Source organism: Vibrio sp. QJM3NY_21 (assembly GCF_057785975.1).
Window position 1 is genome coordinate 2,246,564 of record NZ_CM173513.1, and the last position, 57,671, is coordinate 2,304,234.

The 57,671-nt window shown below is 43.0% G+C and carries 47 protein-coding genes, 1 tRNA gene and 1 pseudogene (1 of these 49 cut by a window edge); 9 read left to right on the forward strand and 40 right to left on the reverse strand.

What is annotated here, in order from left to right:
• Together AC3CID_RS09925 and AC3CID_RS09930 are read right to left on the reverse strand one after the other, a co-directional pair.
• Nucleotides 1-1,008, reverse strand: the 5' portion of a protein-coding gene (locus AC3CID_RS09925) for an ArnT family glycosyltransferase (RefSeq protein WP_473575783.1). The gene continues 474 nt to the left of window position 1, outside the view; the window shows 1,008 of its 1,482 coding nt (coding positions 1-1,008); the start codon lies at nucleotides 1,006-1,008; its stop codon lies beyond the left edge, outside the window.
• On the reverse strand, nucleotides 1,005-2,024 hold the full coding sequence (locus AC3CID_RS09930; RefSeq protein ID WP_017078197.1) for a glycosyltransferase family 2 protein: 1,020 nt from the start codon (nucleotides 2,022-2,024) through the stop codon (nucleotides 1,005-1,007). The genes AC3CID_RS09925 and AC3CID_RS09930 overlap by 4 nt, the downstream gene beginning before the upstream one ends.
• 125 nt (nucleotides 2,025-2,149) lie before the next feature.
• Here AC3CID_RS09930 and AC3CID_RS09935 point away from each other — a divergent pair, with 125 nt between their 5' ends.
• The 5 genes and pseudogenes from AC3CID_RS09935 to AC3CID_RS09955 all read left to right on the forward strand — a co-directional run bounded on the left by AC3CID_RS09935 (nucleotide 2,150) and on the right by AC3CID_RS09955 (nucleotide 7,214).
• A complete protein-coding gene (locus AC3CID_RS09935) occupies nucleotides 2,150-2,827 on the forward strand; it encodes a response regulator transcription factor (protein ID WP_004736501.1) in 678 nt (225 codons plus the stop codon).
• On the forward strand, nucleotides 2,824-4,122 hold the full coding sequence (locus AC3CID_RS09940) for a sensor histidine kinase (protein ID WP_488526492.1): 1,299 nt from the start codon (nucleotides 2,824-2,826) through the stop codon (nucleotides 4,120-4,122). The genes AC3CID_RS09935 and AC3CID_RS09940 overlap by 4 nt, the downstream gene beginning before the upstream one ends.
• Before the next feature lie 127 nt (nucleotides 4,123-4,249).
• Nucleotides 4,250-5,179: a pyridoxal-phosphate dependent enzyme gene (locus AC3CID_RS09945; RefSeq protein WP_488526493.1), complete on the forward strand. Its 930-nt coding sequence runs from the start codon at nucleotides 4,250-4,252 to the stop codon at nucleotides 5,177-5,179.
• Between the two features lie 213 nt (nucleotides 5,180-5,392).
• Nucleotides 5,393-6,132, forward strand: a pseudogene (locus AC3CID_RS09950) (dienelactone hydrolase family protein).
• A gap of 176 nt (nucleotides 6,133-6,308) precedes the next feature.
• Complete coding sequence (locus AC3CID_RS09955; RefSeq protein WP_171310826.1) at nucleotides 6,309-7,214, forward strand: MalM family protein; 906 nt, start codon at nucleotides 6,309-6,311, stop codon at nucleotides 7,212-7,214.
• Nucleotides 7,215-7,303: 89 nt separating this feature from the next.
• On the opposite strand, the gene AC3CID_RS09960 is transcribed toward AC3CID_RS09955, so the two are convergent.
• On the reverse strand, nucleotides 7,304-10,117 hold the full coding sequence (locus AC3CID_RS09960; protein ID WP_488526494.1) for a glycoside hydrolase family 3 protein: 2,814 nt from the start codon (nucleotides 10,115-10,117) through the stop codon (nucleotides 7,304-7,306).
• A gap of 142 nt (nucleotides 10,118-10,259) precedes the next feature.
• Between AC3CID_RS09960 and AC3CID_RS09965 the strand changes: the two genes are divergently transcribed.
• Nucleotides 10,260-11,138, forward strand: a complete 879-nt coding sequence (locus AC3CID_RS09965) for a helix-turn-helix domain-containing protein (protein WP_488526495.1) — start codon at nucleotides 10,260-10,262, stop codon at nucleotides 11,136-11,138.
• Between the two features lie 288 nt (nucleotides 11,139-11,426).
• On the opposite strand, the gene AC3CID_RS09970 is transcribed toward AC3CID_RS09965, so the two are convergent.
• Both AC3CID_RS09970 and AC3CID_RS09975 read right to left on the reverse strand, forming a co-directional pair.
• Nucleotides 11,427-12,758 (reverse strand): carbohydrate porin, encoded by a 1,332-nt coding sequence (locus tag AC3CID_RS09970; protein WP_054547316.1) that lies wholly within the window; start codon nucleotides 12,756-12,758, stop codon nucleotides 11,427-11,429.
• 454 nt (nucleotides 12,759-13,212) lie between these two features.
• Nucleotides 13,213-14,811 carry a family 16 glycosylhydrolase gene (locus AC3CID_RS09975; protein WP_488526496.1) on the reverse strand — a complete coding sequence of 533 codons (1,599 nt, stop codon included), beginning with the start codon at nucleotides 14,809-14,811 and terminating at the stop codon, nucleotides 13,213-13,215.
• A gap of 548 nt (nucleotides 14,812-15,359) precedes the next feature.
• Between AC3CID_RS09975 and AC3CID_RS09980 the strand changes: the two genes are divergently transcribed.
• On the forward strand, nucleotides 15,360-16,355 hold the full coding sequence (locus tag AC3CID_RS09980) for a LacI family DNA-binding transcriptional regulator (RefSeq protein WP_146455857.1): 996 nt from the start codon (nucleotides 15,360-15,362) through the stop codon (nucleotides 16,353-16,355).
• Between the two features lie 89 nt (nucleotides 16,356-16,444).
• Here the strand turns inward: AC3CID_RS09980 and AC3CID_RS09985 are convergent, their stop codons facing one another.
• The 6 genes from AC3CID_RS09985 to AC3CID_RS10010 form a co-directional block, all read right to left on the reverse strand.
• Nucleotides 16,445-19,888, reverse strand: coding sequence for a hypothetical protein (locus tag AC3CID_RS09985; RefSeq protein WP_488526497.1), 3,444 nt, complete (start codon nucleotides 19,886-19,888; stop codon nucleotides 16,445-16,447).
• A gap of 77 nt (nucleotides 19,889-19,965) precedes the next feature.
• Nucleotides 19,966-20,955: an ABC transporter ATP-binding protein gene (locus tag AC3CID_RS09990; protein ID WP_054547312.1), complete on the reverse strand. Its 990-nt coding sequence runs from the start codon at nucleotides 20,953-20,955 to the stop codon at nucleotides 19,966-19,968.
• Between the two features lie 10 nt (nucleotides 20,956-20,965).
• Nucleotides 20,966-21,919, reverse strand: a complete 954-nt coding sequence (locus AC3CID_RS09995) for an ABC transporter ATP-binding protein (RefSeq protein ID WP_054547311.1) — start codon at nucleotides 21,917-21,919, stop codon at nucleotides 20,966-20,968.
• The gene (locus AC3CID_RS10000) at nucleotides 21,919-22,908 is read right to left on the reverse strand and encodes an ABC transporter permease (protein WP_054547310.1); all 990 of its coding nucleotides are present in this window, start codon (nucleotides 22,906-22,908) and stop codon (nucleotides 21,919-21,921) included. The genes AC3CID_RS09995 and AC3CID_RS10000 overlap by 1 nt, the downstream gene beginning before the upstream one ends.
• Before the next feature lie 8 nt (nucleotides 22,909-22,916).
• Entirely contained in the window at nucleotides 22,917-23,891 is a 975-nt protein-coding gene (locus tag AC3CID_RS10005; protein ID WP_048659636.1) for an ABC transporter permease, read from the reverse strand.
• 55 nt (nucleotides 23,892-23,946) lie between these two features.
• Nucleotides 23,947-25,581 carry an ABC transporter substrate-binding protein gene (locus AC3CID_RS10010; protein WP_061021763.1) on the reverse strand — a complete coding sequence of 545 codons (1,635 nt, stop codon included), beginning with the start codon at nucleotides 25,579-25,581 and terminating at the stop codon, nucleotides 23,947-23,949.
• A gap of 499 nt (nucleotides 25,582-26,080) precedes the next feature.
• Between AC3CID_RS10010 and AC3CID_RS10015 the strand changes: the two genes are divergently transcribed.
• Nucleotides 26,081-26,860: an ABC transporter substrate-binding protein gene (locus AC3CID_RS10015; protein WP_488526498.1), complete on the forward strand. Its 780-nt coding sequence runs from the start codon at nucleotides 26,081-26,083 to the stop codon at nucleotides 26,858-26,860.
• A gap of 140 nt (nucleotides 26,861-27,000) precedes the next feature.
• On the opposite strand, the gene AC3CID_RS10020 is transcribed toward AC3CID_RS10015, so the two are convergent.
• The 13 genes from AC3CID_RS10020 to AC3CID_RS10080 all read right to left on the reverse strand — a co-directional run bounded on the left by AC3CID_RS10020 (nucleotide 27,001) and on the right by AC3CID_RS10080 (nucleotide 41,546).
• Nucleotides 27,001-28,254, reverse strand: coding sequence for a D-amino acid dehydrogenase (locus AC3CID_RS10020; RefSeq protein ID WP_488526499.1), 1,254 nt, complete (start codon nucleotides 28,252-28,254; stop codon nucleotides 27,001-27,003).
• A gap of 232 nt (nucleotides 28,255-28,486) precedes the next feature.
• Nucleotides 28,487-29,413 (reverse strand): LysR family transcriptional regulator, encoded by a 927-nt coding sequence (locus AC3CID_RS10025; protein ID WP_488518081.1) that lies wholly within the window; start codon nucleotides 29,411-29,413, stop codon nucleotides 28,487-28,489.
• 223 nt (nucleotides 29,414-29,636) lie between these two features.
• Nucleotides 29,637-30,614 (reverse strand): DHH family phosphoesterase, encoded by a 978-nt coding sequence (locus tag AC3CID_RS10030; RefSeq protein ID WP_488526500.1) that lies wholly within the window; start codon nucleotides 30,612-30,614, stop codon nucleotides 29,637-29,639.
• 58 nt (nucleotides 30,615-30,672) lie between these two features.
• Nucleotides 30,673-31,479 (reverse strand): ETEC_3214 domain-containing protein, encoded by an 807-nt coding sequence (locus AC3CID_RS10035; RefSeq protein WP_065204880.1) that lies wholly within the window; start codon nucleotides 31,477-31,479, stop codon nucleotides 30,673-30,675.
• 2 nt (nucleotides 31,480-31,481) lie between these two features.
• Nucleotides 31,482-31,652, reverse strand: coding sequence for a hypothetical protein (locus tag AC3CID_RS10040; protein WP_017062056.1), 171 nt, complete (start codon nucleotides 31,650-31,652; stop codon nucleotides 31,482-31,484).
• 25 nt (nucleotides 31,653-31,677) lie between these two features.
• Nucleotides 31,678-33,183 (reverse strand): transglycosylase SLT domain-containing protein, encoded by a 1,506-nt coding sequence (locus AC3CID_RS10045; protein WP_488526501.1) that lies wholly within the window; start codon nucleotides 33,181-33,183, stop codon nucleotides 31,678-31,680.
• 99 nt (nucleotides 33,184-33,282) lie between these two features.
• Complete coding sequence (locus AC3CID_RS10050; RefSeq protein ID WP_488526502.1) at nucleotides 33,283-33,894, reverse strand: lipoprotein; 612 nt, start codon at nucleotides 33,892-33,894, stop codon at nucleotides 33,283-33,285.
• Between the two features lie 3 nt (nucleotides 33,895-33,897).
• Nucleotides 33,898-34,914 (reverse strand): hypothetical protein, encoded by a 1,017-nt coding sequence (locus tag AC3CID_RS10055; protein WP_261377556.1) that lies wholly within the window; start codon nucleotides 34,912-34,914, stop codon nucleotides 33,898-33,900.
• A gap of 54 nt (nucleotides 34,915-34,968) precedes the next feature.
• Nucleotides 34,969-35,952: an LPP20 family lipoprotein gene (locus tag AC3CID_RS10060; protein ID WP_372243986.1), complete on the reverse strand. Its 984-nt coding sequence runs from the start codon at nucleotides 35,950-35,952 to the stop codon at nucleotides 34,969-34,971.
• 669 nt (nucleotides 35,953-36,621) lie between these two features.
• Entirely contained in the window at nucleotides 36,622-37,836 is a 1,215-nt protein-coding gene (gene gltS / locus AC3CID_RS10065) for a sodium/glutamate symporter (RefSeq protein ID WP_017083923.1), read from the reverse strand.
• Nucleotides 37,837-38,090: 254 nt separating this feature from the next.
• A tRNA-Ser gene (locus tag AC3CID_RS10070) sits at nucleotides 38,091-38,181 on the reverse strand.
• A gap of 180 nt (nucleotides 38,182-38,361) precedes the next feature.
• Nucleotides 38,362-38,811 (reverse strand): L-alanine exporter AlaE, encoded by a 450-nt coding sequence (locus tag AC3CID_RS10075; protein WP_017105736.1) that lies wholly within the window; start codon nucleotides 38,809-38,811, stop codon nucleotides 38,362-38,364.
• A 248-nt stretch (nucleotides 38,812-39,059) separates the two neighbouring features.
• On the reverse strand, nucleotides 39,060-41,546 hold the full coding sequence (locus AC3CID_RS10080; RefSeq protein ID WP_488526503.1) for an ATP-binding protein: 2,487 nt from the start codon (nucleotides 41,544-41,546) through the stop codon (nucleotides 39,060-39,062).
• A gap of 138 nt (nucleotides 41,547-41,684) precedes the next feature.
• Between AC3CID_RS10080 and AC3CID_RS10085 the strand changes: the two genes are divergently transcribed.
• Nucleotides 41,685-42,254, forward strand: coding sequence for a UPF0149 family protein (locus tag AC3CID_RS10085; protein ID WP_114633763.1), 570 nt, complete (start codon nucleotides 41,685-41,687; stop codon nucleotides 42,252-42,254).
• A 78-nt stretch (nucleotides 42,255-42,332) separates the two neighbouring features.
• Here AC3CID_RS10085 and AC3CID_RS10090 read toward each other — a convergent pair whose 3' ends face one another.
• The 16 genes from AC3CID_RS10090 to AC3CID_RS10165 form a co-directional block, all read right to left on the reverse strand.
• A complete protein-coding gene (locus AC3CID_RS10090) occupies nucleotides 42,333-43,364 on the reverse strand; it encodes a potassium channel family protein (protein WP_473575815.1) in 1,032 nt (343 codons plus the stop codon).
• Nucleotides 43,365-43,577: 213 nt separating this feature from the next.
• A complete protein-coding gene (gene nadA / locus AC3CID_RS10095; RefSeq protein ID WP_017105740.1) occupies nucleotides 43,578-44,639 on the reverse strand; it encodes a quinolinate synthase NadA in 1,062 nt (353 codons plus the stop codon).
• A 210-nt stretch (nucleotides 44,640-44,849) separates the two neighbouring features.
• Nucleotides 44,850-45,638 (reverse strand): tol-pal system protein YbgF, encoded by a 789-nt coding sequence (ybgF, locus tag AC3CID_RS10100; protein ID WP_171310809.1) that lies wholly within the window; start codon nucleotides 45,636-45,638, stop codon nucleotides 44,850-44,852.
• Nucleotides 45,639-45,671: 33 nt separating this feature from the next.
• A complete protein-coding gene (gene pal, locus AC3CID_RS10105; RefSeq protein WP_004736484.1) occupies nucleotides 45,672-46,214 on the reverse strand; it encodes a peptidoglycan-associated lipoprotein Pal in 543 nt (180 codons plus the stop codon).
• Between the two features lie 111 nt (nucleotides 46,215-46,325).
• Nucleotides 46,326-47,678: a Tol-Pal system beta propeller repeat protein TolB gene (gene tolB, locus AC3CID_RS10110; protein ID WP_017083928.1), complete on the reverse strand. Its 1,353-nt coding sequence runs from the start codon at nucleotides 47,676-47,678 to the stop codon at nucleotides 46,326-46,328.
• 12 nt (nucleotides 47,679-47,690) lie between these two features.
• Nucleotides 47,691-48,758, reverse strand: coding sequence for a cell envelope integrity protein TolA (gene tolA / locus AC3CID_RS10115; RefSeq protein WP_065204890.1), 1,068 nt, complete (start codon nucleotides 48,756-48,758; stop codon nucleotides 47,691-47,693).
• 13 nt (nucleotides 48,759-48,771) lie between these two features.
• The gene (tolR, locus tag AC3CID_RS10120) at nucleotides 48,772-49,215 is read right to left on the reverse strand and encodes a protein TolR (protein WP_004736481.1); all 444 of its coding nucleotides are present in this window, start codon (nucleotides 49,213-49,215) and stop codon (nucleotides 48,772-48,774) included.
• A 3-nt stretch (nucleotides 49,216-49,218) separates the two neighbouring features.
• A complete protein-coding gene (gene tolQ / locus AC3CID_RS10125; RefSeq protein ID WP_004736480.1) occupies nucleotides 49,219-49,902 on the reverse strand; it encodes a protein TolQ in 684 nt (227 codons plus the stop codon).
• A complete protein-coding gene (gene ybgC, locus AC3CID_RS10130; RefSeq protein WP_017078182.1) occupies nucleotides 49,892-50,329 on the reverse strand; it encodes a tol-pal system-associated acyl-CoA thioesterase in 438 nt (145 codons plus the stop codon). Before ybgC ends, tolQ begins: the two co-directional genes overlap by 11 nt.
• Before the next feature lie 172 nt (nucleotides 50,330-50,501).
• Complete coding sequence (gene ybgE / locus AC3CID_RS10135; RefSeq protein ID WP_017055065.1) at nucleotides 50,502-50,804, reverse strand: cyd operon protein YbgE; 303 nt, start codon at nucleotides 50,802-50,804, stop codon at nucleotides 50,502-50,504.
• Nucleotides 50,797-50,904: a cytochrome bd-I oxidase subunit CydX gene (cydX, locus tag AC3CID_RS10140; protein ID WP_000270284.1), complete on the reverse strand. Its 108-nt coding sequence runs from the start codon at nucleotides 50,902-50,904 to the stop codon at nucleotides 50,797-50,799. The genes ybgE and cydX overlap by 8 nt, the downstream gene beginning before the upstream one ends.
• Before the next feature lie 31 nt (nucleotides 50,905-50,935).
• Entirely contained in the window at nucleotides 50,936-52,072 is a 1,137-nt protein-coding gene (cydB, locus tag AC3CID_RS10145; protein ID WP_114633768.1) for a cytochrome d ubiquinol oxidase subunit II, read from the reverse strand.
• A 13-nt stretch (nucleotides 52,073-52,085) separates the two neighbouring features.
• Nucleotides 52,086-53,672 carry a cytochrome ubiquinol oxidase subunit I gene (cydA, locus tag AC3CID_RS10150; RefSeq protein ID WP_029223557.1) on the reverse strand — a complete coding sequence of 529 codons (1,587 nt, stop codon included), beginning with the start codon at nucleotides 53,670-53,672 and terminating at the stop codon, nucleotides 52,086-52,088.
• A 552-nt stretch (nucleotides 53,673-54,224) separates the two neighbouring features.
• Nucleotides 54,225-55,241: a Holliday junction branch migration DNA helicase RuvB gene (gene ruvB, locus AC3CID_RS10155; protein WP_017083931.1), complete on the reverse strand. Its 1,017-nt coding sequence runs from the start codon at nucleotides 55,239-55,241 to the stop codon at nucleotides 54,225-54,227.
• A gap of 73 nt (nucleotides 55,242-55,314) precedes the next feature.
• Nucleotides 55,315-55,926 (reverse strand): Holliday junction branch migration protein RuvA, encoded by a 612-nt coding sequence (gene ruvA, locus AC3CID_RS10160; protein ID WP_017076435.1) that lies wholly within the window; start codon nucleotides 55,924-55,926, stop codon nucleotides 55,315-55,317.
• A 92-nt stretch (nucleotides 55,927-56,018) separates the two neighbouring features.
• Nucleotides 56,019-57,479: a methyl-accepting chemotaxis protein gene (locus tag AC3CID_RS10165; RefSeq protein WP_488526504.1), complete on the reverse strand. Its 1,461-nt coding sequence runs from the start codon at nucleotides 57,477-57,479 to the stop codon at nucleotides 56,019-56,021.
• Nucleotides 57,480-57,671 lie beyond the last annotated feature (192 nt).

Genomic DNA, 57,671 nt, shown 5'->3' on the forward strand with positions numbered 1-57,671 from the left:
AATATTGCCCGCCATAGTGAAAAGAATCAGAGGTGAAATCAACCAACAGACAAGAAATGAAAACAAACCGCGATTTTCAGTATTAATTTCTGCAATTTTCTTACGTCGAGCAAATGCCAATATAGGTAATACAATCGACCACGGCGCAGCCGCTTGAAGCCAAAACAGCCAGATCATACCTCTTGCTTGGTCATGGGCAGAGCCGTATAAATCGCCCTCCCAGCCACTCACAACAAAACGCTTAAAGTGCTCGCCAACAATAAAGTAATCAATAAAGCCCGGTGTTGCCATTTCAGCCATGATGTACCAAGGCAAAGCTATTGCTAGCATCACACCCAAGCCAGACAACAATGGAAAGCGTTGCCAAAGCACTTTGAAAGCGCCAAAGAAGCCATGTTGTAATACTAACCAAGGGAAAACTGCGATGCCCATAATGACAATCGCTACTGGCCCTTTTGCAAGCAAGCCTAACGCTAAACCAATGAAACCGACATAACCCCAAGATCGATTAGTCTTCGCACTGCCTTCGCCTTTCCAACCCTCTCCTCCTAGCCAACACAAGTAGAAGCCTAACATGGCAATGGTCATCGCTAAGGTTAATGCTATGTCTGTCATCACAGCGCCCGCGGCAATAGAGAAAATACCGCATGTCGCCAACACTACCGCGGCAACCAACGCACTTTGCCCAGTTCGCTTCGCCATGTAAGCGGTTAACAAAATTGTCGCTACTCCTGCTAACCAGTGAGGTGCACGAACAGCAAACTCACTCAAACCAAATAGCTCAATCCCCGCAGCACTCATCCATGTGAACAACGGTGGCTTGCCCCAAAAAGGAATGCCGTAATCAAACTGAGGTGTTAACCAATTGCCGGTTTCCACCATCAAGCGAGCCATTTCTCCGTAGCGCGCCTCCGTAGTATCCATTAACGGATAAGTCGCCAAAGATAGGAGTCTTAGAACCAGTGCAAAAGCCAACAAATACCATAGGTGCGTTCTGTTCAGGCTCATGCTGACTCCTCTAATTTGAAATGTGTTTTTAATGCAGGTGTATCGACCACCGACTGAATCAGATACAGAGGGCGATTCTTGGTTTCGATAAAAATACGACCTATGTACTCACCCATTAAACCAATACTCAGGAGTTGAATACCGCCAAGGGCAAGTTGCACGACCATCATTGACGGGTAACCCGTGATAGGCTCGCCAAACATAGTGGTTTTGAATACGATGAAGACGCCATACACAAAAGCAGTAAGCGCCACTAAACCACCAACGGCCGTCGCAATACGCAGAGGTCGGATAGAGAACGAGGTAATCCCATCCATCGCCAAACCGATTAACTTGAGGTAGTTCCACTTGGTCTCACCACAGAAGCGAGCATCACGCTTAAATTGGAGCGTCGCTTGTCGGAAACCCGGCCATGAAAAAATGCCTTTCATGTAGCGGTTACGTTCTGGAAGCTGATTGATATGGTCGACAACTTCTCGGCTTAACAGTCGGAAATCACCCACATTCTCAGGAACATCAATCTTCGCAGCCACATTCATTACTTTGTAAAAGCTCGCTGCTGAAAACTTCTTAAACCATGTTTCACCGTCGCGCTGGCTACGCTGCATATTGACGACGTCATAACCTTCGCGCCACTTGGCAATCATTTGCGGAATCAGCTCAGGTGGATCTTGTAAGTCAGCGTCTAGCAAAATCACCGCTTGTCCACGACAGTGCTCAAGGCCTGCGCTCATCGCTGACTCTTTGCCGAAATTACGGCTTAAACCGATAACAGAAATTGAGCTATTGATTGAAGTGAATGAACTCACCAACTCCAAGCTGCTGTCTTTACTACCGTCATCGACATAAACGATTTCACTCTTGATGGGCAAGCTATCAAGCACCTTGGTAAGGCGAGAGTGGAACTCTTCCAATACCTCTTGTTCATCGTAAAAAGGCACAATTATAGACAGAGAAACCGCAGGGTTGATCTGCGATGTAGATATCTTGGGGCGGCTTATATGAAGTTCAGACATAATACGTTCTTCTATTTTTTAATCTGAATCCAATCTACCCTCCCATAAGTGAAAGTTATGTTATTGACATATTTTTCACGCTCACTCAGGATAATGTTACCGTCTATTTCTGTATGAGAATCAAAATGAAACGAGTTCTATTAGTCGAAGATAACCGTGAAATCGCAGGTGTCTTGTTTGATTATTTTGAGTGTATTGGCATGGAACTCGATTATGCGGACAACGGCGAACTCGGCCTGCAACTCGCGTTGGAAAACTCATTTGATATCATCATATTGGATCTGATGTTGCCAAGAATGGACGGCCTCACGGTTTGTAATAAACTGCGAGACCAAGGCAACGCGACACCTATTTTGATGTTGACTGCGTTAGATAGCCGCGATGATATGTTAAAAGGGTTTGAGCATGGTGCCGATGACTATCTAACCAAACCTTTTGATTTGGATATTTTGGAAGCCAGAATGAACGCGCTTGTTCGTCGTTACCGAGGAAAAGTGGCTTCTTCTAAGCTTCAATTTGATGAACTCACCATTGATCAAAAAACCCGTAAAGCTTACCGTAAAGACAAACTGCTCGCGCTTAACCCAACGACTTACACCATCCTTGAGATGCTGTGCCAAAAAGCACCTGAAGTAGTGACTCGTGAAGATATTTCCTACAAGCTATGGCAAGAAGACGAACCCAACAACGATGTGTTACGTAGCCATATCTATCAACTGCGTAATCAACTCGACAAACCTTTTGACACCCCAATGTTGATTACCGTTCCTAAAGTTGGATTCCGTCTGGAGCCATCGAATTGATTTCAAATGTTCTGACAAGCACCAAAACCCTCACAGGCCGCCTAGCGCTTTTCTTTGGGTTGATGGCCGTGATTGTGTCTGCATTCGTCTATGTCGTTTTTGTTGCCGGGTTGTATATGTCAGAAGACCGGGTCGGTGAAAGACGCATCCTGATTGACCGAAACTATGCTGTCGAACTCTTTCAAGCTGGCGAGAGCGGTGCAATACGTATTGACGGTCTCACCATGGCGTACAATGACCTCTCATTTGTACCAAAAGAGTACACACCTTATATAGAAGGTAAGGATAACTTCCTTGGTGAAGTCGGCGACGAGCCGGAATCACGAATGATCTATGTGGGAGAATACTCTCATGAAGGTAAAACTTACCCGATCATCCTTATGTCTGAGATAGATCGCGTCGAATTTGATACCTATGAATTGGTATACGCCATCTCGTTCGTGTTGGTGCTGTTATCCATTTTGATATTTAGCTTTGGCACCTTACTCTCTCGCCTTTCCAAACGACTGATTGAGCCTTTCAATTCCCTATCTGAGCAACTCAACTCGAACAAACTCGACCTAGGGGAGGAGTTTGATGTCAGTGAAGGTGCAGCTGTTGAGTTTCGTCAGTTAACAGACCAACTCAATCAATACCGTAGAGAAATTAATTCCTTGATCAAACGTGAACAAGCGTTTGCTCGTTATTCAAGTCATGAATTAAGAACCCCACTAACGGTCGCTCGTGGTGCGAATAAATTGCTATTAAGAAGCGAAACAACGGAATTTCAATCTCGTCAGGTTGAGCGCATTGATGAAGCCATTATCCAGATGTCAGAAATGGTCGATGCCCTACTCGGTTTAGTTCGTTATGAAAGAAACAGTGACGATGCACCGCTGCGCGTGTTTAGTCAGCAAGAGTTAGAAGCTATCGTTTCCAAGAATTCATTACAGGCGGATGAGAAGCTAGTCGAGATATCCCTACACATTCAATCAGAGCCTACCATTCAAGCCACCAGCGCGATCATGAATATGTTGGTCGGCAACTTATTGAGAAATGCCATTGCAGCGACCAATAGTGGTACTGTCACTGTTACCCTGTCCGAGCAGAGTATTGTGATTGAAGACCAAGGTGAAGGCCTTCAGGAACAATACAATCCGAATGGTCATGGATTAGGTTTATTGATTGTCGACGACTTGTGCCAACGCTTCCATTGGGACTTTGATTTGGTCAATCGTAACTCTGGAGGGTGCACTGCCAGAATCGCCTTTCAGACAGATTCACCCTCGCCCATACCAGAGCAAATAAACTCGTAGTACTAAGTTCAATATCCAACGAAAACTTGATTTAGTTGGTTTACAGCGCTGACTAGCTACTAGATACTCGTTAGTCCAATTTGATTTTAAAATGCTGGCTTCTTAGTCAGCGTTTTGTCTAAGTGCGATGAAACTAAATAATAGCCCTGTAACTCAACATCAATACAACGACCACACCTTTTTCTTGAAGCGTGACGATCAACTCCACTCTCACTTTTGTGGCAACAAAGCGCGAAAGTTCATGAAGCTACTCGAAGACGAGCACCCTAATACGACAACCTTAATCAGCTACGGTTCTGCGCAAGCTAACTCTCTATTCTCGCTCGCTGCACTGGCAAAAATTAAAGGCTGGACGCTTGAGTTTTACGTCGACCACCTTCCCCAGTGGCTACTAGAACGCCCAATAGGTAATTACCGTGGTGCAGTAGACCTTGGTGCGAAGGTAATTTCAGTCAAAGAGACAGGCTCTGAGCTTCATCCACAGGAGTATATTGAGCAAATAAGACAGCCAGATTCTCAGTGTATTGTATTGCCTGAAGGTGGACGCTCTCAGCTTTCTGAATACGGCGTGAAGCAACTGGCGATGGAAATACTTAGCTGGACGCGTTTCGAAAACAAACACGATTTCGTGGTTGCACTACCAGCAGGCACCGGCAGTACGGCTCTGTATCTACATAAGCATTTAAAAGTGCACAACATCCCGGTGTTAACCTGTGCGTGTGTTGGCGGTAATAGCTACCTAACACAACAATTTAATGAGCTTGGCGAATCCGATCATCCACAAATACTGCCACTCGAAACCAAACATCACTTTGGTAAGCTGTATCAACAGGACTATCAAACCTGGTTGGATCTACAAGAACAAACGGATATTGAATTCGACCTGCTCTACGACCCATTGATGTGGCAATGTTTAGAACGATGGCAAGATAACAACCCAACCAAAACCATTATCTATATCCATCAAGGTGGCATCTTGGGCAATGAGTCGATGTTGCCGCGCTATCAGCGAAAATACCCGGAAATAAGCATTAGCAAAACCAACGCATCTTGGTAGTTTTTCTTTATTCCCCTGTTTAGCTATTCAAGTTTTGGTAAGCTGAGAACATCACAAAACAGCCATCGCACTCCCTCTCGATGGCTATTCATCAGCAATAGCCACCTGCTCTCCCTGCCATACATTTCAAGTTAGAAACAGAAATCTGGCGAGAATCATCGCGTTATCTATACTTTCGATTGGAACATCAATTGTCATCGAAAGGAATCACGCATGCGAACAATCACTACGCTCGGCCTGTTTTCAGTTTTACTGCCCTTCTCTGCGATTTCAGGAGAAAACATCACTTACCAAGTCGATGGTATGGATTACGAAGGTTATTGGAGTGAGGCCAGTGTGACCAAGCGCCTTTGGTGCTGCTAATTCACGATTGGGATGGCTTAACTGATTACGAAAAGAAACGTTCTGAGATGCTCAACGAACTCGGTTACAACGTGTTCGCCATCGACCTATTTGGTAAAGGCATCCGCCCAACCGAAGTCAAAGACAAAAAGCAACACACGGGCGAACTATATAAAGACAGAGAAAAAATGCGCGCACTACTTAATGCGGGAGCAATGGAAGCGAAAAGACTTGGCGGCAACTTAGATAACAACGTGATGATGGGATATTGTTTTGGCGGAGCTGCTGTTTTAGAAGCCGCGCGTGCGGGCATCCCATCGAAAGCTTATGTCACTTTCCATGGTGGTTTATCAACACCGAAAGGCCAAGATTACTCTCAGACTAAAGCGCCTGTCGTCGTATTCCATGGCACAGCAGATTCGATGATTTCAATGCAAGATTTTGGCAACCTCGCCGCTGAACTTGAAACGACCAAGGTTCCACATGAAATGATCACTTATAGTGGAGCGCCACATGCCTTTACCGTGTTCGGCTCAAACAACTACCAACAAGAAGCTGACCAAAAATCGTGGGAACGCTTTACTCAGTTGTTAAGTTCAGTATCTCGTTAACTTTCAATCTAAATAACAGATCAACGGCAGCCTGTTACCTAATTCGTACTAATTATTAGCGACTATTTCTTTAAATTTGGCGTTCGTCACTCAAAAAGAAAGCGCTTTCTTGTAGTGTGTCTCTATTATCAATTAGGCACTCTAAATCAGATATGCTTTTTTAACTGTGAGAAATTATGAAATATTTAGCAATACTACCAGCGGTATTCGCACTCAGCGCCTGTTCAACAGTGACAGAGTCACCGGTTAGCTACCACAAAACTTCTCCGGGGCTAGAGTCACTACAAAATAACGAAAACTGCTGCGAAAACCTGAATACCATTCAATATCAAAGCATTACGAACCCAGAAGAGACATCTGTTTCGATCACCACAGCAAGCCCTAAAATCGAGTTCAAATCTGGCCGGTCCTTTGCTGGAGGGCTAAAGCTTCCTACAACACTAGATGCTATTCGTTTTTCATTGACTTCAAATGCTAATTATTCTGCATTTGTTCCGTCACTTTTGGTCTTAGACAAAAATTACCAGCCGCTAGATGTCATTGGCAATGAAAGCATTAAGTACCAGCCACTTAGCCTGCTTGATGGTGCTCGATATGGCGCACAAATAGAACTGCAAGAACGTTACTTAAACGGCGAGGCTCCTGCTTACTTGGTCGTATTCACAACCAGCGAAGCACTCGCGGAAACAACTCCTGTCGAAAAACCAAGTGATATGGCGATACGTTCTGGCGATATCCAGGCAAACATCGCCCATAACACGGACTACGCCATCCCCCACTCTGCAATCGGGAAAGTCTCCTTTGATTTTAAATTCACAGCGGTAACCACCGTTGTTGAAGAACAAAACCGTCAAAAGCGAGTTCAACAAATTATTCCAGAATCAACCGTAGCCCAATCAGATTTATTAACGGAAAATACACTGAATAAGAAAGAGGTTTATCAAACTCTTATAGAAAACTCGGTTTCATCTGGAGATTTTAGTGCAGCACTGACTTACGTTGAAGAATCTGAGCGATTAGGAATCGAAGGGATGCGAAACTCCTTTGTTGACGCGATGAAGCAATATCAAAAAGCACAATAACTCAGCCTCAAAGTAGTCGTTTATTTTCTCTCACTTTACCTCTTTTTTGAGCAAACGAGAGTTAAATAAACGACTGTTATCCCTCAGCCCTATTCAGGCATAAACGAGAATTCTAATTGCTCTAATTCTAAGCCTAATTTGATGAATTCAATATCCAACGAATAAAAGCCTTTATCAAGCTTAACGGAAAGCCCCTCAACTGAAACTGTCTCGCCATTAGTACCATTCACTGATAGAGACATCGCATATACGTTATTGAGACTCAAACTACACGCAGATTGAGCCAAAGTGCCGCTATCGTAATTAACAATACCTGCACATCGATACACACCAGCCTGTTTAACTTCCAAAACAATGCTGCGGTTTTCTCTGATATTAAGTGGTAATTCTATTGCACGTTGCTTCGCCGTCAGAGAGCAAAAGTCCCCATCAGTTTTACTCTGTTGTTTATCAAGATTTTGGGTCGCCTCAAAGCTCTTAACTGGATCAAAAATGACTAATGGGCGATCCATTGCTGGAGAATCCATAATAAAGCGACAGATATTTATCGCGCTTCGTTGCAACTCTCCCAAACTCAACATCCCATTTTCAAGCGCCTGTAATGTATCGTCGTTTGATGCGTTACTTTCAGCGCCATCGTGCTCAACGACCATATACAAATCATTTTGAGAGCGAAGCATAAAGGATGTGTAACTTCGGCTTTCAGAACCTCCTTTGATTGGGTCATTCATTTTTGCCCACCAATCCGTCATCACTATCCCTTTATAGCCCCACTCCTTTCGAAGAATAGTAGTATTGAGGTCGTAATTAGATGCAGCCCAGTGACCATTGATGGGGTTGTAAGCGGTCATAATGCTTGAAGCTCGCCCTTGCCTTACCGCTATTTCAAAAGGCCTTAGATGAATCTCACGGAGCGCTCGCTGAGAAACCACACTATCAACATCAAATCGTCCAGTTTCTTGGTCGTTCGCAACCAAATGTTTGATAGTACCGGACACGCCTGCAGATCTAAGCCCAGAAACCTGAGACGCCGCCATAGCTCCGGTCAAAAGAGGATCCTCAGAAAAATACTCGAAGTTTCGCCCGTTCAAAGGATGACGATGAATGTTAATCCCAGGCCCAAGCAATGTATCAATATGATTGGCTTGCATCTCTTTCCCTACTAAATAAAACAGTTGTTCATTCAGTTCTGTATTCCATGTGCAGCCCAATAGCGTGCCAATCGGGACTTGTGATGCTTTGTGTCCACTATCCATTCGGATACCCGATGGGCCATCAGCAGCCGCAACAATAGGGATACCTAAATCAAACAAGCTTGGTGATACACCACCAAAAGCCGCAGCCGTGCCAGGGGTTACCTTGGGGCTGCACATGCCTTCACCACGAACAATTGTCGCCAGCTGTTGTACCGTCATTTGCGATACAAACGCCTCAATATTCGCCTGTCCCTGCTTCACATCAAGCAACTTGATTCCCTTATCTTCACTAAAAGGAATCGAAGTTGGGAGTTCAGTTAGGATACGTTTGCTCAAATCTACACTTCGTAGTGGCACAGATTCATAGTCGCAACTGTAAACCCCATTTTGCCCTATCTCTTTTGGAACGAGCCTTTTAAAAGCGGTGACGGGTGCCAGAGCTTCCGTTAGTTGCTCAACAACTATTAGTTCATCAACTTTTATGCTTTCGTCAACCAGCCTTGCTTGTCGAACGCTGCCTCCCAAATAGAACTGATATTCCCCTGCTTCAAGTACATAGCTATTAGGGTGGCCCGTCTTACCACTATCATCAAATGACGCTAACGAAGATAGAAGAAATGAAACCTTCACACGTGCTGTTTCGTTTGGATCCAAAGTGGGTGTTTTTGCAAATCCTGTAAGTGCTCTAGATGGCTTCCCCAGCTGGCCTTGAGGCGATTCAACATACAGTTGAACAACATCCTTACCACTGTATTTCTCGCCTATGTTTTTAACTTCAATATCGAAGACCAACTCTTGTTCAGAGCCGGATCCAAGAATCGTTAATGCATTTAATTTATTTGAAAATTTGGTGTAGGAAAGCCCGAAACCAAATTCAAATTGAACGGATTTTGGGTTAAAGGTTTCAAAGTATCGGTACCCAACATAGATATCTTCTTGGTACAGATTACGCTCTTTATTTCCGAAGCTAGCGCTGGAAGGGTAATCAGATAAAGAGTGCGCAATAGTGTCGGTCAAACGTCCACTCGGGCTAACATCACCTGATAAAACATCAGCTAATGCATGCCCACCTTCCATCCCTGCAGCCCAGCTATACAAAATCGCCTTGAGCGACCTTGCATCTTTGAGTGAGCTTACCCATGACATATCAATAATGTTGGTCACGTTCAGTATCACAATGACATCATCAAAATGTCCCGTCACTTTCTCCAACATTTGCATTTCGAGCGCGGTTAAATTGTAACTGCCTTGCTGCTGTGCATTGTCTTGATCCTCACCCGCCGTTCGACCGATAAAGATAATGGCTTTGTTAGATTTGGCGGCAGCATCCATCACAGCTGAAGTTGAAAGAGGCATTTCATCTTGAAACCAAGGTTCTACTGCCCAACCACCACCGCCGTCATTGAACGGGTTGTCCTTGACCCAACGTTGGTATACCTCCACCAAACTGAGATTAAGATTGATGTTTGGATTTTCATGCAAGCCATGTAATGCATTTACGGAATAAGGCACATTCACCGCTCCACCAGATCCAGTGCCACTTCGGTAGGTATCAATCTGACATCGACCAAAAAGAGACACCGTATCACTAGTCTGCAATGGCAATATTGAATCACTATTTTTTAGTAGCACAATGCCCTCAGTAGCCGCTTGTCGACTTATTGGTGCAAGCTGCTTCTGTGCTTCGAGAATTTCCACAGTATTCATTTTGAGTCCTACCATTTTTTTACTTAGAGCAAAAATTTGACCTCTCGCTCTAAAAGTTAATATTGTCTTTGTTCAAAAAATAGTAATCTTAACTACGGCGTGTAACTACCAAATAAGCGACAGTTATGGGTAAAATAGCGACATGAAAACCAAATTTAGACTCCAAAGTCATCAGAGATATCCCCAGATAAAATTTGCCTATGTCGATGGTCATCACGATTTCGACTTTGACGTACATAGCCATGACTTTTCTGAACTTTTCTTAGTTGTGAGTGGTAGCGGGAAGCATACGGTAGCTAGCCACACTTACCCTTTAAGTACAGGAGATGTATTTGTTATTAATGGGGATATTGAACATGGATTTTGTGAAGTAAATAAACTGAAGATTGTAAACTTGATGTTTGATACGGCATTGCCTTTTTTTGAGGTTCCTTCAATGCGTCAAATGCCGGGCTATCAAGCACTTTTCAAGGTAGAACCGATTGCTCGACAAGCGTCGGAATATCAAGCAAAGCTTACGTTATCAGTTTCTCAGTTGAAACGAATCAATGAACTTCTACAACAAATCAAATCGGAATACGACAATGCAGAACAGGGGTTTGAAATCATATTGACGAGCACAATGCAGCAACTTGCGATAGAACTTGCTCGGCGATATCAAGAACAGACCCATAGCTTACCAAAAACAACCCTAGCATTGAGCCGTGCTCTCGCACATATTGACCGTCATTACAAAGAAGTAGGATTAGATACAGAAGCCATTGCACAAGCGGCGTATATCAGCAAAAGGCAACTAGAAAGGTTATTCAGGCAGTTTTTAAATACATCCCCGAGCCAATACATCAAAGGCCTTCAAATTAGACACTCGGCAACCTTATTGTTAAACGACAACAAAAGCATCCAACACATTGCTGAGTCTTGCGGCTTTTCTGACAGCAATTATTTCTCCAAGTGTTTTAAGACCCAAAATGGATGCAGCCCTCGAGAATTTAGAAAGCAACATTCTTCCCATAACTCATAATCCTTTGCCCCTTAAACCTTAAAAGATTAAAAGATTAGATATGTCACACATAAAAAAACCGCTTCTTTCGAAGCGGTCAATGAGTATCTTTGGCAAGAACACATTTGAAAAGAAATTCAAATATGGAAGACTCATAGCAATAAAAATGAAACTCTTTGTGCTGCTAGGAAAGAGATCAACTATTGCAATAAATAGGGATATCGAGAACCTTACCCGCCCTAAAGGCAAGGCCGTCATACCACTCCCCCGGTATGCTCGATATCACTTAAGACCCGAAGGTAAAAAATTCTACCACCACATGTCAGCTTGAATACCTACAACAAAGTCGCCCTCTTTACCCGTGCCGTCTTGCATTTCACCATCAAGGTAAGATGCCATAAAGCGAATTTCTGGAGATGGACCGAAGCCAGAGTGCACAACTAGAGTCGGTGCTACTGTTAGCTTGTAATCATAAGAATTCTTTGACTCACCATTACGGTCTTCGTAGTTGTACATGTAACCAGCTTCGGTAGCGATAAAGAAGTTTTCTGAAATTGGGAACGTTGGTCGCACCATTGCTGATACCCAGCCGTCTGTGTCGCCATTGTCAAAATCGTTGTACTGGGTTTGAAGAGAGTGGAAAATATTCACACCATTGTCAAAAAAGTACCCACCCCATGCTAAAGCACGTAGTGATACATCGTTTTCATCAACAGCCTTCAAACAAGACGTCCCACAGCCCGTGCCTGTCGTTAACCAACTTTGATAGTCGCTACCAGGCTTGTACGTGTTGTAAGTTGTAAGAGTACCACCTAAAAGGTTACCCGAACCTAAGCCTTTACCAGCCTGCGCGATGTATTTTGTAAAGCCTTTATCTGACAACCCAAAGACAGACTCAGTGTGAACAATTGCCGTCATTTCATAGCCATTCTCAGCGAATGCTTCTGGACCATTACCAAAACCTAAATCGACCATATTGTCTGGCATATACTTAGCCATAGCGTGAAGTTCAACACTGCCAAAGTTCACGCCAGCATGAAGTGCATGCATGATATTGTTGCTGTCACCCCAGAAACTTGTATCGCCAGAATCATCGCTTGCAATGTAAGCAAAGTCCCACTTATTACCACCTAGCTCAACACCTTCAATACCAACACCAGTACCCGACATATCCGTGTAGAAAAAGTCGGTCATAAAGATGTAATTATCTTTACCATAAAAGCGCTTACCCCCCCATACAACACCGGTTTCAGATACACCTTCAAACTCGACAAAAGTTTCTGCCATACCAATTTCGCTGTTGGTTGCATCGGCATTGGCACCAAGCTGGTTGGTTGCATATTCCGCATTGTTGGCTGCAGCTCGTGTTTTGATTCGAATTTTCTGACCACCGTCATTCTCAAAATTTTTCTGCAGTGCAACTTCAAAGTGACTATCCGACTCAACACCCAATCGACCTAAACGCTCTTTAGATGCAGGGAACTTTGCACGTTTAAAATCATCATTTTCACTGAATAGAACACCAGCACGGAAATAACCGTGAAATTCAAATCCATCCGATTTTTCGGCATGTACAGCAGGTGCAGTAGACAAGCCAGCTGTAGCGACTAAACAAGCAAGGGTAAGCTTAGAAAGTTTCATAATAACTCCATGTTCTAAATTATACTTTCACAAAGAAAGCGCTTTCTTTATTTTTCTTAAAAAAACCAATCGAACAGATTTAAAGAAGATCAAATCTAAGCCCACATTTACTATGCACTCTTAATCTTATTGGCTTTAACCGCTCAGTTGGTATGGAAAGAGTATAAATCGATCCTGTGAATATAAACCGTGATCAAACCCAACAAAGAAAGCGCTTTCTTATGCGTGAGTCACAAAAACCCAAGATGTTAAGTATTTTGTTTGAACAATTATGGAACTAAGTAAAATATCACTGACCACATAATAAGAACGTATCGGTCCGTTCAATCACGCAGAATTTGCCTCGAGCACATAAACGATTTCCTCCCGCAAAAATCATCGCAAAAAAAAGGGAACATACATAGTATGCTCCCTTTCTATTCAAGCTTTGATTAAAAGTAACTAGTTAAAAGGCTTACTTTTCAAATCGAATATTGTCTAATTTAAAACTCATTTCTCCTTGAGGCTCAAACACTAAAAGATTAGTGATCACTGTAGGATCAGCTTGATTCCCACCAGCAAAACGGTTGTCTCTCTTTAAAATGTCAGCTATTGGAATACGTACCGTCTTCCATTCATTCATTACTGATAGCGGCACGGTATAGTCACTTGTTTTCGGCCAGCCACTGTCCATCTTAACCAGTAGTTCAACCCCATCAGCCATACTCTCAACTTTCAAATCAAAGACCAGTTCACCCGTTTCTTGCCAATGTGTCACATCCGTTACAGGAGAACGAAAATAGATATTTCCTGCTCCTTGACTCTTATTCACTTGTAGCACTGCTCCACGATCTGGTTCGGTCAGTTCTTGATAGTCAACAATATCCAATGGGTCATAACTTGCATAAGCCAAGCTTGCGTTAAGAGTTTCGGTAAAAATCTCCAACGTTGGTCCATCGGCATAACTATCATCGGTTGCTAAGATCTCTGGAGCTTCGTGCCCGATTACTTGTATTGCGTGTTCAGAACGACTTGCACACCCTTTTCCTTTCCAACGATCAACCTTACAACGGTAAACCTTTACTGAATCAACTAGCATTGTTTTCGGAAACAAACCTTCGTCGATTCCTTTATCATTTGCGTTTGCTGACCACGCCCCACCGACAGCCAAGTTCAATAACAAATGAAACTTTTCATCAAACGGAGCTGCTCCACTCGCATTAATGAGTTTCCCTTCTTCCGCTTCATATTGGCTGTACCAACCCTCTTGAGTTTGAGTCGCGTAATGAATATTGTCTACATACCAACGAATTTCACCTTCTTCCCACTCAATCGCGTATGTATGGAAGCCATCAGTAGGGTTCACACCATTTGGCAATATCGCGGCCTGCCCTTTATAAACATTGTCTGGCCAATTTCGTCCGTAATGTAACGTCCCATAGACTCGGCTCTCTAGATCATCATTTTTCGCTCCCGCCGCATCTGAAAGTGTGTTTAGGTTAACCGCTTCCATAATATCGATTTCGCCAGAAGCTGCCCATGAGCCATATTTATTATCGGTTGGCAGCATCCAGATTGCGGGCCATGAACCTTGTCCACCAGGTAACTTTGCTCTGATTTCATAACGGCCATATTTGTTGTCACGCTTGTCTTTGCTGCTCAATCTCGCAGAGGTATAAGGAAGAGTCTTCGTTGCTCCACCAAGCGAGCCTTCAGCATTATCAGGCCCAGTATGACTTTTCTTCAGCGCGACAATGTGTAAAAGGCCATCTTTAACAAACGCGTTATTCGGATCATCCGTATAGCACTGTTGTTCATTGTTCCCTCCTCCCCAGCAGTTCACTTCTAATGACCAATTGCGTTTATTTATTTGCTCACCGTTAAACTGGTCTTCCCACACCAATTGCCAATCAGAGCTTGAAACAACCGGTACATGGGATAGCACAATCGGCTTTTCGGTTTGAGCTAAGTCGGCACTGCCAGAAGCCGGTAGTTCTACCGTCGTACAACCGGACATCAATGCCGCGGTAGTCAAAGACGCTAATATTTTTACCTGAGTGTTGAGATGTTGCATTACAGCTCCTTGTATCACGACCTTCCAAACAGGCGACACGTAATATGGGTGCCCCATAAAGATAAAATCGATTAATGAGTGACTTACGAACATGACGCGGAGATACCATGCCCGCCTTTATGAAAATGAGTATATAAAAGTGCCTAGCGTTAAAAAGAGACCATGATCACCCAAAGAAAGCGCTTTCTTGTTTGATTTCACATTTTGTTAAAATTGATTGTAATTCGAGCAGAACCCCAATTAAATTTCATTGCGGATCGATGAATTAATTTCCTAAGAGGCCTATATTTACTGGTATCTTTTTAAAAAATATCTGTTCAATACTCAAAAAGTACGTTTTCTTTGATAATAGCACCAAAGAAAACGCTTTCTTGATATTTTATGATGTCTATGAAAATATCCGTTACCTTACTTTGTATGCTTAAGAATTAAATTAAGCGTTAAGCAGTTCAGAGTTTTCAAATATTAATCATTGGATTACTAGGCTCGTGCAAACCACAAAGGTAATATAGCTTAGTTAACTCCTAATAGAGATAAGGCCACTACCATTGATCACCATTAAAGAAGTATCTGAACTTGCTCAAGTTTCTCAATCAACCGTCTCAAGAGCATTGAATGGTCACCCTACGGTAAAAGAGGCCAATCGCGAAAAAGTATTCAAAGCGATTGAGCAGTTAGGTTACAAACCGAATGCATTTGCCCAAGCTCTAGCATCTAGCCGTTCAAATAGTATCGGCATGTTAGTCGGCTCACTTGATGGCCCTTTCTATGGCCCATTAATGCACACGGCTGAAGATACTGTTCGCCAGAGCAATATCCACTTGATCGTTACCAGTGGCCAAGAATCACGCACCAAAGAGCTAGACTCCATCCAGTTTTTGCAATCTAAACTTGTGGATGGCCTCATTGTTCACTCAGACAAGCTCAGTGATGACGAACTGATCAAAATAGCGAAAGGCAGTGAAACAATGATTGTTCTCAACCGTTTTATTCCTGAGATTTCTGATCGCTGTATTTACATTGATAATGAGCTTGGTGGCTACCTTGCAACGAAGCTCTTACTTGAAAACGGGCATAAAAAAGTCGCTTGTATCACAGGCCAGTTGAGTAAAGTTGATAGTAGAGATCGCTTTCAAGGGTATCGAAATGCATTGTTAGAGTTCGGAATCGAATACAATGCAGGGCTGTTTGTAGAGGGGCGCTTTGATCATCAAGGCAACCACGACGCTGCACGACGCTTGTTAGATCGAGACCCGGAGATCACCGCAATTTTCTGTCAAAACGATAACATTGCACTTGCGGTATATGACGTAGCAGCAGAGCGAAACCTCATTATTGGGCGAGACCTTTCGGTCGTAGGCTTCGATAACGATACTCATAGCCAGCATATTCGTCCTCGCTTATCGACGGTCGACTTTCCTGTCCATGAAATGGGAGAAGAAGCTGCAAAAGGTGTTTTATCGTTAATTAATAAACGCGACTACCCATTGAAGCACAAATTAACCCCGACATTGATTGTAAGAGAGTCCGTGGCCAAGCTTTGATTTTCGTAAATCAAACACCCTATTTTTACAATTATAAGAAAGGCTCTAAGTATTCACTTAGAGCCTTTTTATTTCACTTTAAACTAGAATTAGCGTAACTGGTGCTTTGACAATACGACAACAACTTTCTCAATGAGACCACTACGAGAAAAGAGCTGTGAAGCCATTTCACGATTTAGCGTTAACGATGCAAATACCTCACTTGATCCGTCTTTAAACTGAACTTCAATACCCTGTGTTGGCTCATCATTGAGTTGGTAAATAAATGGTACCTGACAGTAAGTAAACGCCAGTTGCCCAGCCTGAACAATAAAGCTCTGCATTTGTCCTTCAATATTTTGGCAGTCAAAAGTCGCCGCTTTTTGCAAGAACTCTTTAGGACTAAGAAGTGATGGGTTGATTACAATTGTGCCATCAACGACCTCTAGACCTAGCTCTCCAAAACGGGTAATCACTTCCTCCTTAACTTGCCCTGTCATCCCTGGCTGCTGTGCTCCAGAGTGCTTTGGCGTATGAGAATACGGATCCGTCGGAAACGCACCGTAGTTTTCCGGCGTTTTGTTGAAGCCAATACCAGCTCTCACTTTGTAATAGTAATCCGCTAATTTCAGAGTTTCCTTACTATTAGAATCCATACTCCAAGCATGCTGATAATTTTCTTGCACAGCTAGCAGCAACTTAGAAACCATATGCCAATAGATACAACCTAAACCTTCATAACCAAACATGGTGCCCGAACGCCCAGTAAAAGCTTTATGGTTGAATACACGCTCATACAAACTAGATACATGACAAAATTCATCATCACTAATTGACGGGTAATCGGCTTTAATTTCATCAATCGCAGTCTGAAGGAAACCTTTGTTTTCAAAACTTGAATTGAAATGGTAAGAACCTTTGCTGTCTTGGTTTACTAATCTGTTATCTTTGGCAACAACCATCATGCTTAACAATTTGCTCTGATCAATGTCTTTAGCGTCTAAACAGTTTTTGTCCATAAAAGAAGCCAGCTCGCGGTCAGGGTAAAGCATGAAGCTATTTTGATCAGCACGATACATATCACTGGCAAACAATTTATCCAACAACTCAACCGCTTGTTTAGGTGATAATAGACCCGAACTTAATACTGCAACCTGTCCTTCTAGCATCGGGTAAAGCTCTTCAACCATTAAGCTCTCACCAGAACAACTCAAGATGTTATACGCATTATACAAACCGTCTTCACGCAAGTTGTTTGTAATCGTAGAATCCAGGATTTTTAAGCTCGCGCCCATCAATTGAACAATCGCTTCTTTCTCAACTTTCGTTTTCCCTGAAAATCCATTTACTCGGTAAACACGCTCACGATAGTTAGCAGCAGATTTAGCCAGCTTAGTCAGCATTGCTTTGCGAGTTTGACGAGTTACCGTATCTTGACGAATCTCTGTATTTGCCTCTGAAACAATCTGTGTAACAGAAGACATCCACTCAAACACTTCTTTGGAAATACTGTATGAAGATGGTGACTTCTCTAACAAGCGCTGCATAAAGGCAACATAGCGACGCATGTAGTATAAGGTTACCATTGACAGACCGTTGCCAACGATAGCGTTGTTTGCATCATTCCATTCTGGACGTTGTGTATTGAGCCAAATACCACCATCAAGCACTAAGTTACTCAATTTCGCCAACAAAGGGACGAGTATCTTCTCCATTAAGTTGACCATATAAACTTCTTGGTCACCCGTCATCAACAAGCGACCGTCACTGCCTAAACTCTTGACACGTTGCTCTGTCAGTTCCTGCAGGTCTTGGTTGAACTCAACGGTATCTTTAGGGTTATCAAAGAGACCTTGCACTCCACAAAGCTCGTAAGGCACATTGGCATAACTAAAAATGTCACTTTCTAGTAATTCGATAAGATCGCTTTGCTCAAATTTGTCTGCCAGCTCAAGGAATTTTAATAGATAGATGATTTGATGATCGCCCCAGTAACCAATGTTACTCCAAGGATCATCCGCCTCTAACAGCTCCCAATCTACACCATCTTTAGTGATTCGATACGGATTGTAGCCGTCCACCGTTGAAGCATTAACAAACTTAGAGATGAATGATTTGATGAACCCAGGATAACTAAGAGCCATCGCTTCCCAGTTTTGGAAAATGTCACGCCAGTTGCCTTGATAAGAAAGTAAGCGTTCGCCATTTTCATCTTTGAGCTTAATCTCATAGTGGTTCCAAGGGCGACTAGGGTCACCATGACGACGTCCAAAAGTAAGCGGTAGATACTCGTAGCTCAATCGAACTAATTGAGAATCTCCTGTCGCTTTAGCGCGCGAAACTAATTCGGAATGGCTGAAAACATCCCCTAACTGTTCAAAAAAGTCTTGATGGCGGCCAACTACCTGAGAGTTGGCCTTTTCCATAGTTTTAACTACGTCAGCCTTTTCTAACATATAGCCGTTTTCAAACACGCCACCACGCATGTTATTGAACAACACATTGGCATAATGGTGAACGCTTGTATTTTCTTCAGCTGTTATTTGCCACGCATCCGCGCCAGACATCAATGTGATCAATTCATTTTGATTATCTGCAATGCTCTTTTCTAAAGCTAATACTAGGTTAGCAGGAACAGAGAGCTCAGATTGAAGCTGACAGATATCGGAATGAGTCTTGTCTATATCAGCGACAATCGACCAAACTTTGGTTTGATGTGCTCGCAGTGTCAGAGACTTATGAACTAAATAGCTTCCTCTAATCCCTTTAGTCAAAGGCTCACTTTCAATCGGTCGCCCTTTTCTAAATGCATTCACCTGAGTGCTAGTCAGTAAAATTTGGCTAGTTTCTGTTTCTAAACTAAAGACTGTCGTCGCCAGCAAAGATTCAGCAGGGTCCGCTCTATCGCTCAATTTGGCATACATGCTGAATAGTGCTAATGAACTACCATCAACTTGCTCATTCCACTTGTACGCATCAACTAATGCGCTTCTTGTTTGGAGTGCTGATAGTGGAGCGCCTGAAGGTAGTATATTTTGTAAGCCATCTAGCGCTTCAACTTTACGCTCGAAGCTCGCTAAATTGGTCAGCTTTGAACGACGAATAAAGCCGTATTTCTCGCTCGTATTCCAGCTGTATTGGAATTTCAGTTGCAAAGTATGGTTTGTTTCTTCAAATACGATCTTGTCTCCAATCGTATTTTTGTAAAGGTTACGTTCAACCTGGAAAATCCCATCATGAAACGTGTTGAACGGTTCCCAAAGTACAACCTTGTCACCGTGTTCAATGCGAAAAATGGATTTCGACCCGGTATTTTCAGCGTTTTCATGAATATGGTCGACAGACTTATAAGGGAAAAGCGCATTTTCCGGACGAATGCGTCCTGCTGAAAGGCTGCCTGTCGATGAAATAAATAACCAGTGATCGCTCGACGATACAACGCTAATAAAAAACGGCGTCATTTGGTCAACATTAGAGATTTGGTAGTAACGCTCACCATCTAAATCAACGAACTTACCATCGACTTCAGATGTGAAATTATTGTCTTTTTTCATATCAAAATTCCAAAAAAATTCTTACTCTTAAATTTTTGAAAGCGCTTTCTTTTGCGTTTCAAAAAAGGATTAAAGGTTTATAGGTGATGACAGCGAGCAAAATGCTCTTCTGCAATTTGAGTCGGTTCTGGGATCGATTGCGTGCAAAGCTTATCGGCTTTCATACAACGGCTTGCGAACGGGCAACCGACACTACTTGGCTTCCAAGAAGGGATATCGCCCTTTTTCACATTCATATCGCGCTTACCTGATTTACCGACTTCAGGTACCGCTGAAAGCAACAGCTGAGAATATGGGTGTTGTGGATTCTGCGTTACATTGTCGCTATTGCCCCACTCCACCATATGTCCAACGTACATAACTGCCGTTTTCTCAGCAAAATAACGCGCCGTCGCGATGTCATGAGTAATGTACATAAACGAAATACCATGCTTATCTTTCAAGTCAGCCATTAGGTTTAAGATGCCTAATCGAACGGACACATCAAGCATTGAGATAGGCTCGTCCGCCAATATAACTTCAGGACTCACTGCAATTGCACGTGCGATAGCCACACGTTGTCGTTGTCCACCACTCAATTCATGGGGGTACTTCTCTGCTGTCTCTTTTACTGGCGTCAACCCAACCATTTCAAGAAGTTCATAAACAAGGCTAGGAACCGCATCTTTTTCTGCTCGCTTATGAATAAGTAATGGCCGCGCAATATGGTGGTAAATCGTATGTACAGGATTCAACGAGCCAAACGGGTCTTGAAAAATCATTTGCACTTGGCGTGCATATTCAAGCTCACCATGTTTTTCAATATAGTCAGATAATGGCTCGCCCTTAAATTCAATATCCCCAGCAGTTTTATCGTAAATGCGAGTAAGAATTCGAGCACCTGTACTTTTTCCAGAACCAGATTCGCCAACAATCGCTAATGCTTCTCCTTTTCGAAGATCAAATGAAACATCATTAACCGCTCGCATCATGTTGCTTTTCACTGACTGGCCAAGTGGAAAATCTTTTACCAAGTTCTTAACTGATAAGATAACTTCGCTTTTATCAACGTTATTTAAAGTATTCATAATCTTTCGCTCAAACTAGATGACAAGATACGTGATGCCCAGTCGCAACTGTGCCTAAACGAGGTTCACTTTTGATGCACATTGAAATGCATTCGCCACATCGCTCTTGGAAGTTACACCCCTGAGGAGTGTCGAGTAGGTTGACGGGATTTCCAGGGATCCCATACAAGCGTTCTTTTGGCCCGTGAATAGTCGGGAATGAAGAGATAAGCCCTTTGGTATAAGGATGCTTGGGGTCACTAAATACCGTTTTAGCATCGCCTAACTCAATAAGGTTACCCGCGTACATCACGCCAATTCGATCAGCAATCTCACCCATCAAACTTAAGTCATGGCTAATAAATAGAATGGAGAAACCAAACTTACTCTTAAGCTCATAAAGTTCATTCAATATTTCACGTTCAACAACCACATCGAGTGCCGTCGTTGGCTCGTCCATGATGATCAGTTTAGGCTCCAACGCCAATGCAATTGCGATAACAACACGCTGGCGCATTCCCCCACTCAGTTGATGGGGAAAGCTCGACATTCTATCGCCGTGCATCCCGACCGTTTCTAATAAATCAACCGCACGCTCATGAGCTTGCTTATAAGGTGTCTTTTTATGCGCGAGAATAACGTCCGTTAACTGCTCACCAATAGTAATGACAGGGTTAAGTGAGTTCATTGCGCTTTGAAAAACAATAGAAACGTCATTCCAGCGGAAGTCACGTAACTGCTTGTTATTCATTTTTAAAACATCTTGCCCTTTGTAAAGTATCTCGCCTTCAGAGATAAGGGCCGGTGCTTTATGGAGCCTTGATATTGCAAAAGCCAATGTACTTTTACCGCAACCAGACTCACCAGCAATACCGAGCGTTTCTCCGGGCGCAATGGAAATACTTACGTCGTTTACGGCTCTCGCTACACCATTAGGAGAAACGTAATCAACACACAGATTATTAATTTCTAGTAGCTTGCTCATTATAAACCTCGGCGTTTGTCTGCTTCTTTTTTAAGTTTGTGCCACAATTTGATGTGTGGGCCCGTACGTAATTTAGGGTTGCTCACTTGGTCGATGGACATGTTAATCAGTGCTAATCCACCACCAGTAATCGCTAACGCTAATGCAGGAACCATCATTTCCCACCATGCTCCGGTATATAGCGACGAAGATGTCTGTGCCCAATACAACATTGAACCCCAACTCACTTCCGTTGCATCACCTAAACCTAAAATACCAAGACCAGCTTCAGACCCCATTGCGTAGATAACCGTGCCAAGGAAGCCACCAAAAACAATCGAAACTAAGTTAGGTAAAATCTCGACTAAAATAATACGAATTTTTGATTCACCCATAACCTCTGCAGAAATGATAAATTCTTTGCTTCTAATTGCCATGGTCTGTGCACGAATTACCCTCGCCCCCCAAGGCCAGGAGGTTATTCCTAACAACATAGTGATAACCAACGAACCGACTTGCCCTAAGAATGCAGCGAGAACAATCAGCAAGGGTAGCTGCGGAAACACGAGAAATACGTTAGTAATAAAGTTCAAGCGCTCATCAATTTTTCCGCCAAAGTAGCCAGAAGAAACGCCGACTAAAACTGCGATAGTCATTGCAATTACGCCCGCAGAAATCGCGACAGTCAGTGACTTTCTCGCCCCAAAAAGAACTTGGCTATACACGTCTCGTCCACTACGAGTTGTGCCCATAATATGTTCAGCACTTGGTGCTTCATGCGGGCGCGCAACACGCTTTTCGGGATTATGCGTTGATAAAACAGGGGCAAATAGTGCACCAGCTAAAACTATCGTAAGTAAAAAAGTACCGATGATTGCTGGTGGGTTACCGTAGAAAAAAGCATAGGCTTTACCTAATGTTTTCTTTACATTTTTCCACGACCATTTCGGCTCACGTGCCGGTATATTTGTTCGCTTCGAAATTTTTTGAGTGTCAATTAAATTATCCATGATGTGCCTCAATTCGAAATTCGTGGATCAAGCCAGACATACAGTAAGTCGGCGATAAAGTTAGCAACAAGCACTGCGGTCACTAAAATAAGAAGAATGGCTTGAATCAAAGGATAATCTCGCGCCACAATTCCCTTAAGAAGAATGTTGCCCAAGCCTTGGTAGTTAAAGACCACTTCGGTCATGATTGAGCCAGCGAATGAGAAGCCGATTGCCATAGCAATAGCGGTCGCGACAGGAAGAATGGCATTTCGACCAGCGTATCGAGACATCACACGATAGCTGCTCAAGCCTTTGGCCTCAGCCATCGTCACGTAATCCTCTCCCAAGACATTGATCATCGCATTACGCATATTGAAGACCCATGTTGCGATTCCAACCAAGACCATAGAGCCCATTGGAAGCACAGCGTGTTTAGCCACACTAGAAACAAATTCCCACGTAAAACCGGGCTCAAGTGACGGGTCATAAGTGTAAGCCAAAGGTAGTAAATCTAACTTTAGACCGAAGAAATAGAACAACAGTAACGCGGTTACGATATACGGAAAGTTGCTAATAAAAGCCAAGACTGGAGGAACAATTTGCCCAAACAGCCCTTCACGTCGATATGACGCATAAGTTCCAATACTGACACCGATGATGAGAGCGACAATGAGCGAACCAAGCGCCAGAAACATAGTCCACGGCAGTGCCATAGCAAGCACATCAGAAACACTAATAGGAAACATCAAAATAGACGGCCCCAAATCAAGCGTAAATACACTCTTCATATATGCAAAGTATTGTTCGAAAACATTACCATCAACAAAACCATACATCTCACGAACCGCATCCATCTGAGCTGGATCCATACGACCTTGAGCAGCAGCAAACAGAGCATCTACTGGGTCACCAGGCATTAAGCGAGGCAACATAAAGTTAAACGAGATAGCAATCAGAAAGGCTGTGAAATAAAAACCGAATCGACGAAACAGAAATGACATAAATATCTTTTAACCTAAGAGCCGCAACTTACGTTACGGCCAAATTAGAAATAACTTACTTAAGGTGTAGGTTGTTGAGAATGATTACTCGCTTACCACCGTCGTACCATACTGGTTGTACGTATGGGTTTTCAGCGCTAGGCCAACCGACAATGTTCTTAGTGCTGTACTGGAACCAAGTCGGGTTAGAGAACAGAGGAATAAACGGAAGATTTGTAGCCGTAAATTCTTGAAGCTCGCTCAACACTTCTTCTTGCTGTTCAGCATCACCAATTTTGCCGAAGCTATCGATCAATGCATCGATCTCTGGTGAATTAACGCCATGACCAGCATGCCAAGTTTTCCCGATACGTGATGTCGAGAAGTACTCTTGATAAGCCAAGATTGGGTTAGTCGCAACCATTGACCAGTTGATAGACATTGTGTATTTACTGTCTTTCAAGTTGCTATCATAGACAGACCAGTCAACCGTTTTGATATTCGCTTTTACACCAACCTCTTCGTAGTACTCAGATACCATCTGAACAACTTGAATCCAGTCAGTCCAACCCGCAACGACTTCAATGTCGAACTCAAATGCTTCGCCATTTTTCTTTTCACGGAATCCATCCCCGTCTTTATCGACTAGACCAACTTCGTCAAGTAAAGCTTTCGCCTTTTCAGCGTCGTACTGTGTCAGATCCGCGTATTTAGCAGATACAGCTTTGTCGATATGCGTTTCGTAAAGCTCAGCAATACCACCAGCATTGTAGTTAGGCGTTGGGTAGCCGTAAGCTGCAATATCGACGATAGTTTCACGGTCAAGTGCCATAGATAATGCTTGGCGAACGCGAAGATCATCAAAAGGCGCTTCTTTAGTATTTACGTAAAGATGAATCGCATCGTTAGCGGGGTACCAGAAATGATGGTTTTCTTTATCAACACCAACAAACGTTGACTCAACGTCAGCGATAAAGTTTGAACCCCAATCAATTTCACCTTTAATTAAGGCCGGTTGGATTTGAGAGTTATCATTGTAAGAACGGAAGTTCACACAATCTAGGTACGGGCGGTTCTCTAGGTAGTAATTAGGGTTTCGGCATAGCTCCATCTGTTGCGGCTTGATGTATTTAACCGTGGTCATTGGGCCACTACCTACTGGGTTCAAGTTGGTGAACGTTGTCAGCTCTTCAACTTTCGACCAAATATGCTTCGGTACAACGTGGTAACGCTCTAGGTTCCAAGCGAAAGTAGAATCCGCTTCCGCCAGTGAGAAGACAACCGTTCTCTCATCAGAAGCAGTAACTTCTTGCAGGTTACCCGCTGACCAAATACCTTTTTGGTCAAATGCTGGAGCGTCTTTAGTTAGCATAAAGCTAAACACAACGTCTTCTGCTGTTAGTTTAGTACCATCAGACCACTTCAGGTTTTCACGAAGCTTAAGAGTTAGTGTCTTAAGATCTTCTGAAAATTCAACTGATTCAGCTAATCGGTAATCAACATCACCCGTCATATTGTTAAATACAACTAGAGGTTCAAACATCACACCGTGAAGTAGGTCTTTAGTTGTGTACGGGTTGAAGTTTTCAACAAAGCCAGTATTGATAATTGGCACCGTTAGCGTACCGCCCTGCTTTACTTCATCTGCTTGTACAGATGCTCCAAATAAAGCTCCAATAGCGAGCGAAGCAATCAATGTCTTTTTGTGCATCACGTTGTCCTTTTTAATGATAATAACCAGAAAGAAAGCGCTTTCTTTTAACTTTAAAAAAAGGGGGTGCTTTAGTATTTACTATCGGTTACTCATTCCAAGAAACCGCTTTCTTTAGGTGGATAATAAGCTGATTCTATGATTCTTCAACTTACAATTGAATGAAACGAACCATAGATCACAAATTTAAAACAGACAGAGAGCGGATATATATAACAGTGCCATTCATCACATTAATTACCAATATGACAATAAAAACCTTATAAAACAGTAAATTAAAGAAAAACCAAAGTGACCTCATCATGAATACTGATCATCTATTTTCTTTGTCATTTATCAGCTTGTACGCTTTCTCAAATAGTCTTTTCATCACCGTTCTCCATTTTCATAATCTCCAACTATCTATGCTCCTCTCAAAAATTCAAGAAAGCGCTTTCTTGAATTTTAAACCTATGACAGCATATCAAGATTCAAATATGAGTTAGCCCTTAGGACAGATATGTTTAACTTTTGGAATGGCAATAAATCAAATAAAAGACAGCACTACGAATTCGAACTGATCCGTAGCTTATTGAATTGGAATTCAAATGAATCTGTTGTCGTTCACGGCGACAAGACCGATTTTCCGAGAGCAGAGGATGAGGGGAATATATTCAATAAGGATTATGACGTACTCGTTACAGTCGCCGGGAACAGAAAATTTGCAAACAAACCTGTAATCAAGCTCAACTCTCCAATTTGTAAAGGATTACTTGGGCACCGTATTTTAATCGTTCGGGAACAAGATCAACCTACATTTCAGCATATCCATAGTGATCAATTGAAATCACTGACGGCTGGAGTTCCGGCGACATGGGCTGACGCTGAGCTGTTTAGAGCAAATGGATATCGAGTACTAGAGCAAGGAACGTTACCAGAGGTTCTTAAACTTCTCTCAAATAAAAAATGTGATTATGTGTCACTCGGCGCCAATGAAGTAGAAAGTATATACCAAGAACACGCAAGCTTGCTGGAAGGGCTAATGATAGAAGAAAGCACCTTGCTTTATTACCCTCTTCCTTTGGTCTTTTATGTACACCCAGACAAAGTGCAATTTGCGCAATTATTGGATGATAAGCTTCAAGATTTCATATTCAGTGGTGAGTTTGATTCACTGTTTAACCAGCATTTTGGAAATGTGGTGAGCTCAACTAGACTAGAAAGCCGTAAGATCATTAACCTCACCAATCCAGAGTTGCCTGACGAGTTTGGAGCATTTCAATCTCAATTCGCCTCATAAACATAAATGGTAATGACAATAGAGCCCTAACTTGCCCTAAATCTATCGAAAAGTTACGAAAACAACACAATGACCCTCGAAACGATCTTAATCTAGGGTCATTGAGCCAGAGTAGAGGCTACATTATTAACTACGTACATTTATAGATAACGATGAATACTCAAGTCATCTGTTTTGATATCACTTGAGGAACCACTGACTACGCTTGCCAAGATCTTTCCTGAGCCACATGCCATTGTCCAACCTAGTGTTCCATGGCCCGTATTGGTAAATAGGTTCTTGATAGGCGTCTTTCCTATAATAGGCGTGCCATCTGGCGTCATTGGTCTTAGCCCAGTCCAATACTCTGCCTTTGAAAAATCACCCGCTTGTGGAAAGAGATCTTTGATCACCATATCAATCGTGGCTTTGCGTTTTTCTGGGATTAGATAGTCAAAACCAGCGAGCTCTGCCGTACCCGCAATACGAATTCGGTCATCAAAACGCGTCATCGCTACTTTGTAGGTTTCATCCATTACAGTCGAGGCCGGTGACTTATCTGCATTCACGATCGGTAGTGTTAGCGAGTACCCTTTCACTGGATAAACAGGAATAGACAGGTCAACTTGCTTCAACAAGTCTCGAGAATAGCTTCCTGAAGCGACCACGTAAGCGTCCGCTTTGAATTCACCTTGAGTCGTAGTAATACTCTCAATGTTTTGATTCTGATGATTCAAACTTACCACTTCAGTATCAAACACGAACCTAACACCGAGTTGCTTGGCTTTCTCAGTCAAGGTTAAACAGAACTGATGGCAATCACCGGTTTCATCATGTGGTAAATACAGGCCGCCAACCAGCTTATCTTTCACATCTGATAAACCTGGTTCAATGGATAGGCATTGCTCAACATCAAACAACGAGTGCTCAATTCCACTTTCTTTAAGCAGATTCATGTCTTGCTGAATGAAATCCAATTGCTTCTCGCTTCGAAACACTTGCAACGTCCCTTTCTGCCTACCTTCATAAGCCAATTGCTCACTGGTTCTTAGCTCAGTCAGACAATCACGGCTGTAGTTTGCGACTCTCAACATCCGTGATTTGTTCTGTGCGTACTTGGCTTCATTGCAGTTGGCGAGCATCTTAGACGCCCAAGAAACCAATTCAGGAGAAAGTGACGGTTTCACTTTTAATGGCGCATGTTCTTGGGTGAGCCACTTCATCGCTTTTAAAGGGATACCGGGGGCGGCCCATGGGGAGGAGTAGCCGTAAGAGATTTGGCCAGCATTCGCAAAACTGGTTTCCTTACCACTGCTATCTTGACGATCGATAACCGTCACCGAGTGACCTTCTTTCGCCAGGTACCAAGCACTGGTCAACCCAATAACACCGCTGCCAATTACAATAACTTCCATTCTCTTCCCCTAATACCTGACAAAGCTAAACCTGTCGAACACAGCTGTCAGTCTAAAACTCGTTTCGTTAATGCTTTGTAACTTATTCCGCATATGTTGACTTAACAATAGAGATAGCGTTGACAAAAACTCAATTCTACTTAAAAACGAATTCGGCAGTTTGGAACTGTGACATTTGCGGTATTTGGGAGCTTGGGAGCTTGGGAGGGATCGTTACATAAATCTACTATGCCTAGATATTGTAAGCGTCATGACTCAAGAAAGTGGCGTTTTCAAGTAAGAAATCTAACAAGGTTTCGGCCTGTAGCGTGAGTGCGCGGCCTTTCAAAGATTGAACCTTAACGGTTGCCTTCGATAAGATATCCAACTCGGTCGCAACCACTTCAATCTGTCCGGACTTTATCTCATCGATCACGGTGAGTTTGGGCATAAAGGTTACACCCAAACCTGCTGAAACAAAGTTAGTCAGTGCGGTCACCGAGTTAGTTTGAAGCTTTGGCTGCAAGGTAAGATGGGAAATTTGTTCGGCCTGCTTTACCAGCCTCCCCATGCCGGTCGAATTATCAATCAAGGCGAGAGAGGCGTCTTGAATATCTTGCATTACCACAGGCGATTCTTTCATCGTAAGGAAGTGTCCTTTCGGAGCAATCAATTCCAGCGGATGGCTACGTTCAACGTGGGAGTGCAGTTTAGGATGTGGAGCAGAAGCATAGGTTATCGCAAAATCTATCTGTTGATCTTCCAACATCTTGACCGCGTCCAATGCCCCAGCAATCTCAATAGAAAGGTTGATATCAGGATAACGAGTCATGAAGGTTTGCATCGGCTTTGACACCAAGTTGGTAATGAACCCTTCACCGATGGCAATGCTGACATTGCCTCCTTTGAGGTTTTTAAGCTTGGTTAGTCGAGCAAGTACTGCGGCCTCTCCACGAACAATGGAACGGTAGTAATTCAGCAGTTCATTACCCGCTTCGGTTAACAGTGATTGGCGGTTATTGCGCTCCCATACTTTCATTTCCGCTTGCGCTTCTAACTGTGTCAGCATTCTACTCATCGCGGCAGGGTCAACGTTCATCATCTTAGATGCCTTACGTAACGACCCGTATTTCGATAAAGCATTAAGGTATTCCAGCGCGCGGATATTAAAGTGGTGCATTCAACTTCCTTGTGATTCAACTGACACTGATTCAAGCGTCTCATAAAGTTGCTACGAACATGTATCCCAATTTATCAAGATCGCGTTTGCACTTACTAACTTGTGCACCGAGTCACTTCAAGCCTGCACATCAACCGTTGATACACGTTGTACCGTTTGTTCTAGACACAACACTAATTCTATCAAACTGATTTCAAGGTACCCGGTATTGTCAGCAAACCGTTTAAACGCTGAGTACTAGACTCGGTCGAATCAAATCATAGATGTAATCTAGTTCATTACTTTTCTGAAACTTGCTGTTGATGATGCCACCAGCCATGTGAGAATGCCCACCTCCAAAGCCAATCCCTTTATCGTTCAGTGCTCTTTTAACTATATTGGCGACATTGTTATTGGAGCACTCTGAACGAAGAGAAATAAAGGTTTTCTCATGACTCCTAGCAGTGAGGACGACGATATCAAGCTCATCAACACTTAATAGAAAATCTCCTAATACACCGAGCATATTTTTAGGACAATCTTCAGGAAGCACCGCAAATGCTGCATTTTTTTCACGGCGTAAGTTAGTCAACATTGAATTGAAAAGTTGCAATTCGTGGAACTCGACCTGATTACGACAAATCTTGTTGACCATAGCATTGTCTGCCCTCTCTTGAAGGTACAGCAGTGCTTTCAGATCAGCCGCTCCTACAGCCCGAGTAAAGTTAGCGGTATCAAAGCTCAAACCGACCAATAGTGCTGTTGCAATTTTTTGTGGCATCGGCAAAGAAAAATAGCGGTAATACTCAACCATCATGGTTGCTGTTGCGCCATAATTTGCTCGCACATCTGAGTACCATACAAAATCAGGTACTTTGACTTGGTGATGATCAATCACTGCGACTTCTAAACCTGGAACATCGGTAACGTTCTTTTCACCAATACAGCCATCAACAACAATGATCTTGTCGTCAGGCTGTAGCTTCAAGTCTTTTGGTTCATAGATTGGAATCTCCAACCAATCAATTAGGTTCCTAAGGGACACTCTATCGATGTAGCCATGGAAGGTAATAAATGTTTGAAATCCTTCCTTTTTTAATAGGTAAGCTAGAGCGTACGCCGAAGACAATGCATCATGGTCAGGGAAGTCATGAGCTTGGACAATGATTCGTTTATTGCCTTTGAGTCTTTCTAGAAACGTATCGAATTTTGAATTTGCCATAATCCAACTGCTGATAAAGCTCTAGCTTTGTAAGAAGCCAGAGCTAATGTGTTAATGGTTAACTCTTATGAATCAAACGGTACTCTGCACTCGATAAAATCGCTTCTTCAAGCGCATCGACACCTAACGTACTGTAACCATAAAAGTTTGGTTTGGCGCTCAATCGCAAAGACTGTACGCTCGTTACTACATCTTCATCCATCGTTAATGAGTCAACGACGGCGGCAAGCAAATTTCTATTACCTTTGGTCATTGGCGCAATAAATTCACTAACGCCACTAATTGAAGAATAGAGATAGCCGAATTCCCCACCGTTATTTTCTTCAATGTAATAATTACCAGTTCTAGCGAACGACGCTCGAATTTCATTAACACTTTCAATGGTATTAAAAGGCTGATTGAAAAACTCTACACCACCTGCATGTTCTCGTGTTTCAGGTACAAAACCTTGATCAGGAAAGACGAGGTAAGCGACAATAGCGTTATCTCGGGTAATTGCAGAAAGAATGAAGTTATCGTCTTGGTAATACTTAATGACGTCATTCGTTGAAGCGCGTTTGATATAGACAGGCGCACCAAAAGTTTGATCTAAAGCTTCAGCGGATGAACGAATATATATTCTCTCTAGCTTTCTATGAGATGGAATATCTGTCATTTGAGAAAGACCAAAGTCGAACATCTTTTCCAATGCATCAAAGCTGTCATTAAAGCCACCCAAAGCAATAGAAATAACCGATACCAAACCAATGGTACGAGCTAGACCGCCTTTCTTTTGCTCTTCTAACAGAGACTCTTGTGTCTCTTGCAGTTCTTGTAATTCGTCTTGAATATCTTTAGAAATATCAGCACTCTGTTCTTCAGACATTTTTAACCTTTAATCTCATCAATTGTATCCATCAATGCATCTTTGCCATCTTCAGCACGTTCCTGCACTCGCTCAAAAGCATCGGTGTCCATGATATCTTCAATTTCGTCACTGTAATTAAGGCCTAGGTAAATACCAATAGCGATGAAAAATAAAGCAAAAATCTTAAACATATTTAATCTCACCTCTTCAAAAGTTTTACTTATATAATGCGATCCGACTGTTCACTTTCTTCAAATAGTTTTTGGTTTCATCGTATGGCAACTTCGCAACTAGGTGGTTGTACACCTCTTCTGGAGTCATTTTGTTGATCACTTTGGATGCTTTGCCGATGCTCGTTGAGCGATCTTTGTTGAATGCCCGGGCAACGTTACCAGCGCCAGTGTTATAAGCCGCAATCACACAATACAAACGACTTTCATCATTCTCAATCTTACGCAGATACTTACTATTTAGGATATCCAAATAAGCGGTACCGGTTTCAACATTGATGACAGGCTGATACAAGTCCGAAACCTTCATTGGCGCATCGATATTGCGAACTTGTTTGTTCACGTCATGCCCCGCACTGGTTGGTACCACTTGCATCAAACCAAACGCCGGTACGTGTGATTTAGCATCAGGGCGAAAAGCGGATTCAGAATGCATAATTGCCATAATCAGTGCTGCATCTATTTCCCAGTTTTTACTTTCTTTCTCAGCTAAAGCACTGTATTTGCTTGCGCGCGCTTTTAAGCTGTTTTCAGGGAGTTTAACTTTGTAGGTGACCACCTTTTTAGGTTTCACTGGCGTAGCAGCCACTTCCACTACAGGCTGAGGTTTCACAGCGTGAGTTTCAGGTGCTTTTTCAGCTGCGCCCTCTACGTTCATTTGAACCACTTTCGAAGGTTTCTTTGGTTCTGCAACTGGCTCTGATTTCACGACTTCCTTAGGGGATTCTACTTTTTCAACCAGTTCAACGATTTCAACCTGAGGTTCTAGTCGTGTTACTTCAATTCCGTGTTTAGCACGCATTTCATCGTACAGCTTAGTCTGTGCTGCAATACGCTGTTGCGCTTTGCTCAGGAGTGCCAGTTTTTTGTTGTGAGCACGCTGATAAATGAATGAATCCGGAATGCCCGTGTTTGATTGAATAAGACGCTCAGCTTGAACATCAAGCTCATTCATTTGACTTTGCGTCTGTTCGATTACAAAGTCCTTTTCTTGTTGCTCTTTTTCCCAAGAGTACAAAACCTCGTGGTCTTGAGCTTTCAAGTCTGATAGCTCTACCACTTGCCCTGCAACTTCCACCGGGATTCCCTTTACAAGATCATCAATCTCTTCTGCACTGCTGTCTTTATCAACTAAAACAGAAACGGTCGCCGTATTATTTTCATAATCCACAGCGGTTTTAACTTGATCACCTTGGGAGTATTCAACTTGTGTGGTTTGAGAAGAAACCTCCCCTTCACCCCACGTTTTAATAAGGTCTGTACGACGTTCATCAAGCTGATTGGTGTATTCGTCGCGCCATTGTTCATACTCATCCAAATACGCATTTACATAAGCATGGAACTCTTTGAGCCTTTCTTCTTGGGATTGACTGGCATTAACCACTGCATTGTTTAACTGCTGTTTCTGGTTATCTGACACCGCAAGCGTAGGGAAACTAATTGCCATAGAGATTGCTATCGCTAACCCTGTTTTGGTGATCGTTTTATACATAACTAACTCCGAGATTGCATTGTCTCGTCCTAAAATACATAGAAACAAAAGGCCACTCAATCGGCGGCCTTGTCACTTTAACTAATCGTCATACCACGATTATTTTTTCAAAGCATCGAATGCCGCTGCAAGATCTGTAGCTGCTTTCTCGTTGTTGAATTGATCCCAAAGTGCAGAATCTTCACCACCGACTTCGTCGATAACCTTATTCATGTTCGCATCATAAGCCGCTTGGTCCATGCCAACTAGAACGTACAAGCCACCAGTAGGGCTAGCTTGACTTACAATGACACGGCTGTTTGTGAGCGTTTTGTTCACTACGGACTTAGTGATATTTTCAAACGTCTCTTTAACTTCTTCTGTTACTAACGTTAAACCTTCAGCAGAAGAGGTTGATGTTACGCCCTCTGTCGCAGCCTGGAATAAGTTACTTACGTCAGTTTCGAATTCAGCTGCAAGGTTCACACGCGCATCATTCACGGCGATCTTGCGCATAACGCTCATACCCGCAGCGCTTTTCTTCGCGTATCCCTTAGCCGCAGTAGCGATGTCAGTAGGAGTCACATCACAGATCCAGCCAGGAGCCGATACGGTAGGTGCATCAGGGAAGGTACAAGGCGCAAAGTTTTGCGTTTCCTTAACAGTCGCGTTGTTGCTCTGACAGCCAGCTAGAACCGTCACTAACGATGTAGTAATAAGTAGTTTTTTCATAGGTTATATTACTTCCTTAGCAGCCATTTCAGCTTTTTTCAGTTGGCATGGAATATCAGAAAAATCGCACTCAAGACTTGATGCGTCTACTTTACCCATCGTGCCTTTTTTCATTTTTAGTGATACTTCTTCGTCAATCACAACCCAAGAGTACTTGTCGGTCACTGCATTAACTTCGTTGTTTACAACGTAGCCTTCACCGATTGGGAAAATTTCAGTTTCGCCTTCCATCGATTTTATTGCATTTGAAAACAGAATATCTGTACCCGGTTTAATTTTCTTTTGTTTGCCCATTGCAACACGTACTTGAGTCCCAGCTGCACACTGGCGCATCTCTAAAACCGGAGCACTTGCCGCCAACATTTTGCCCAAGTCAGTAGAATACTCTACGGCTTCTGCAGCCGCTTTCGCAGCCATTGCGCCGTAACCTGATTCACTGACCGGGCAACGAGAATTGCTGGTCTCTGAGGACGAGTAAAAATCGCCTTCAAGTTTAATACGCTTCATCACTTCCATGCTTGGTAACGCCACTACTTTCGCAATCGCTTCTACATCAAAATCATAACTGCATGACGCTGGAACAACCTTAGTTTCACCGTCATCATTCTCGTAAGTGCGACGCTCACTGAATGACGTGCTTAGGTCGGCACTGGTAATTTCCGTGATGATTGCATAATCAGCAATTGGAACGCCTTTGCTGCTTAGGCGACCACTCTGCTCTGCTAGTTTAATTTCGCTTTTTGCTTTGTTGGCAATTTTACGGTCAACAAGGTTTGCACCGGTTTCATCGATTTGAGTTTCTAATGCATTTCGCATTGCTGCCTGCATCTTTTTCGATGCCGAATTTTTGAACTCAAGGTCAACTGGAAGAACAACCACCTTAGTATCGTCAGAAGAGGGAAGCTGAACATCAGCAGCTTCAATTTCTACACGTGTATCAGGGGTACATACTTCACTCACTGACGCACAACCAGACAAAGTTGCCAGTACAGCGCTAGCCATTAACGTTTTCTTTAACATTTATTCGCTCCGAACATGTTCGTTTTACTTTATTTTTCTAGAATCTGGAGTTTGCTATTTGATTAAACCTAGCGCAGCCCAAATCCCTTTTTCTTTTACTTGCTCATCGAAATGGCGAGCAGCCCCTTCGTCGGCATATGTGTAGTTAGTGACAGAATTACCCGTAGAAATAATTTCACTGCGAGAGATTGTTTTTGCTTTCATATTGATCACTTTAACGTCTGAAATCAGTGTTGAAATAAATGCATCTCCCACTTTATTTCGTCGGCGTTCTGAATCAACGTGCAGTACGTGAGTTTGATTTCTTCTCTTGGAAGTTGAGGTAGCAATATTAAATTCCGATAATTGCTCACCTAATAACTGAGTCGCTTTCTGTGAGTTTCTGTCATAAGAAAGACGGATATTAATCTGGCTGCTTATATTTTTATGTGTCGCTATAAGTTGATCGATAGAACGAGCATCGACTTGATATCCTGGTTCTAAAGGCGCAAGCATTGCTGTTCTTACCGAAACCTTATGCTGCAACTGGGAGGCACTTCGGTTGTCTAGCCACCATAACAATTTATCTTGATGCTCAAGCGCGACAAGTTTTGCTTCAGAGCTGCGGTTCATCTCTTTTATTTCACGAATCAATTGCTGCGTTACTAAGTTTTTTTTAACCCTAACCTCGACAAAAGCACCAAGTTCACTCTCTTCCATTTGCAGATATTCAATACCATTGAGGGTTAGTGATTCGGTTTTTGTATTTACTTTGTTATCTACTAGGCTATTTGAAAACCCAGCACCATTCGTTTCACGCGCGGTTTCTCGCATGTAAAAAGAAGATTCAACTTGAGTCCAAAGCTTTTCATTGATGTTATTGACCGCAATCTTTTTTGCGTGAGACAAGGTCCTTGCCTGTGCCACTGCATAAATATACTCATTAGTGTCTACTTGAGGTTTTAAATACCAAGCTGGTTTAGTTGATTGGCAACCAGTAGTAAATAAAAGTCCGACAACCACGGAGAATACTAGAAGTTTTTTTATATTTGAAAACATATGGCACTAAGGTCTAATAAATTTTCCGGCATGTTATAGCGTCACTAAATAACATTCAAATCGCCCTACTGAGAGAGTGGCTTATTTTCAACCACAAAATGTACATTATTTAAGTAATCATGAATCGACCATTAGCCGTCAGGCAAGATAAATGACACAATCAACAACATAAATATCTGATATAAAAGAATTTACATTTCAAACAAAAACACAGAAAAACCGTAAAAATTAATTTTATTTATTATCTTTAAAATAGGTAGAGAATAAAAAACAAACCAAAAAATGCTCAATAAATAGACTAACTTAGTTTTTATTCAAGATGAAAAATTAAAAGATAGGTTTAGTAAGTGCGACAAAAAATTATTATTAAATTTGGATTGCGACGATTATTTGTATAATTAAAAATCGAATAACACTAATATCAAAACAAACGATTTTGGAAGAATAAGTAACTCCCAAATAAATTATAAAAACACCCAGCCCACGGTGACATGAAATATAACCAAGTGATATATCTACAATATTATAAAATCAAGAAAGGGGGATGAATTAGTTAAAGGTATGGTCATGTACGAGGAGGGGTTATAACAAGACAATAAGTAGCTCACTCAATCGAGTAAGCTACTGAGAGTTGTCTGTCGTCAATGACAAGAAAGTACTAGGAAGTCACTACATACCAACAAAGAAACTGATCACTAGCGCGTTGATCAAATCAACAAAAAAACCACACACTAATGGCACCACAATGAATGCTTGTGGGCTTGCGCCATAGCGGTGAGTTACCGCTGTCATGTTCACAATGGCTGTTGCGGTCGAGCCTAGAGTGATACCACCGAAGCCTGAACATATCACCACAGAATCGTAGTTTCTTCCCATCAAGTAATAAACGACAAATATCGTAAACAGAAGCGAAAGCAGGATCTGGATACTCATGACAACAGAAATATAGCCAAACAGTCCATCGAGATCCCAGATACGCAGCCCCATCAAGGCCATGGTCAAGAACATACCCAAACAGATGTCAGAGATCATCGCTAAGCCTTTGCGGCCTTGGGCAATTTTCTCTTGTGTACGGCGCTTCTTGAACAATGCTCGACCAATATTTCCAATGAGGATACCGGCAATTAGGCAGCTTACGAATAACGGGAGTTTTAAGCCCATCGAATCGATAACTTCGCTCAGGCTGTAACCGAGCATCAATGTTAAGTTGAGAATCAACCACGCCCACAAGACACCGTAATGGCTCAATTCAGTGCGAGTTTCACTTTCTTGGTACGCACCAACTGTCACTTCTTCTTCATTGGATGGACTCACTTTGTGCTTGTTTAGTAGGTAGTTGGCAATGGGACCACCAATCACACACGCCGCTATCAAACCAACCGTATTTGACGCAACACCTAGCTCTAGCGCGTTAGCAATACCAAACTCTTCCACAAACATTGGCGCCCACGCTAACGTTGTACCTACGCCACCGATTAAGCTAACAGAGCCCGATAACAAACCAGCTTTAGGATCCATTCCAAAGCCAGAAGCTACAGCCATCCCGACCACGTTTTGCAGAACGATAAAGACGGCAGCAAGAAACAATAGAATGAACAACGGTCGCCCACCCTTAATCAATGTCTTAATATCCGCTTGGAGTCCGATACCAGCAAAAAAGTAGAGAAGCAAAAAGTCTCTGACATCTAGGCTAAAGGTGATTTGGATTTCAAAAATATAGTAAAGCGCCGCTACGGTCGCAGCACAAACAAAGCCACCAATCACAGGCTCTGGTAATGAATACTTTCTTAATACTTCAGATCGTTCAATCAAACCTTTACCGATAAACAGTAATGAAATCGCGATGGTAAAAGAGAGCATTGGTGAAACTAGGGTTTCTGTCATGGGGGAATGAATTCCTAATAGTTAGATTATTAATAATATTTCGTACTATTAATAATCTAGATTCATGCCGAAAGATCAAGCGTTTATCGATGATAAAAACACCAAATATGGTTCAATCTGCGACGGCATTAATAGAGGAAATAACTATAAAGGAATGATTAAAGGAACTGATACTAGGGATGGATGTAGATGAAGTGAAATATAGGGGCTCTAAAACGAGAAAACCCCAGCATTTCTGCTAGGGTTTTGAATAGTGGTGGAAGGATGGGGATTTGAACCCCAGATACGCTATAAACGTATACTCGCTTTCCAGGCGAGCGCCTTAAGCCACTCAGCCATCCTTCCACAAATTGTGTGTTGAGCTTGTGACTCAACGAGGCGCTACTTTATTGATTCTGCTTGCTTTGGTCAAGGGGCATTGTCAAAAAAAGTGCCTTTTTCAGTTTGTTCGATTACAAATTAACTCATTAGATCAAAAACAAACCAAATTTCATTCTTTCGCTGCACTTACGCTTGTTGCTTTTCTTAAGCTTGCTGATAGTAGCCCGGAACTCGAAACCATTTACGGCACATATCTAAGAAGTAACCGTACAGCACGCCCATACCGCATGAGATCACAGCGTTACTGGTTACAGCCGTAACGATCTGGTCGCTTGAAGCACCAACCGCCAATAAAATACCAGCATACACAGGTGACTGGAACAACACGTAAGCTAAAAGGTCAGAAATATTCTTCATCAACGAACTTTGTGAAAGCTTTGCACCATTACGCAAGAACCAATCACGAAAAACACCATAAGGCCAAGCAATAGCAATGTTTACTGGGATAGATAACGTTCGAGAAGCGAGAGACTGCTCAAATGTCATACCAGAAATAAACACTTCTACGATCATGCCTGAAATAAAACAGAAAACGACCATAGCAAATGTATCCGCAGCTGCGTTTCGAATACAAAATGGACCACGAGACTTCATTGACGTTAAACCTAAAATATATCACTGCCTATTGAGTGAATTAGCAACATATAAACAAGGTGTATTTACACCCTGCCAGATAATGTCGCTATTAAACCATAAGATTAGCAGTCATACATTTCAAATTGTAAATTAAGTTGTAAATTAACAACCAAAAACCACTTAAAAAGCAGTCACTTTCACCAAAAAATTACACTAAGGTCAAATAATATACAATTCGTTATTTGCTTTCTGTAATTAAACAACATCTAGGCCATAGGTAAATTTACAGTAATGATATTGATGACATCTTGTGTAGGTGGTGCTCCTAAAGAAACCTGCTCTAGCGCATTATCGACTTGTTCAGTAAGTTCAGCGTTGTTCATAGGTTCAACGTGGACACGCAGGCTCTCTAGTGCAAATTGAATCAGTTCTAGGTTGTTGTCTTCTAGCGCCACATACAGCGTCACTAACAGCTCTTCGGTGTTATCTTTATTTCGCAGATCAGGTTTAGGCAGTGACTCACTTTTACTTTTCGAGTCGTGTTTTTTTACATCTTGGCTTTCGAGAGCATCCGCTTTTACTTCATGGTATTGGTAAAGCTTATTTGAATAGCGGAACAACGCGTCATCCAGTTCACGCTCATCAATCGGCTTAGCTATAATGTAGTCCACACCCGCCCCGAGCATACGTTCGCGAGTCTCTTTAAAGACATCAGCAGTACAACCAAATACCAGTACCGATGACACATCACCTATCAAAGCTCGAATCGCAGTGGTTGATTCAACGCCATCCATCACAGGCATATGGTTATCCATGAGTACCAAATCAAAGCGCTCGGCAACCACTGCTTGTATTGCAAGTTCACCATTTTCGACGCTCTTACAAGTGAAACCTTTGCTGCTCATGAAGGTTTCAATGATCACCGTATTCGTTCGGTTATCCTCGACAATCAATACTTTTAAGCCTGAGTAGTCCAACTTCTTATGTGGCAAACTCTCTATCTCACCAGGCTGACATGGTTGAATCTTCAATCGAACATCAAAGCTCGTGCCTATCCCTTCTTCACTGGTAACGGTAATACTGCCATCCATCAATTGGGCAATTTTCTTCACTATCGCTAAGCCAAGGCCTGTACCGCCAAAACGTCTTGTGGTCGAAGACTCCGCTTGTTCAAATGGTTTAAAAATACGCTTTTGAGCTTCTTTAGAGATACCAATTCCGGTGTCGCGAACTCGAATACTAAGATAGGTGTCACTCCCCTCTACGACTTCTTTCAGGTACACCTCGACAAAGCCTCTGGAAGTAAACTTCACCGCGTTGTTCAATAGATTAAACAAGATTTGTCGTAGACGTGCTTTATCTGAGAAGTACCAACGACCAGAAGGCACCTCAGAGTACACTTTGAATTGCAGCCCTTTCTCGGAAGAGAGTGTGTAGTAGACACTGTTGATACTGCCGATGATCGAATCGAGTGGGAAGCGAGTCTCATCAAGATCCAGCCTTCCCTGCTCGATCTTCGAAAAGTCTAAGATCTCGTTGAGTAAGGTCATCATGTGATCACCGGACTCATACAAACTCTTGAGATGCTTCTCTTGTTCAGAATTTAGAGGCGTTTTTAATAGGATCTGAGCAGTACCCAATACCCCATTCATAGGGGTACGAATTTCATGTGACAGGGTCGCAAGGAAAGCGGTTTTTGCATTGGTGGATGCCTGAGCTTTAACCTTTTCCGCTTCAAGATAAATGGTCTTTTCGTTGAAGGTTTTAATCAAATGACCGATTTCGTCATCACTTGAGTAGTCAACATCTATGATTTCGCCTGCTTTCGAGCTATCTACCTGTGCGGCAATCGTTGTAATTGGGCTAATCAAATAACGGTTCAATAAGTAGTAACCCGCCATCACACAAAGTAGTAATAGCGGAACAATACCGCCCTCAATACTCATCACCTGACGAAATACTTCGTCTGCTACACGTGACTTAGAATTAACCACATCCACTTGCCAACCGAAATCACCAAATTGATTGCTACTGATGTAGATCCCTTCAACGAGATTGAAGTTATGCGAAACCAACACTTGATTGAGTTTATCTCTGAGCATAATGCCAAGATTGTATTCTTCGGCGTGGTTCTTGATAAAGCCTAGCAACTCTTCAAGCGAGAGATCCACCGTCGCAACGCCAGCAAAAATGCCGTCGTAATAATAAGGCGATGAAGCAGTAATCATTCGAACGTGTGTGTATGGGTCGATATACACATCGCTCCAAGAGATGGTTCCTTGTTTTTTGTTGACTACAGAGGTGTACCAATACTCTTCTTGATAAGGAGCATTTTTAGGATTGTTGTAAGAAAACAGCTGATCAATTTTTCCATCGTCGGCTTTATTGAAAAAGTGGCTGTTAAGACGCTTTTTAGAGTCAAGCGTATAAGGTTCAGGCCAAATTCCGGCACTGACGATCGTATCGTCGCTCGCCGCCAACATCGACTTAAAGAGCGGAATAACATCATCAGCGTTGTGATGTGCTTGAGCAAAGCCAACTAGGCTATCTACAAAGCCTTGAGAGCTGCTGAGTGGCTCTGTAATCAATGCGGATAAAAGTTGTGTACGCAAGTCGAGGTTTTGTTGTAATTTGGCGCGCACAGGGGATTCTACGACGTAATACGTCACACTACCGACAATGGCAATAAACATCGCAAGGTATAACCCAAGCGCTACCATACTTTTTTTCTTTAAAGACGACCGTATCTGCATAATTCTTTTATTGTTTTCTTTTCTGTTAAACCTAGTGTTTATCATCCATGACATCAAGCCTTTTTAGATTGAAGCTTGATTGGCACAAGTTCATTGGTACTATAAGCGCAAATATGTTCCCTTTTACGGTACCTCACTTTGACTTTACAAGATATTCTTGCGCTTCCAGAGTTGGAAGGAAAGCTAATCACAGAACACAAAACAATGGGCTTTGTCACTGCAATGGCAGCGGCACCTAATGTGTTAACCCCTCATGAGTGGCTGCCGTTCTTATGGGGTGGTGAAGAAGTCGCACCTTTTACGGATGGTGAGCAACTAGAGAGCTACATTGAAGTTATCATCACTCTTTGGAATAAAACACGTCCTGAGCTAATTGAAGGAACGTGGAGTTGGCCTGAAGCTTGCCAATTGGATGATGCAGAAGTGGTGAATACCGCTGCTCGCGATTTCTGTGAAGGCTTGCTTCAAGGATGGCAGATCGCCCGTGATGACTGGGAAACATTGATGCCTGAAGAGAGCGAAGACAACGCACTCGTGGGCGGCGTGTTACTTTCACTGAGTATGCTTTACGATCCAGAAACGTCAATTGCGACACTTGCAGAGCAAGGCATCGAAGGCCTAGAGCAATTTGAAGAGATCTTTAACGCTGTTCCTGTAATGCTTTGCGGATTAACGCAGCGTGGTATTGCACTGGCTGAAGCTCAATAAAAGTTAGCTTTATACTGACCCAAAAGGCCTCACAATGAGGCCTTTTTTTCGTTTTTGGACGAGATTAAAATAGTAGCTCTAGAAGCCTTTCCAATCGAAGTCATCAATTCGCTCGTCGGCGATATAAAATAGTTTAGTACCGCTGCTGACAACTTGGTCTAGTTCTGGGTTAAGTTCAATACCACTCCCCGCATCAATCGCGATCAGCGTTGCTTTGTACTTCTCTTTAAACACAGAGAAAATAGGCGCGACGGTGACAGGCTCAGCATCTTCAGGGAAATACGTTGAATATTGTGTCATACCTCTTGTGGAGCTCAATAGCTCTTGATGAAGCGCACTTGAACCTGGGTCTACCGCAGCCTTTGCTAGCATCTCTGCACCCACAGCCGGAATACATTCAGAGTTTGGACAATGTTTGTGTAGCAGGTCGCTCAACGCTTCATCTTTAAAATAAACCAGTAAGTGAGCTTTCGGATTTCGGTTAGCACAGTAAAGTGCTGCAGACAGGGTAATGTCGTCTTCCGGGTTATCAATCAGGATGCAACTCGCAGACTCAATACCCGTTTTCTCCATCTCTTTGCCATCTGTGTAGCTGTTTACTTTGACGAAATTGATTTCGCCGGGTAACGGGTTTTCGATATCTGAACGAGTACATAATACGATTGGTCGCTTACCCGTTTCTTCGTGTTGCAGCATGCGGATGAGGTGAATAGTTCTTTGTTCATTCCATCCCAGCATCAAAATGTGGTTGTCCACTCTAACTCTCCTTTTCCCTAGCAAGCCCGCTCGCCAATATTCAACACCTTCTGTTGCCACTTTACCAAGTAATGCGGCAAAAAGGCTGAGTCCACCCGGAATCACAAATAGAATGACTATCCACTGCCCCGCAGCCGTGGTCGGTGACAAATCACCATAACCTACTGTAGAAGCCGTCACCACCAAGTAGTAAGCAAATACGGTAACCGAACTGGTTAAATCTGTTTCACCCGCCAAATACAGCATCGACCACGATAGAACTATGTAGCCAAGAAAAGTGAACAGTAAGTTTTTGCCATTCAAAACAAAGATGTTTGCTTTGATCCAGCGTTTGAGTTGTAACCAGATGATCATTCGAGCCTCAAATCCTTTTCTGTTACTTACATGCTAGAAAAAATACGCGATATCAACAAGATATATCATCAGAAAAAGATACATAAGAACAACATTGATATCGATAGCCAATATTCAGATACAAAAAAACCAGCACTCGGCTGGTTTTTCTCTTGATGAGAAAAGCAAAACAGTGATTAAGCTGGACTGCTATATATCATCACGGCAACGAAATTAAGCGTTGCCTTTAACCTGTAGGTTAAGCTGTTCGGCAAAATCTAGCATGCGGTTCAATGGGATAAGAGACTTCACACGTAGTTCGTCAGAAACGAAAATTTCGTGTTGCTTACCACCATGCTCAAGTGCGTTTTCAATCGCTTCAAGGCCATTCATAGCCATCCAAGGACAGTGTGCGCAGCTGCGACAAGTTGCACCAGCACCCGCAGTCGGCGCTTCAATCAGCTCTTTTTCAGGAACCAATTGCTGCATCTTAAAGAAGATACCTTTGTCTGTCGCGACAATCATCTGTGGATGAGGTAGCTCTTTCGCCTTCTTGATCAGTTGGCTTGTTGAGCCTACAGCATCAGCCAGTTCAACCACGCTTGCTGGTGATTCAGGGTGAACCAAAATAGCCGCTTCTGGGTAGACCGATTTCATTTTCTTCAAAGCATCAGCTGAGAATTCATCATGAACGATACACTCACCTTGCCAAAGCAACATGTCAGCGCCAGTTTGATTTGCAATGTAAGAACCTAGGTGGCGGTCTGGCCCCCAAATAATGGGTTTGCCTTCAGCGTCTAGGCTTTCAACGATTTCTAAAGCAATGCTCGACGTAACCACCCAATCTGCGCGAGCTTTAACCGCTGCAGAGGTGTTCGCGTATACAACCACGGTGTGGTCAGGGTGAGCATCACAAAATTCTGTAAATTTGTCAGCAGGACAACCCAGATCAAGTGAACATTCAGCTTCAAGCGTTGGCATTAAAATGCGTTTTTCAGGGGTAAGGATCTTTGCAGATTCACCCATAAAACGAACACCAGCGATAATCAAAGTGCTTGCTGAATGACGGTTACCAAACTTAGCCATTTCTAATGAATCGCCAACGAAACCACCAGTTTCTTCTGCCAGAGCCTGAATTTCAGGATCGGTGTAGTAGTGTGCAATTAGAACTGCATCTTTTTCTTGAAGTAGTTTTTTGATGTTTGCGATGTGGGCCTGTTTCTGAGCGTCGCTCAATGGAACTGGCTTAGGCGGAAACGGGTAAACTGTATCGATTTTATCTAGTATATGACTCATTGCTCTTGCTCTACGCAACTTCTTCCGAGGATTAGAGTATTCTACACAGGAGAGCGATGAGGATCAAAAAGGATTGGTTGCAAGTAGTGACTAGCTAATACTTAAAACGCATAAACAAGGCGATGTGTTGGCAGCATAAAGAAGATAAGTAGACACTAAACGGGAGTGATCAGGTATAAAAAAGAGGTACCTGAGCACCCCTATTTTGTTTTACAAGTGGGTTTTAGCCACTTTAGCCGAAGCACTGTTTGGGTACTCGGTAACGACTTGTTGATAATATTTCTTAGCTTGCGCCGCGTTGTTGTTGCGTGCAGCTATGTCACCAAGCTTAACCAGCGCATCTGCTCGCTTATTTGAGTCTTTGTATGACACAACAGCGGCAAAGCTCTTCACGGCTTCTTTATCTTGCTTCTTAGCAAAATAAAGCTGACCTAACCAGTAGTGTGAGTTAGGTGTGAAGGTTGAATCTGGGAAGTCTTTTTGAAACTTTTGAAATGCTGCGATAGCACCCGTATAGTCTCGTTGCTTTAGAATCATATCTACAGCATTTTGATAAGCGGTTTGCTCATCCACATCAGTACTGAACGTACCAGAAGCGTCTTTAGAGCCTTCGCTCACCGCTACTGCTACCGTTGCCGTTCCTGCTGCTTTCACCTCGCCTCTCACACGATCCAGTTCAATGAACAGTTCGCGTTGGCGCTCTAGCATTTGCTTCATATCGTAGCTGTTTCGTTCCAGCTCACCACGAAGTTCACTGATCTCCAGTGCCATGTCGTCGATTTGCTGTTGCATTTGAAGCTGAACGAGATTGCGATTTTGAAGCAGGCGCTCTAAACGCTCAATATCTGATTCGTTAGATGCAGACGCTGCTTGAGAGGAAGATGATGAATTGGTTGCGGTGCTATTGAGATCGGATACTGGAGCTGGTGCAGCGAACGTAGTGTTCGCTGCACTTGCCAGTAACGAAAGCAAAATGACTCGCTTTGTGTTACTGAACATGAGGCAATTCCTCAATTATATAGTCTACTAAAATTAGTAAACTAGTACTGCGCGACGGTTTTTAGCGTACACATCTTCAGATTGACCTAGAAGAAGTGGCTTCTCTTCACCGTAGCTTACGATAGAGATTTGGTCTGCTTGAACACCTAGAGCTTGTAGGTATTTCGCTACAGCTTGTGCACGACGCTCGCCAAGTGCGATGTTGTACTCAGGAGTACCGCGTTCGTCAGCGTGACCTTCGATAGTAACGTTCATGTCAACGTTGTTGCTTAGGTAAGCTGCGTGAGCTGCTAGAATTTCTTCGTAGTCGCCAGCGATAGTAGAGTTATCGAATGCAAAGTAGATTGTTTGAGTTTCGCGTAGCGCTTGCTCTTTAAGCTCTTGCTCAGACAGTTGAGCGTTAGCATCAATTGGCGTTACAACAGTTGTGTCTACGTTGCCTTCTGAACCTGAAGTTGTTTGGTTGCTTTCAGTACCTGAAGTTGCAGATGTTGCTTCATCAGTTGAGCTACATGCCGTTACTGCCATCACTGGTAGTGCAATCATCAAGCCTTTAAGAACTTTGTTAAGTTGCATCTTTTTTTCCTTACGTTATCAAACTTAGTTTCTACAGCGACTAAGTGCTATAGATAGTTAATTGCCACAATAGTTAACACTATCAATAGCTAAAAGAATATATCACTTTAACTAGAGGAACGGTGACCATGCAGGCGCTCTTACACGTCCGTTGGTTGCCGGTAATCTAGCTTTGAAACGGCCATCGATAGAAACCATCGATAATACGTTTGTTTTGTTGTAAATAGAGCTATAGATAACCATACCTCCATTTGGCGCAATACTTGGAGATTCATCTAACAATGTTTTTGTTAGCACCTGAACCGCACCGGTTTCCAAATCTTGCTTAGCCAAGTTGAAGCCTGAATTACTGCGATTGACCATGATTAGGAATCGACCATCAGGGGTGATCTGGCCACCTAAGTTTTGGCTACCTTGCCAAGTAATACGAGAAGTCGAATTATTGGACAAATTTACATTATAAATCTGTGGTTTACCACCACGATCCGATGTGAAAATAAGAGACTTGCCATCTGGGTGCCAGAATGGTTCCGTGTTATTAGAACGGCCACGAGTAATTTGAGTCAGCTTACGGCTAGCAAGGTCAAGTGTGTACACCTGAAGGCTGCCTGTTTTAGACAATACCAATGCCAATGTTTTACCATCTGGCGAGAATCTTGGCGCACCATTATGACGAGGGTATGACGTTACTTTCTCACGCTCACCCGTGTAAATGTTCATGATGAATATTTCAGCTTGGCCATTTTGGAAACTCACATAAGCAAGCTTTTTGCCGTCTGGTGACCATGCCGGTGACATTAGAGGTTGCTTAGAACGAAGTACCAAGCGCTCGTTAAAACCATCGTAGTCAGCAACACGAAGTTGGTATGGGTATTTATCTTTGTCGTTCACTACCACATAAGAAATACGAGTTAAGAACGCACCTTTCTCGCCAGTCAGTTCTTCATAAACTAAATCAGAAATACGGTGTGCATACTCTCTCAAGCGTTTGCCCGGAACCGTCGCTTTCTTATTGAACAACACGTGGTCTTTAGAAAGTACCAGTTGGCCCTCATCACTTAACGCACGGCTTTGTCCTTTGGTCAGTTGACCACGAACAATGTCAATCAACTGGTAGTTGACTACATATTGCCCTTCAGCATTTTTAGTGATGCTACCTGTTAGCAGTGAATCAACGCCTAAGTTAGTCCAAGCATCAAAATCCACCTCACTTTCGCTGTAAGGCGTCTGTGGCATTTTGCTTGTTGCAACTGGGCTAAATTTACCACTGCGTTGTAAGTCAGAAGCAATAACCGCTGATACATCGTGTGGCAATGGCTCTGCGCCTTCCCAACGGAAAGGGACAATAGCGATAGGTCTTGCGGAGTTAATACCGTCTGTAATAACCAGCTCCAGTGCCGCGTGTGCAAACTGGCTGCTTGTAGCTATTAAGAAAACAAAACTCAGTAATAGTTTCTTTAACACAAGTTCGTCCTTTTACTCTGGTGATACAGTTAAGTTAATGTCTTTCAGTGATTTCACAATGTCTGGGTCTTTCGGCAACGGGTAAGATTGCACTTGCGCCACAGCACGCTTGGTTGCTGCACATAAACGGCTATCGCCATCTAAGATACTTAAGCTACCCAATATCGCGTTAGAGCCCGTTGGAATCAGCTTAAGGTTCACTCGACATGAGCGTCCTCTATAGCTGTCTTCTAACAACAGGTTCTGCTGAATCAGTTGGGTATAAATAGCACCGTAACGCTGTGCTTCATCACTAATAAACTGTTGTCTTGCTGAAGAGTTTTGAGTCGATTCAGTCTCCAGTCCAGCAAAGATGTCGTTCAATGCTGCTTCTTGCTGTTTACGCTCTTTTTCAGCTCTTGCTGCAGCTTCTTTTGCTTTGCGCGCTTTCTCCGCTGCGGCTGCCGCTTCTTTCTCTTTCGCTATACGTTGCTTTTCAGCACGTTCAGCGGCTTCTTTTTCTTTACGAGCTTTATCTGCAGCTTCTTTCGCGGCTTTCTCTTTTGCCACGCGTTCTTGTTCAGCTTTAGCAATCGCCACTTCTTTGGCTTTGCGCTCTTTTTCTGCTTTCACAACCGCTGCTTCTTTCAATTTACGATCAGCTTCTGCTTTAGCGGCTTTCTTTTGTTCTTGCTTTAAACGAGCCTCTTCAACTTTACGTTGTTTTTCATTCTCAACTCGACGCTTTTCAGCTTCGCGAGCGGCTTTCGCTTCTTTAGCCTGCTTTTCTTTCAGCTTTCGAATGTTCTCTTCTTCAGCTTTACGATTTTTTTCAAGTCGTTCGCTTTCACGTCTTAGTTTGTCTAGACGCTCTTGCTCTTTCTTACTCGCTGCTTCTCTTTGCTGGCGAATCTGTTGAGCTTGTTGGCGAACCAACTGAGGATCAATCACCACGGCTTGAACCATCTGCCCAGTAGGCTTTGGTTCCGACATCGTGAAATCCGCCCCCCAAATAAGCGCAACGAATAAGATGACGTGCAGCCCAAGAGAGATAAGAAGCGGTGATCTAAAATTATTGGATTTCTTATTATTCGCTTTCATGAATGCTACGGAGCTATTCCCTTATATCCGTTAATAGGCCAACCTTTGGCACACCTGCACGGCTTAATTCATCAAGTAATAAAACTACTTCAGCGTAAGGCGTTGCGGCATCACCACCAACCGCCACTGGAGAGTTTGGCTTAAGAGACAGCTCGGCTTTCACTCGGACGATAATGTCTTCCATTGATAAACCACGCTGTACTTCTTCGTTGTTCACACTCAAGCCAAGCTCACCGTCTTTGTTCACTTCAACGATAATAAAGCTCGCATTGTCGTCACCCAATAGATCTTGTGCAGACTGAGCCGTTGAAGCCTTAGGCAATTCAACGTCTACGCCTTGAGTAACGAATGGCGAAGTCACCATAAAAATAATCAGCAAAACAAGCATAACGTCGATGTAAGGTACAACGTTAATCTCTGCTGTCATTTTGCGTTTTTTAGGTTGGTATCCGGCCATCTATTATTCCCTGCCAGCCATCGCTTGACGGTGAAGAATACTGTGGAACTCTTCAGAGAAAGTCGCATAGTTGTGCTCTAGCTTACCGACTCGACTGCTAAAGCGGTTGTAAGCCATTACAGCTGGAATCGCCGCGAATAGGCCCATTGCTGTCGCGATCAGTGCCTCTGCAATACCAGGAGCAACCATTGCTAACGTCGCTTGCTTCACTTCACCTAATGCGATGAATGAGTGCATGATGCCCCAAACCGTACCAAATAGGCCGATGTACGGACTGATAGAACCAACGGTTGCTAAGAAAGGTAAGTTGGTTTCTAGCTCGTCTACTTCACGGGCAACCGCTACGCGCATTGCACGGCCAGTACCTTCCATAATGAAGTCAGGAGATGTTGCATTCGATTTACGAAGGCGAGCAAACTCAGTAAAGCCTGCGTAGAAAATTTCTTCAGTACCAGAAAGCTCGTCTTTGCGCTTATTGCTCTCTTGGTACAGTTTTGCGAGATCAACGCCTGACCAGAACTTATCTTCAAATACGTCAGTTTGTTTAGAAGCTTGAGATAATACTTTACTTCTTTTTATGATCATTGCCCAAGAAACAACAGACATGCCCATAAGAATCAGCATGACCATCTTAACTAGTAAGCTAGCTTCTAAAATTAGGCCTAAGATTGAGATTTCAGCAGTCACTATTCGTTAGCTCCGTGAGAATAAATGTTGGCATTGCTTTGGGTTTCATTTTTTGATTATCGATACATGCTACCTTAACCATTGCTTTACACAATGCCTTGCCATCAGGATTTACGATCTCTTGACAGAAGACCAAGGTAGCTCGCTTCAACTCGTAAATATTTGTAATGACTTGTAAAGAATCATCAAGTCGCGCACCTTGAATAAAATCAATGTCCATATGTCGGACTACAAAACCTATATTTTGTTCTAACAAGACTTGCTGAGAGACGCCAATTGAGCGCAACATCTCAGTTCGAGCGCGTTCGAAAAACTTAAGATAGTTTGAATGGTATACAACACCACCTGCATCGGTGTCTTCGTAATACACTGTCACTGGCCACGTAAATGGCTTAGATATTCCCTGCAATTTGATACCACAATCCAAAACGATAAAGATCTCACTATAACCTAACTCCTTATCATTAATAGTATATCGCTGTGAATTTTTTGATTTAATAGACGAAAAAAAAGGCCATCTGTATAAGATGACCTCTTTTTGGCTAAAAACCCAACAAGTATAAAGGTTCACGTCGTTATAAACCTAAATCTTCTGCCTTTTATAAAAGGCGCAACACCGTTAGGTAGAGCAAAATTGTGAGTGAAACGTATGGGCTAAACAGTAGCTGCCACATCCAAGCTCTAGGCTTAAACCCGATACCGTAAACCATGCTTGAGCACACTGCCCAAATAAACATTGGCCCGATGATCGCGTTAAAGCCACCGATGCTTGTCGCATACGCTTCAGGATCCCACATCACTAAACCAACATGCATGAAACCCAATACGAGGGATAAAGCTCTTAACAGAGTCTTATCCATTGGTTGATGCAGTTTAGCGATTTGCTCCGCGAGATTACTCACTGTCTTTATCCATCATTTCTGAATGCTCTAACCAAAGAGCATTGATGATGCCGAATGCACATGCTAGAAGTACACCCAAAATCCATGCGAAATACCACATAAAATTTCTCCTAAGTTATTTAACTTCTAGCTTAGTAAGCTGAAACGTCGTTATCTTCGATGTGTTTCTTATCTAGACGACCGAACATTTTGTAGTATGTCCAAGTTGTGTAGCCAAGAATCACAGGAACCATTACCGCCGCAACTCCGGTCATAAGACCAAGCGTTAGCTCACTCGCTGTTGAATCCCACATAGTCAAACTATGGCTAGGGTTCAGGCTTGATGGCATTACGAATGGGAACATTGCAAAACCAGCCGTTAAAATAACACCAGCGTTAGATAGGCTTGAGAACAAGAATGCGAAACCACCACGCTCAAAGCGAGATGCAATCACAGCAAGCAGTGGCATTGCGACACCAAGGATCGGCGCAGCCCACATTGCTGGATACGTTTCGAAGTTTGTCATCCAAGCACCAACTTGAAGTGATACTTCTTTGTTTAGTGGGTTTGAATCAGCAAACGTGTCCATCGTGCTAGTGATTACGTAGCCTTCAATAGACTGAACCCAGAAGCCACCAATAATGAACAGAGCAATAGCAATTAGGCCAGTGATCTGAGCAACGTTACGAGCGCGGCTGTGCAGTTCTTCTGTTGTCTTCATTTGAAGCCATGTTGCACCTTGCATCACGAACAACATCAAAGCCAACACACCACAAAGCAATGCAAATGGGTTAAGCAGGGCAAAGAACGTACCATGGTACTTAGACATCATAAATTCGTTCAGATCAAATGGTACACCTTGTAGTAGGTTACCAAATGCCACACCGAAAATGATTGGTGGTACTGTGCCACTAAAGCAAAGTGCGTAGTCCCAAGTTTTACGCCATTTTGGATCTTCAATCTTAGAGCGGTAATCAAGAGCAAGTGGACGTAACCAAAGCGCTGCTAACGTCGCATACATCGCGAAGTAGAAACCAGAGAAAGACGTCGCGTAAACCAAAGGCCATGCAGCAAACAATGCACCACCCGCCGTAATTAGCCAAACTTGGTTGCCATCCCAGTGAGGGGCAATAGTATTGAGCATAATACGACGTTCAGTGTCGCTCTTACCGATAACAGGAGAAAGGGCTGCAACACCCATATCGAAGCCATCAGTTACGGCGAAACCAACCAGTAGAACACCGATCAATACCCACCAAATAAGTCGTAAGCTTTCGTAATCAAACATAATATTCCCTCACTTATACTTCGACTGAACGGCTAACTTTGTCTTCAACAGAGTTATCGTTTTGTTCGAAGTGGTAACGGCCTGTCTTTAAGCTACTTGGACCTTTACGTGCGAATTTCAGCATTAGGTAAACTTCAGCAATTAAGAACACTGTGTACAGTGCCAGAATCGCGAATAGAGAAGTCCAAAGCTGTTCAATAGTTAGTGCTGATGCTGCCACATTAACCGGTAGGATTTCACCAACCGCCCATGGTTGACGACCAAACTCAGCAACAAACCAACCCGCTTCAATCGCAATCCAAGGTAGTGGGATTGAGAATAGCGCAGCTTTAAGTATCCATGGTTTCTGTTCGATCTTCTGACGACACGTTTGAACAAACGCCGCACCGAATACAAACAACATGATGAAGCCACAAGCAACCATCAGACGGAATGACCAGAATAGAGGCCAAACTGTTGGGATAGAATCATCCGCAGCCATTTGGATTTGGTCTTCTGTTGCATCAACAACGTCGTCTGTGTAGCGCTTAAGAAGCAGACCGTAACCTAGGTCACCTTTCACTTCGTCGAACGCTGCGATGTTTTCTTCAGACTTATCGCCTGAACGTAGCTTTTCAAGCAGCTCGTATGCGTACATACCAGTGCGGATACGATCAACGTGATCATCACGTAAGTCACGTAGGCCCGTTACTTCAGTATCAAGCGAACGCGTTGCGATGATGCCCATTACGTATGGGATTTTAATTGCGTAGTCAGTATTCATTGTTTCTTGGTTTGGAATACCAAAAACAGTAAATGCTGCTGGTGCTTCTTCAGTGTGCCACTCGGCTTCTACCGCAGCGAGCTTCACTTTTTGAACTTCACCAAGCTCGTAGCCAGATTCATCACCTAGTACGATTACTGACAGGATCGCCGCCATACCGAAAGATGCTGCAATCGCAAAAGAGCGACGAGCAAAGGCAAGGTCACGACCTTTAAGAATGTAGTATGAACTGATACCAAGGATGAACATTGCACCCGTTGTGTAACCAGACGCCACTGTGTGTACAAATTTAACTTGTGCTACTGGGTTTAGTACAACTTCAGCGAAGCTCACCATTTCCATACGCATGGTTTCAAAGTTAAATTCCGCACCCACTGGGTTTTGCATCCAGCCGTTTGCTACCAAGATCCATAGCGCTGAGAAGTTAGAGCCAAGTGCTACTAACCACGTTACCGCTAAGTGCTGACGCTTTGACAATCTGTCCCAACCGAAGAAGAAAAGACCAACAAAAGTAGACTCTAGGAAGAATGCAACAAGCGCTTCAATAGCTAGCGGAGCACCGAAGATGTCTCCAACGTAGTGAGAATAGTAAGACCAGTTTGTACCAAACTGAAACTCCATGGTTAAGCCTGTCGCTACACCAAGAGCAAAGTTAATACCAAACAATTTACCCCAGAACTTGGTCATGTCCTTGTAAATTTGTTTGCCCGTCATTACATATACTGACTCCATAATGGCAAGAAGAAATGCCATACCTAAGGTCAGTGGAACAAATAGGAAGTGATACATCGCTGTAAATGCAAACTGCAATCGCGACAGATCAACAACATCAATCATGGTAACTCCTTTGTGTCGGCTGAATGACACTTGTGTGATTATTCACCGCAAAAATCCATGTTAAAACAATTTATGTAATTGTTATTACAAATTGAAATTTGTAGCAAAAACGTACCGTTATAGTTAGATTATTGTTAAGCATGAGCTAATATAGCTGGCGCTAATATTACTGGTAAAATCAGTATGTTTCAAAAGGTTTATAGGAGAAGTCTGCGTTGATTTGTATCAATTTTATTCAAGCAAATTAGAGTTATTTTTAAACAATCATGATTAAAATCACACCAATTTTAGCCTTGTTAATAACCGCGCATGATATCTGTGACAAAAGCTCAGCACCACCTCAACATACCAATTACAACTACCTATAAAGTATTAACAAAAGATATGACAGTTTATTTCATTTTTTGTTATCCAAATCAAACTTGGAATCAAAGTTTCCATTTTTGAATTTCGATAATTCGCCTTTTTATCGATTTGCTCAAAGAGTTGTTATTCAATAAAAACCAAAAAATCCCAGCGCTTATGCAACTGGGATCTTTAGAAATGAATAATTTAACGATTAGACGGTTTATCTATTCCAAAGTGTAAATACGCTCTGTCGGTCGCGATTCGACCTCTTGGCGTTCTTTGTAAGTAACCCTGCTGAATCAAGTAAGGCTCCAACACATCTTCAATGGTGTCTCTCTCTTCACCAATCGCAGCTGCCATGTTGTCGATACCAACCGGACCACCGCCAAACTTCTCCATGATTGCAAGCAGAAGCTTTCTATCCATGTAGTCAAAGCCTTTGGCGTCAACGTCCAGCATGTTGAGTGCTTTATCTGCAACGTCTGGGCAAATATGTCCATCGCCTTTCACTTCCGCATAGTCACGAACACGACGTAGTAAACGGTTAGCAATACGTGGTGTACCACGCGCACGGCGAGCAATTTCTAATGCACCTTCAGACTCCAGAGATAGGCCAAGGCAATCCGCGCTGCGTTGAACGATATTTTGAAGATCTTCTACTTTGTAATACTCAAGACGCTGGGTAATGCCGAAACGGTCACGTAACGGAGACGTCAGTGAGCCAGCGCGAGTGGTTGCGCCAATCAAAGTGAACGGAGGAAGATCAATTTTGATAGAACGTGCCGCAGGGCCTTCACCAATCATGATATCCAATTGGTAATCTTCCATTGCGGGATACAACACCTCTTCAACCACTGGGCTCAGACGGTGGATCTCATCAATGAACAGCACATCATTTTCTTCAAGGTTAGTCAGTAGCGCCGCAAGGTCACCGGCTTTCTCTAGAACAGGGCCTGAAGTGGTACGGATGCTCACATCCATTTCATTGGCAACAATGTTTGCCAACGTGGTTTTACCTAAACCGGGAGGGCCAAAAATCAACAGATGATCCAGAGCTTCATTTCGCATTTGAGCGGCTTGAATGAAAATCTCCATCTGGTTACGAACGTGGTCCTGACCTTGATAGTCGGCTAGCGCCTTTGGACGTATTGCACGGTCGATAACATCTTCATCTTTAAAGACCGGATTATCCGGTGCAATCAGGCGATCGGCTTCAATCATAAATTCTGTTATTCCTAACTCTGCGCACAGGCAAAGTGAATGAGTCTATTTTGTAGAACAAGTATATGAGGTATTAAACCATCGACTTCAGTGCTTCGCGAATCAATTGTTCGCTGGTCATGCCATCTTTAGCCACTTGAGCAACAACTTTAGAGGCTTGAGTCGGTTTATAACCCAACGCAAGTAGTGCGCTTACCGCTTCTTCTTCAGCATCGTGAACCGTTGGCATAGAGTCCATTGGCGCTGCATCCGTCGCAGGCGTAAACAGATCACCGGCTCCCCACCCTTTCAGGCGGTCTTTCATTTCAACGACAAGACGCTCTGCGGTTTTCTTACCCACACCCGGCAGTTTAACCAGCGTAGAGATATCTTCACGTTCAACACTCTGAACAAACTGGCTAGCGGTCATGCCTGAAAGTATGCCAAGACCTAGCTTAGGACCTACACCATTTGCTTTGATGACTTCACGGAACAGAGCACGCTCTTTTACCGTATTGAAACCATAAAGTAGCTGCGCATCTTCACGTACGACAAAGTGAGTGTAGATAATTGCCTCTTCGCCAACGTTTGGTAATTCATAAAAACAGCTCATTGGCATTTGTACTTCATAACCAACACCACTGACTTCGATTAGCAACTCTGGTGGCTGTTTTTCTATTAATGTACCGCGTAGGCGTCCGATCACAATTCACTCTCTTGATGGAATATTATTTGAGGGACAGAATATAAAAGAACTGGATGCTTATCCAGTTCTTTGTGTTTATTAAGGTGATTTATTTAAGCTTGCTTAGCTTGGGAAACCACACTATTCAGGCTTTCAACCAGTTCTTTTACCGAAGTAACATGGCCTGTTAATTCAGAACCATAATTGGCCACTAAACCCGATACAGATTTAGTTTCTGCCACACTCTGCGCCACCTCTGAACTCGCGAGATCGAGTTCTTTCAGAGAGCTCATCTGCATCGCCATGATATTGGTGAGCTGATTAACATCAGTAGAAATGGTTTGAACCTCAGATATGATGCCGTTCATTTCATTCGCCGTAGTTTCAATAATGGCTCGACCGTTATCCACTTCTTCTTTACTGCGGTCTAACAAAGTTCGAATCTCTATCGCAGAATGACTGCTTTTCGCCGATAGCTCTCTCACTTGATCTGCCACAACAGCAAAGCCTCGTCCTTGTTCACCGGCTCGAGCGGCTTCTATTGCTGCGTTGAGTGCTAATAGGTTGGTTTGTTCGGCTACGGAAGTAATCAAATCAGCGACTTTCATGATTTCTTGATTACTTTGAATGATCTGGCTGATTGCACTGGTTGAGGCTTCTAGTGACTCAGAGCTCTTTTGCGCTTTGGTTCCAACCGCTTCACTGCGCTCTTTCAGTTCACCCACAAATGAATTGGATTCTTCGATACCTTGAGTCATTTGATGCAGTTGTTGGCTCATCTGTTCTGCTGCACTCGCCTGAGATTCGCAATTGATGTTCAACACCTCAACTTGAGCATGCAAGTCTTGCGACTGCTGATCTAAATGAACCGAAACACCTTGTAGACTCTCTGAATTCGAATTGGCTTGGTCGAGCACGATAGAGAGCCGGCCTTCACTTTGTGTCGCTTGGTTGGCAACGTGTTGGCTTTCTGAAATCGCATCCTCTGCTATTTCAATCGCCACCTCTTTTTGCTTAGCGGTAAATGCTTGAGCAATACAGATGACCACCAACGGCATAATCACACCGGACCAAGTTTCTACCACTACCGCATCAGGGGTTAGCTCAAGCTGGGGAAATGTAAATCCATTGAGATGTGCTGAAGTCATCACTAATGAAACACCGATAACCAGCCCACTCCATACCAAAGCCACAATTCGTGTTCCTGATAAGAAAAAAGCGACCACTAACAAAGGCACCCAATAAGCTTGGGTGGAAGCCACAACCCCACCGCTTTGGTAAATAATGTTCAACGCGTGTACGGCCATGCCGACAAAACCAAAGTTAAGTGCAAGGCTTGGCTTACTCGTCATACGGAGTAGAAGTGCTGAGATCAGTTCGAATACGATAAGAAATACAGATGTGGCGACCAAGAGTTGCTCTTCGTGCTTAGTCCACTTGATTAAGCTATAGACTCCCACGAAGAATGCGATAAAAGTGAAGAGTAATAAGATATCGGCTTGTCTGACTTCGTTGTTACTCCACCCATTGCTTTTGGGTAGAAACAGCGCGCGCCACAGCTTGATTGGGTTCATCAGTGATCATCCTTGATTAACTTGTAAGACCTCCGACCAATGTTAATAACATGTTAAATGATACGCAATGTTATTATCTGGGTTCTGTTCGAAAGATCTCATTTCCTCAAGGATTTAGCGGCGTATTGTTTTGATATGAGCCAAACAGGGCGTGAGGCTCACGTAACGCAAGTTTTTAGAAAGCGGAGGGAT

Excerpts from the sequence above, each read along its gene's own strand:
- AC3CID_RS10090 (WP_473575815.1), bottom strand. The coding sequence starts at position 43,364 with ATGATCATCTGGTTACAACTCAAACGCTGGATCAAAGCAAACATCTTT.
- AC3CID_RS09995 (WP_054547311.1), bottom strand. The coding sequence starts at position 21,919 with ATGAGCAAGCTACTAGAAATTAATAATCTGTGTGTTGATTACGTTTCT.
- AC3CID_RS10055 (WP_261377556.1), bottom strand. The coding sequence starts at position 34,914 with ATGTTAAAGAAAACGTTAATGGCTAGCGCTGTACTGGCAACTTTGTCT.
- ruvB (WP_017083931.1), bottom strand. The coding sequence starts at position 55,241 with ATGATTGAAGCCGATCGCCTGATTGCACCGGATAATCCGGTCTTTAAA.
- AC3CID_RS10075 (WP_017105736.1), bottom strand. The coding sequence starts at position 38,811 with ATGAAGTCTCGTGGTCCATTTTGTATTCGAAACGCAGCTGCGGATACA.
- AC3CID_RS09985 (WP_488526497.1), bottom strand. The coding sequence starts at position 19,888 with ATGAAAAAAGACAATAATTTCACATCTGAAGTCGATGGTAAGTTCGTT.
- AC3CID_RS09990 (WP_054547312.1), bottom strand. The coding sequence starts at position 20,955 with ATGAATACTTTAAATAACGTTGATAAAAGCGAAGTTATCTTATCAGTT.
- AC3CID_RS10035 (WP_065204880.1), bottom strand. The coding sequence starts at position 31,479 with ATGTCTGAAGAACAGAGTGCTGATATTTCTAAAGATATTCAAGACGAA.
- AC3CID_RS09960 (WP_488526494.1), bottom strand. The coding sequence starts at position 10,117 with ATGAATACTGTGGAAATTCTCGAAGCACAGAAGCAGCTTGCACCAATA.
- AC3CID_RS10050 (WP_488526502.1), bottom strand. The coding sequence starts at position 33,894 with ATGAAAAAACTACTTATTACTACATCGTTAGTGACGGTTCTAGCTGGC.
- AC3CID_RS10080 (WP_488526503.1), bottom strand. The coding sequence starts at position 41,546 with ATGCAGATACGGTCGTCTTTAAAGAAAAAAAGTATGGTAGCGCTTGGG.
- tolA (WP_065204890.1), bottom strand. The coding sequence starts at position 48,758 with ATGAAAGCGAATAATAAGAAATCCAATAATTTTAGATCACCGCTTCTT.
- cydX (WP_000270284.1), bottom strand. The coding sequence starts at position 50,904 with ATGTGGTATTTCGCATGGATTTTGGGTGTACTTCTAGCATGTGCATTC.
- pal (WP_004736484.1), bottom strand. The coding sequence starts at position 46,214 with ATGCAACTTAACAAAGTTCTTAAAGGCTTGATGATTGCACTACCAGTG.
- AC3CID_RS09945 (WP_488526493.1), top strand. The coding sequence starts at position 4,250 with ATGAAACTAAATAATAGCCCTGTAACTCAACATCAATACAACGACCAC.
- AC3CID_RS09935 (WP_004736501.1), top strand. The coding sequence starts at position 2,150 with ATGAAACGAGTTCTATTAGTCGAAGATAACCGTGAAATCGCAGGTGTC.
- AC3CID_RS10030 (WP_488526500.1), bottom strand. The coding sequence starts at position 30,614 with ATGGCAAATTCAAAATTCGATACGTTTCTAGAAAGACTCAAAGGCAAT.
- AC3CID_RS10005 (WP_048659636.1), bottom strand. The coding sequence starts at position 23,891 with ATGTCATTTCTGTTTCGTCGATTCGGTTTTTATTTCACAGCCTTTCTG.
- cydA (WP_029223557.1), bottom strand. The coding sequence starts at position 53,672 with ATGATTGATGTTGTTGATCTGTCGCGATTGCAGTTTGCATTTACAGCG.
- nadA (WP_017105740.1), bottom strand. The coding sequence starts at position 44,639 with ATGAGTCATATACTAGATAAAATCGATACAGTTTACCCGTTTCCGCCT.
- AC3CID_RS10000 (WP_054547310.1), bottom strand. The coding sequence starts at position 22,908 with ATGGATAATTTAATTGACACTCAAAAAATTTCGAAGCGAACAAATATA.
- AC3CID_RS10015 (WP_488526498.1), top strand. The coding sequence starts at position 26,081 with ATGTTTAACTTTTGGAATGGCAATAAATCAAATAAAAGACAGCACTAC.
- tolR (WP_004736481.1), bottom strand. The coding sequence starts at position 49,215 with ATGGCCGGATACCAACCTAAAAAACGCAAAATGACAGCAGAGATTAAC.
- gltS (WP_017083923.1), bottom strand. The coding sequence starts at position 37,836 with ATGACAGAAACCCTAGTTTCACCAATGCTCTCTTTTACCATCGCGATT.
- cydB (WP_114633768.1), bottom strand. The coding sequence starts at position 52,072 with ATGTTTGATTACGAAAGCTTACGACTTATTTGGTGGGTATTGATCGGT.
- ybgF (WP_171310809.1), bottom strand. The coding sequence starts at position 45,638 with ATGTTCAGTAACACAAAGCGAGTCATTTTGCTTTCGTTACTGGCAAGT.
- AC3CID_RS09965 (WP_488526495.1), top strand. The coding sequence starts at position 10,260 with ATGAAAACCAAATTTAGACTCCAAAGTCATCAGAGATATCCCCAGATA.
- AC3CID_RS10045 (WP_488526501.1), bottom strand. The coding sequence starts at position 33,183 with ATGTATAAAACGATCACCAAAACAGGGTTAGCGATAGCAATCTCTATG.
- AC3CID_RS10060 (WP_372243986.1), bottom strand. The coding sequence starts at position 35,952 with ATGTTTTCAAATATAAAAAAACTTCTAGTATTCTCCGTGGTTGTCGGA.
- AC3CID_RS10025 (WP_488518081.1), bottom strand. The coding sequence starts at position 29,413 with ATGCACCACTTTAATATCCGCGCGCTGGAATACCTTAATGCTTTATCG.
- AC3CID_RS09970 (WP_054547316.1), bottom strand. The coding sequence starts at position 12,758 with ATGAAACTTTCTAAGCTTACCCTTGCTTGTTTAGTCGCTACAGCTGGC.
- AC3CID_RS10020 (WP_488526499.1), bottom strand. The coding sequence starts at position 28,254 with ATGGAAGTTATTGTAATTGGCAGCGGTGTTATTGGGTTGACCAGTGCT.
- AC3CID_RS10165 (WP_488526504.1), bottom strand. The coding sequence starts at position 57,479 with ATGAACCCAATCAAGCTGTGGCGCGCGCTGTTTCTACCCAAAAGCAAT.
- AC3CID_RS10040 (WP_017062056.1), bottom strand. The coding sequence starts at position 31,652 with ATGTTTAAGATTTTTGCTTTATTTTTCATCGCTATTGGTATTTACCTA.
- AC3CID_RS09975 (WP_488526496.1), bottom strand. The coding sequence starts at position 14,811 with ATGCAACATCTCAACACTCAGGTAAAAATATTAGCGTCTTTGACTACC.
- AC3CID_RS10010 (WP_061021763.1), bottom strand. The coding sequence starts at position 25,581 with ATGCACAAAAAGACATTGATTGCTTCGCTCGCTATTGGAGCTTTATTT.
- AC3CID_RS09930 (WP_017078197.1), bottom strand. The coding sequence starts at position 2,024 with ATGTCTGAACTTCATATAAGCCGCCCCAAGATATCTACATCGCAGATC.
- AC3CID_RS09955 (WP_171310826.1), top strand. The coding sequence starts at position 6,309 with ATGAAATATTTAGCAATACTACCAGCGGTATTCGCACTCAGCGCCTGT.